This is a genomic window from Sphingomonas sp. Leaf28, assembly GCF_001421685.1.
Classification (GTDB): domain Bacteria; phylum Pseudomonadota; class Alphaproteobacteria; order Sphingomonadales; family Sphingomonadaceae; genus Sphingomonas; species Sphingomonas aurantiaca.
In genome coordinates this window covers 57672-110825 of the sequence record NZ_LMKX01000012.1, presented here as the reverse complement: position 1 = coordinate 110825, position 53154 = coordinate 57672, and the positions used below count along the sequence as shown (strand labels likewise).

General features: G+C 65.4%; 47 protein-coding genes and 1 pseudogene (1 of these 48 cut by a window edge). 26 read left to right on the top strand and 22 right to left on the bottom strand.

The genetic code is table 11. From position 1 onward, the window contains the following. The 9 genes and pseudogenes from ASE79_RS19565 to ASE79_RS19535 form a co-directional block, all read right to left on the bottom strand. A pseudogene (locus ASE79_RS19565) lies at window positions 1–258 on the bottom strand (transposase); the annotation flags it as partial. Window positions 259–472: 214 nt separating this feature from the next. Continuing rightward, on the bottom strand, window positions 473–724 hold the full coding sequence (locus tag ASE79_RS21175) for a glycoside hydrolase family protein (protein ID WP_156359791.1): 252 nt from the start codon (window positions 722–724) through the stop codon (window positions 473–475). 275 nt (window positions 725–999) lie between these two features. After that, entirely contained in the window at window positions 1000–1434 is a 435-nt protein-coding gene (locus ASE79_RS19560) for a hypothetical protein (protein WP_056420827.1), read from the bottom strand. An 80-nt stretch (window positions 1435–1514) separates the two neighbouring features. Continuing rightward, on the bottom strand, window positions 1515–1856 hold the full coding sequence (locus tag ASE79_RS19555) for a hypothetical protein (RefSeq protein WP_156359790.1): 342 nt from the start codon (window positions 1854–1856) through the stop codon (window positions 1515–1517). Window positions 1857–2091: 235 nt separating this feature from the next. Next, on the bottom strand, window positions 2092–3633 hold the full coding sequence (locus tag ASE79_RS19550) for a hypothetical protein (protein WP_156359789.1): 1542 nt from the start codon (window positions 3631–3633) through the stop codon (window positions 2092–2094). A 33-nt stretch (window positions 3634–3666) separates the two neighbouring features. Then, window positions 3667–4728 carry a hypothetical protein gene (locus ASE79_RS19545; RefSeq protein ID WP_156359788.1) on the bottom strand — a complete coding sequence of 354 codons (1062 nt, stop codon included), beginning with the start codon at window positions 4726–4728 and terminating at the stop codon, window positions 3667–3669. Window positions 4729–5545: 817 nt separating this feature from the next. After that, the gene (locus ASE79_RS21925; RefSeq protein WP_268796179.1) at window positions 5546–5674 is read right to left on the bottom strand and encodes a hypothetical protein; all 129 of its coding nucleotides are present in this window, start codon (window positions 5672–5674) and stop codon (window positions 5546–5548) included. Window positions 5675–5709: 35 nt separating this feature from the next. Beyond that, entirely contained in the window at window positions 5710–12411 is a 6702-nt protein-coding gene (locus ASE79_RS19540) for a M10 family metallopeptidase C-terminal domain-containing protein (RefSeq protein ID WP_056420816.1), read from the bottom strand. Between the two features lie 181 nt (window positions 12412–12592). Continuing rightward, complete coding sequence (locus ASE79_RS19535) at window positions 12593–13675, bottom strand: HAD family hydrolase (protein ID WP_056420813.1); 1083 nt, start codon at window positions 13673–13675, stop codon at window positions 12593–12595. 293 nt (window positions 13676–13968) lie between these two features. Here ASE79_RS19535 and ASE79_RS19530 point away from each other — a divergent pair, with 293 nt between their 5' ends. The 4 genes from ASE79_RS19530 (at window position 13969) to ASE79_RS19515 (ending at window position 18153) form a co-directional block, all read left to right on the top strand. Next, a complete protein-coding gene (locus ASE79_RS19530; protein WP_156359787.1) occupies window positions 13969–14340 on the top strand; it encodes a hypothetical protein in 372 nt (123 codons plus the stop codon). A 561-nt stretch (window positions 14341–14901) separates the two neighbouring features. Then, entirely contained in the window at window positions 14902–15285 is a 384-nt protein-coding gene (locus ASE79_RS19525) for a hypothetical protein (RefSeq protein WP_056420805.1), read from the top strand. A 916-nt stretch (window positions 15286–16201) separates the two neighbouring features. Next, the gene (locus ASE79_RS21170) at window positions 16202–16831 is read left to right on the top strand and encodes a hypothetical protein (protein WP_156359786.1); all 630 of its coding nucleotides are present in this window, start codon (window positions 16202–16204) and stop codon (window positions 16829–16831) included. A gap of 23 nt (window positions 16832–16854) precedes the next feature. Next, entirely contained in the window at window positions 16855–18153 is a 1299-nt protein-coding gene (locus ASE79_RS19515; RefSeq protein WP_056420800.1) for a nucleotidyltransferase family protein, read from the top strand. Here the strand turns inward: ASE79_RS19515 and ASE79_RS19510 are convergent. The 3 genes from ASE79_RS19510 to ASE79_RS19500 are packed head-to-tail and all read right to left on the bottom strand — an operon-like array spanning window position 18120 to window position 20670. Further along, window positions 18120–18497, bottom strand: coding sequence for a lasso peptide biosynthesis B2 protein (locus tag ASE79_RS19510; protein WP_056420797.1), 378 nt, complete (start codon window positions 18495–18497; stop codon window positions 18120–18122). The genes ASE79_RS19515 and ASE79_RS19510 overlap by 34 nt on opposite strands. Before the next feature lie 14 nt (window positions 18498–18511). Next, entirely contained in the window at window positions 18512–20431 is a 1920-nt protein-coding gene (locus ASE79_RS19505) for an asparagine synthetase B family protein (protein ID WP_056420796.1), read from the bottom strand. Continuing rightward, window positions 20428–20670 (bottom strand): PqqD family protein, encoded by a 243-nt coding sequence (locus tag ASE79_RS19500; RefSeq protein WP_056420793.1) that lies wholly within the window; start codon window positions 20668–20670, stop codon window positions 20428–20430. Before ASE79_RS19500 ends, ASE79_RS19505 begins: the two co-directional genes overlap by 4 nt. Window positions 20671–20839: 169 nt before the next feature. Between ASE79_RS19500 and ASE79_RS19495 the strand changes: the two genes are divergently transcribed. Continuing rightward, window positions 20840–21724, top strand: a complete 885-nt coding sequence (locus ASE79_RS19495; protein WP_156359785.1) for a hypothetical protein — start codon at window positions 20840–20842, stop codon at window positions 21722–21724. 136 nt (window positions 21725–21860) lie between these two features. On the opposite strand, the gene ASE79_RS19490 is transcribed toward ASE79_RS19495, so the two are convergent. Together ASE79_RS19490 and ASE79_RS21165 are read right to left on the bottom strand one after the other, a co-directional pair. Next, window positions 21861–22259: a hypothetical protein gene (locus ASE79_RS19490; protein ID WP_156359784.1), complete on the bottom strand. Its 399-nt coding sequence runs from the start codon at window positions 22257–22259 to the stop codon at window positions 21861–21863. A gap of 102 nt (window positions 22260–22361) precedes the next feature. Continuing rightward, window positions 22362–22532: a hypothetical protein gene (locus ASE79_RS21165; RefSeq protein WP_156359783.1), complete on the bottom strand. Its 171-nt coding sequence runs from the start codon at window positions 22530–22532 to the stop codon at window positions 22362–22364. Between the two features lie 427 nt (window positions 22533–22959). On the opposite strand from ASE79_RS21165, the gene ASE79_RS19485 reads away from it, so the two are divergent. From ASE79_RS19485 to ASE79_RS19455, 6 genes are all read left to right on the top strand, one after another. Further along, entirely contained in the window at window positions 22960–23943 is a 984-nt protein-coding gene (locus ASE79_RS19485; protein WP_082445471.1) for a glycosyltransferase, read from the top strand. Then, window positions 23940–24575 carry a methyltransferase domain-containing protein gene (locus ASE79_RS19480; protein ID WP_056420781.1) on the top strand — a complete coding sequence of 212 codons (636 nt, stop codon included), beginning with the start codon at window positions 23940–23942 and terminating at the stop codon, window positions 24573–24575. The genes ASE79_RS19485 and ASE79_RS19480 overlap by 4 nt, the downstream gene beginning before the upstream one ends. Beyond that, window positions 24572–26131, top strand: a complete 1560-nt coding sequence (locus tag ASE79_RS19475; protein WP_056420779.1) for a hypothetical protein — start codon at window positions 24572–24574, stop codon at window positions 26129–26131. The genes ASE79_RS19480 and ASE79_RS19475 overlap by 4 nt, the downstream gene beginning before the upstream one ends. Window positions 26132–26425: 294 nt before the next feature. Further along, entirely contained in the window at window positions 26426–27037 is a 612-nt protein-coding gene (locus ASE79_RS21815; protein ID WP_235517086.1) for an XRE family transcriptional regulator, read from the top strand. Between the two features lie 103 nt (window positions 27038–27140). Continuing rightward, entirely contained in the window at window positions 27141–27365 is a 225-nt protein-coding gene (locus tag ASE79_RS19460; protein ID WP_156359782.1) for a hypothetical protein, read from the top strand. A gap of 9 nt (window positions 27366–27374) precedes the next feature. Next, the gene (locus ASE79_RS19455) at window positions 27375–27596 is read left to right on the top strand and encodes a lasso peptide biosynthesis B2 protein (RefSeq protein WP_156359781.1); all 222 of its coding nucleotides are present in this window, start codon (window positions 27375–27377) and stop codon (window positions 27594–27596) included. Window positions 27597–27656: 60 nt separating this feature from the next. Here the strand turns inward: ASE79_RS19455 and ASE79_RS19450 are convergent, their stop codons facing one another. Both ASE79_RS19450 and ASE79_RS19445 read right to left on the bottom strand, forming a co-directional pair. Next, entirely contained in the window at window positions 27657–29447 is a 1791-nt protein-coding gene (locus ASE79_RS19450) for an ABC transporter ATP-binding protein (protein ID WP_162237077.1), read from the bottom strand. Between the two features lie 102 nt (window positions 29448–29549). Next, complete coding sequence (locus ASE79_RS19445) at window positions 29550–30080, bottom strand: hypothetical protein (RefSeq protein WP_235517084.1); 531 nt, start codon at window positions 30078–30080, stop codon at window positions 29550–29552. A gap of 452 nt (window positions 30081–30532) precedes the next feature. On the opposite strand from ASE79_RS19445, the gene ASE79_RS19440 reads away from it, so the two are divergent. Beyond that, complete coding sequence (locus ASE79_RS19440) at window positions 30533–30817, top strand: hypothetical protein (RefSeq protein ID WP_056420770.1); 285 nt, start codon at window positions 30533–30535, stop codon at window positions 30815–30817. A 150-nt stretch (window positions 30818–30967) separates the two neighbouring features. Here the strand turns inward: ASE79_RS19440 and ASE79_RS21810 are convergent, their stop codons facing one another. Continuing rightward, entirely contained in the window at window positions 30968–32245 is a 1278-nt protein-coding gene (locus ASE79_RS21810; RefSeq protein ID WP_151989563.1) for a sugar transferase, read from the bottom strand. 350 nt (window positions 32246–32595) lie between these two features. On the opposite strand from ASE79_RS21810, the gene ASE79_RS19430 reads away from it, so the two are divergent. From ASE79_RS19430 to ASE79_RS19415, 4 genes are all read left to right on the top strand, one after another. Next, window positions 32596–33645, top strand: coding sequence for a replication initiator protein A (locus ASE79_RS19430; RefSeq protein WP_082445470.1), 1050 nt, complete (start codon window positions 32596–32598; stop codon window positions 33643–33645). A 414-nt stretch (window positions 33646–34059) separates the two neighbouring features. Next, on the top strand, window positions 34060–34839 hold the full coding sequence (locus ASE79_RS19425; RefSeq protein ID WP_056420764.1) for a helix-turn-helix domain-containing protein: 780 nt from the start codon (window positions 34060–34062) through the stop codon (window positions 34837–34839). A gap of 298 nt (window positions 34840–35137) precedes the next feature. After that, the gene (gene parA / locus ASE79_RS19420) at window positions 35138–35818 is read left to right on the top strand and encodes a ParA family partition ATPase (RefSeq protein ID WP_056420761.1); all 681 of its coding nucleotides are present in this window, start codon (window positions 35138–35140) and stop codon (window positions 35816–35818) included. Next, window positions 35815–36081 (top strand): ribbon-helix-helix domain-containing protein, encoded by a 267-nt coding sequence (locus tag ASE79_RS19415; protein WP_056420759.1) that lies wholly within the window; start codon window positions 35815–35817, stop codon window positions 36079–36081. The genes parA and ASE79_RS19415 overlap by 4 nt, the downstream gene beginning before the upstream one ends. Window positions 36082–36165: 84 nt before the next feature. Here ASE79_RS19415 and ASE79_RS19410 read toward each other — a convergent pair whose 3' ends face one another. Together ASE79_RS19410 and gmd are read right to left on the bottom strand one after the other, a co-directional pair. After that, complete coding sequence (locus ASE79_RS19410; RefSeq protein ID WP_200910421.1) at window positions 36166–37011, bottom strand: GDP-mannose 4,6-dehydratase; 846 nt, start codon at window positions 37009–37011, stop codon at window positions 36166–36168. 5 nt (window positions 37012–37016) lie between these two features. Next, a complete protein-coding gene (gmd, locus tag ASE79_RS19405) occupies window positions 37017–38054 on the bottom strand; it encodes a GDP-mannose 4,6-dehydratase (RefSeq protein WP_056420753.1) in 1038 nt (345 codons plus the stop codon). A 248-nt stretch (window positions 38055–38302) separates the two neighbouring features. On the opposite strand from gmd, the gene ASE79_RS19400 reads away from it, so the two are divergent. Together ASE79_RS19400 and ASE79_RS19395 are read left to right on the top strand one after the other, a co-directional pair. Continuing rightward, window positions 38303–39670 (top strand): glycosyltransferase, encoded by a 1368-nt coding sequence (locus ASE79_RS19400; protein WP_056420751.1) that lies wholly within the window; start codon window positions 38303–38305, stop codon window positions 39668–39670. Between the two features lie 15 nt (window positions 39671–39685). Continuing rightward, window positions 39686–41128 carry an oligosaccharide flippase family protein gene (locus ASE79_RS19395; RefSeq protein WP_162237076.1) on the top strand — a complete coding sequence of 481 codons (1443 nt, stop codon included), beginning with the start codon at window positions 39686–39688 and terminating at the stop codon, window positions 41126–41128. An 11-nt stretch (window positions 41129–41139) separates the two neighbouring features. On the opposite strand, the gene ASE79_RS19390 is transcribed toward ASE79_RS19395, so the two are convergent. Further along, window positions 41140–42291 carry a glycosyltransferase gene (locus tag ASE79_RS19390; RefSeq protein WP_056420745.1) on the bottom strand — a complete coding sequence of 384 codons (1152 nt, stop codon included), beginning with the start codon at window positions 42289–42291 and terminating at the stop codon, window positions 41140–41142. A 155-nt stretch (window positions 42292–42446) separates the two neighbouring features. On the opposite strand from ASE79_RS19390, the gene ASE79_RS19385 reads away from it, so the two are divergent. From ASE79_RS19385 to ASE79_RS19350, 8 genes are all read left to right on the top strand, one after another. Next, entirely contained in the window at window positions 42447–43535 is a 1089-nt protein-coding gene (locus ASE79_RS19385) for an acyltransferase family protein (RefSeq protein WP_056420741.1), read from the top strand. A 135-nt stretch (window positions 43536–43670) separates the two neighbouring features. Continuing rightward, the gene (gene rfbC / locus ASE79_RS19380; protein ID WP_056420738.1) at window positions 43671–44240 is read left to right on the top strand and encodes a dTDP-4-dehydrorhamnose 3,5-epimerase; all 570 of its coding nucleotides are present in this window, start codon (window positions 43671–43673) and stop codon (window positions 44238–44240) included. Between the two features lie 11 nt (window positions 44241–44251). Further along, on the top strand, window positions 44252–45307 hold the full coding sequence (gene rfbB / locus ASE79_RS19375) for a dTDP-glucose 4,6-dehydratase (protein WP_056420736.1): 1056 nt from the start codon (window positions 44252–44254) through the stop codon (window positions 45305–45307). Then, a complete protein-coding gene (rfbD, locus tag ASE79_RS19370; RefSeq protein WP_056420731.1) occupies window positions 45304–46218 on the top strand; it encodes a dTDP-4-dehydrorhamnose reductase in 915 nt (304 codons plus the stop codon). The genes rfbB and rfbD overlap by 4 nt, the downstream gene beginning before the upstream one ends. Beyond that, on the top strand, window positions 46215–47087 hold the full coding sequence (gene rfbA, locus ASE79_RS19365) for a glucose-1-phosphate thymidylyltransferase RfbA (RefSeq protein ID WP_056420729.1): 873 nt from the start codon (window positions 46215–46217) through the stop codon (window positions 47085–47087). Before rfbD ends, rfbA begins: the two co-directional genes overlap by 4 nt. Window positions 47088–47127: 40 nt before the next feature. After that, window positions 47128–48225 (top strand): glycosyltransferase family 4 protein, encoded by a 1098-nt coding sequence (locus ASE79_RS19360; protein ID WP_056420727.1) that lies wholly within the window; start codon window positions 47128–47130, stop codon window positions 48223–48225. Between the two features lie 62 nt (window positions 48226–48287). Next, on the top strand, window positions 48288–49304 hold the full coding sequence (locus ASE79_RS19355; protein WP_056420724.1) for a rhamnan synthesis F family protein: 1017 nt from the start codon (window positions 48288–48290) through the stop codon (window positions 49302–49304). 57 nt (window positions 49305–49361) lie between these two features. After that, window positions 49362–51281, top strand: a complete 1920-nt coding sequence (locus tag ASE79_RS19350; RefSeq protein ID WP_056420722.1) for a hypothetical protein — start codon at window positions 49362–49364, stop codon at window positions 51279–51281. A gap of 31 nt (window positions 51282–51312) precedes the next feature. Here the strand turns inward: ASE79_RS19350 and ASE79_RS19345 are convergent, their stop codons facing one another. Continuing rightward, the gene (locus tag ASE79_RS19345; protein WP_268796178.1) at window positions 51313–52254 is read right to left on the bottom strand and encodes a glycosyltransferase family 2 protein; all 942 of its coding nucleotides are present in this window, start codon (window positions 52252–52254) and stop codon (window positions 51313–51315) included. Between the two features lie 7 nt (window positions 52255–52261). Then, window positions 52262–53154 carry the 3' portion of a hypothetical protein gene (locus ASE79_RS19340; RefSeq protein ID WP_056420714.1) on the bottom strand. The gene runs 31 nt beyond the window's last position, so the window shows 893 of its 924 coding nt (coding positions 32–924); its start codon lies beyond the right edge, outside the window; its stop codon occupies window positions 52262–52264.

Sequence of the window (53154 nt, the reverse complement as noted above, 5' to 3'; positions counted from 1 at the left end):
ACGGCTTCCGCTGCCGCGAGCCCCTCCATCATGCGCAAGAAGACACCCCTCTCGCCCCACCGCTTCCAGCGATTGTAGAGCGTCTTGTGCGGCCCATAGTCCTTCGGCACATCACACCAGCGTAGCCCGTTGCGATTGACGAAAACGATGCCGCTGGAGCACCCGCCGATCATCGACCCGAGGCTTGCCATGGCTTTTAGGAAAGAACGGTTGCAGACGCGCCATCTGCTCATCCGTCAGCCAGTACAGGTGGCTCATCCACGCTCTCCTCACAGAGCCTGAATCAGATCGCGCCTCTCATATCAATGGGTCCTGACCCTAGCCTTGTTCAAATTGTGGAAGGCATCGCAGCCGGCGCGGATATTGACGGCATCGAACATACGGTCGACGGTCGACTTGCAATACGCCGCCCCGCCGATGTTGTAAGCGAGAGCCCGGCTGCGACGAGTTGCCCGCCACCGATCGACGGTGTTCACTGCTTTACTTCGCTGATGTGTATGATCGCCTGTTGCTCCAGGCGCGCCCGACATTCGGTGTCGCTGTAGAACTTGCCGACGACTCCGTTATTCGTATCGCCCATGCAGGCCGTCGGGATGCCGACGATGTCGAAATATCCGACGTTTTTCTTGCCTTCCCATTGGGTAAGCCCATCTAATAGATGCCAGCGCAGCCGACCCCATAACGCCTGCGAGAGTAGTCTTTGCGGGAGTCGAAAGCTTGGCACGCGCGCTAGTATTCGCCGCAGCCGAGATTGGCTGCGGCGGCTTTAATTCCGTTATGTTTCTTCCTTCATGTATGAGCCTATTCGGCTGGTGAAATGTTTAAAGCGTGCCAGGGAACGCTCCCACGTGCTCGGGCCGGCCCGCCCCGCGTTTCACACGGCGCTCGAGGCGGGCCGTTACACCGGAAACTTTTGCAGGGCAGGGCGTTCACCGGCCACCGGGATGCCCCCAACGTAAACCGGTCGGCTCGCTTTCGCCCCCCTGGCAAAGCGTGCCGCTATGTTGCCGATTTGTCGGTATCGACCCCGAATACGGCACCAGCTTTCTGCAAGTACCTCTCGACGATCTTAAAGATGCCCTCGCCAAGTATGCCGAGGCTGGCACCGTACATGAGTGCGCTCAAGGGTTTGGGGCGCTGCGAGATGACGATCGCGGCCGACACCGCTAGCGCCATGCCGCTGACGGGTATGTCACGGCTCCATCGGTGCTCTTTACGAACAGCTTGCGCGGCACCGATCCAGAACCGCGCAGCGAAGCACCCGAACAATGCCGCGAACATGCCGGCGGCTTCAAACGGGTAGCCTAAGAAATGCCAGATTACGGGTACCGACGTCGCTACCGTAGCCCCTTTGGCTGCCATCGCGGTTGCGGCGACAGGTAGTATAGCCGCCATCGTTGCGCCCCCTTTGTAGATGCCCCGACCGCCGATCATCGCGTAAAGACCAGGCCGATCGCGGCAATGAATGTAAAAATCGCCAGCCAGAGCATTCGCCGGACCATCGGCCAGGCGAGCTACATATCGAGCGGGAAAGGCTCCTTACGCTGCTGCTCGATCATGCCAGGTTCCAAGAGGACGTATGTCATCAATGCCGTGATCCCGCACGCAACCGCGATCGGATCGATCATCCGCTTCGGCGTTAGGTAAACGCCGGTGGCAATCGGATCGTTTGGATTCCAGCCCCATAGGCTGACCGCTTCAGCGCTACACCGCAACGTGATACCGAACGCAAATAGGATACCGAGCAGGCGGTAGATGCTGGCAGGCGATAACCAGACGTCCTGCCGGCGATGCTTGATCGAGTCGCCGGCCAGTTTCACGATCACCATGATGCCGATCAAGGTCGCGATCGTCATCACGGCGAGGTTTATGACGACAAGCCAGCCCGTGCCGTTGAAGCTGGGCGGCGCAAGCGTCTGCGGTCCTTCCGCGACCGCCTAGGCCGCGAAGCTACTATCGTTCATGATAATCTCCGGGAAAGGTCCAGGCGACAGGCGCCGTAAAGAGGCGCGTAATCGACAGGCCTCGGCAGAACGCCGTGGCGGTATATCCCGCCGATGTCGGACTGACACCGGCGGGGTTAGAGGTCAGTCAGGCAATGCGCTCGACGGATAGCCGCGCACCGGCGAGGATAGTGGCACCCCCGGCGCCGCCCCCGAAGCCAATGGAGAGCTGGCTGCCCGTGCTGATGAACGTGAAGTCCATATTGAACTCGCGAACGTCACCCGCGTTTGCATCGAGTAAAATGGTGTCAGAAGTGGTGACGTAGATGCCAGCAGCGTTTTGCATCTGGATCGGGCCATAGCCGCTTGCAAAAATCGAACCCGAAGCTGGCAGAATGTAGAATGCGAGCTTGGCAGACCCTCCATCCTTCCGCATCTTGCCAGCCATCGTGACGCGGTATTCGCGACCCGCCACGGTCGTGAAGCGAGCCTGCGGCAGTGTCGTGCCTGTTCCGACGACATTGTATCCCGATGCCAAGGGAACAGGCGCTTTATAGACATAGGCAACAGTCTGGCCAATGCCGATCGGCGCGTAGACCTCGTTCGCGGTCACGATCACCGTGGTAGGCGAAATGTAAAGGGTGTCGCCTGCGCCAATGTTCACGATCAGGCTGGTGATCGTTACGGTGCCGCCAAAGACACGAACAAGGCCACCTTGGGGATTGTAGACGCTCCCTGTCGCAGCAGGGTTGCTGTCTACGATTACGTCAACATCGATCGAATCGAGACGCGCTGCTGCATAGACGATGAAGTTCTCCTGGCTAAAGCTCTTCCAGCGCCCGCCGCGCATCGTGACCTGACCCACGCTTATGATGGCCGGTACACCTGCCTTGGTGCGGTCGGCGTACTCGACACCGCTGTCGACGAGCGCGACGCGGCCGACGGGCAGATTGTTGAAGTTTGCGATCTGCATGCCGAGCTTGCCGTCCGTGTTGACCGACTGACAGTCCTCGAAACGGATGTTGTCGATCAGGCCGCCCTTGGGATCGCTGTTCGTGTCGTTGGCGATGATCAGAAACGCGATGCCCCCGCCCGTGTGGCGGCCGTGCCGGAAGGTGATGTCGCGGCTGGCGAGCAGGCAGTGCCAGACCGCCTCGACGCCAAGCGGATTGTCGCCATCGCCGTCTCCCGAAACAGTGTTCTCGAACAGGATGCCATAGGCCTGTGTCGTCTCGAAATGGACATTCGCGTTAAAGGACTGGATGTCTCGAAACACTCCGCGCTCGGCATATTCGTGTGCCCAGAAAGCGTAGCCGCAGTTATAAGTGGCCACTCGCTCGACGCAGAAATCCTTTGCGCCGTACATCCATACGCCTTGGACCTTATCGCCGACCTTGGGTGAAACAAGGGTGAGATCGCTGACGCGTATGCCGGTCGCAGACTGTGCCGAACGGATCAGCGCCTTGTCGAAATAGTCGCTTGACGAGATGTTGTCCGTGCGGATGAGCCGCGTGGCACCAATGCCGGCGCCGACAAGGAATTTGCCCGAGGGGATGATGATCGCGTGATCGAGCACAAGATCAAGCGCTGGCAAGACGACGCCGGAGAATGTGGGATCAGCTAGGGCGGCGTTGATCGCTACGGAGTTGTCCGCAGCCGGATCGGACGGATTGTAATAAAGTGGTTTCAATTATATTCTCCAAGATAAGAGACTGAGAATGAGCTAAGCCCCGTTGCTAGTGTAGCATGCACGGACAAAGCGAACCGCGGCTTTTAACTCAATCGTTTCGATCGTTAAGCGCCCCCCGGCGAGGAGCGTCGCGCCACCTTCACCACCGCCAAAGTTAACCGATACTTGATTGCCAGTGCCAACGAACGTCAGGTGCATATTGAATGCGCGGATGTTGCGGGCTGATGCAGCCAGCGACTTTGCGTCGGATGTTGGTTGATACGTGCCACCAGCATCCTGCATCTCGACGCGTCCGAAGCCCGTTGAGGCGATTGGGCCGGATGCTGCATCGATGTAGAAAGCAAGCAACTCGTCAGCGCCATCCTTGCGTTGCTTGCCGGCGAGCATGACCCGGTAGCTCCGCCCGGCTGTGGTTCCGAACCGTGCAAGCATGCCATCGTATCCGGATGCCTTGGCGATGTCGGCCGGGTAGACGAACAACACTCGCTGCCCAACGCGACCGGTTCGTAGGTTGCCGGTCTTTGTGGTCGGCGACACGTAGAGCGTCCCACCAGCGCCAATGGTCATCGATGCGGTCGTCATCGTGATCTTGCCGCCAACGATGCGGGTCGGTCCCTCGCTGTTGTAGACGATACCGGTTGCGGCCGGGTTAGCGTCCACGTTCACCTCGACATCGACCGCATCAAGCGAGGCAGGCCCGTATATGATGAAGTTCTCCTGGCTGAAGCTCTTCCACCGCCCCCCTCGTATCGAGACCTTCCCAAGGCTGATGATCGCCGGGATGCCTGCCTTGGCCGCGCTGGCATATTCGACACCGCTATCGATCAGGGAAACGCGCCCTACTGGCAGATTGTTGATGTTGTCGATCTGCATGCCGAGCTTGCCGTCGGTGTTGATGGCTTGGCAGTCGTCATAACGGATGTCGTCGATCAAGCCGCCTTGCGTGTCGCCGTTCGTATCGTTGGCGATGATGAGGAACGGGCAGCCTGACCCCGTATGTCGCGCGCGACGGAAGGTGATGTTGCGGCTGGCAAGCAGGCAGTGCCAGACCGCCTCGAACCCGAGCGGGTTGTCCCCGTCGCCGTCACTCGACACCAAGTCTTCGAACAGGATCCGGTAAGCCTGCGTCGTCTCGAAATGTACGTTAGCGTTGTAAGAGGCGAGATTGCGAAAGATGCCGTCTTCGGACCGTTCGTGTGCCCAGAAAGCATAGCCGCAGTTTTAGGCCTCGACGTTCTTGACGACCCATTTCTTCGCGTTGCGCATCTAGGCGCCTTGGACCTTGTCGCCATGCACCCCCGTCGATTTCGGTGCGACCACCGTCAGGTTGCCGATCCGGACACCGATCGTCCCGTTGAAGATGATCACGCCCTTGCCGACATTCGCCAGCGCGGCGATGTTGGCCGTCGCGACTAGCTGGCAGGCGCGTTAGTGGCCCGATATCCAATGCGAAAACTGCCGCATGACCGCGCCGCGGGCGCGTATTCTGAAGCGCACCAGGACTCGTTTCGCACATCTGACTGGCGCAAAATCGAGCGATACGGGACGCGTGAAACTCAGGATTGTGGTTGTGAGGCAGCGGCCCTGCCCCACCTATCCGCCTGTCTCCATCGCCGTTCCGTTTTGGAAATGGCGACACCATCGTCTGCAATGACCGCGGCACGATTCAATCGGAGATCATGGACATGGTGCGCGCGCATAGGGCAGGCACGAAAACGGCGGGTCGAACTGCGTGATCGATTAGGCCGATGCCAGGGGCACGTCTCAAATGACCGTTGGCGAAGCACTTGCGTCCAGCGTTCGTGTCGTCGGGGTCTGCACCGTGCGAGCCGGCTATGGTTGTGCCCTGCCGAAACAAAAATGGCCGACGCGATGGGTATCGCGCCGGCCATTCCTGTTTGTCGCGCGGCGATCAGGACGTGGTGAACGCTCCGTCGCTGGTCGTGCGGGTGCCGGTTTCTGCGGCGCCTGCCGCGATCTTCTGGACCGCGGGGCGGACCCAAGGCTTGCGGGTCGTCGACGTCGTGCTGGTCTTGGTCATGTGTAGCTCCCCTGTAGTGATTACGACTGTAGTGATTACGGCAGAATAACGGAAGGCGGCGTCAGGTCGCTGACCGCTGCCAGATGCAGAACAAGATCGGTGCCAGCCTGATACCCGGCAACACCGTCGGTGTTAAGGACCATGAAGGTTTCGCCTGCATAATTACCCGAGGTTGCAGTGAACGTCACTGCCGCATTGCCGCCAATGTTGCCAAAGGCTGCCGCGAGGTCATCGTTGAACGTGGCATCGTCCAGTCGACCGTTCTGACCAGCGGTGAACACGTCATAGCTCTGACCATTGACCTGGATCGTGTCTTCCCCGCCCGTGAAGCCGAACAGCGTATCGTAGTTCAGGACTGCGGCACCGTTGCTGCCGACCGTGACGTTCGAGTCCGCCGCGGAGTTGAACAGATAGGCATCGTTGCCGGCCCCGCCCGACAGCAGGTCGCGACCGAGGCCACCGAACAGCGTGTCATTGCCCGTGCCGCCGAACAGCGTGTCGTTCCCGGATCCTGCGATAAGGCGCAGCATCCCGTTGGTTTCCTGGCTGCCGTCGATGACGAGGTTGGCCGCGACCGGGCCCATCTGGTCCTGGAAGCTGGTTACCGCGGTGATCGTCTTGGTGGCACCCGCGGCCACCCAGCTGTCATCGACGAAGATGGTGCCATAGGTGTTGGTCGTGCCGTTCGCGCCGCGCAGCAGCGCCACGATCTCGACATCGGCATTGGTGCCGCTCAGCGTCAGGTTGCCGGCAAAGCCGTCGAGCCCGAGCTGGTCGATCCCCGCGCCACCGACCACGACGTCACCCGACCCGAACCGCTCGGGCCCGAAGAAGAACGCATCGCTGCCAGCGCCGCCCGTCAGCGTGTCCGTGCCGGCACCGCCGAACATCAGGAACGAACCGTCGGTTTCCGCCGAACCGTTAAAGGTCAGGCTGTCGGCCTGGGCGAGATTGCCCCCGAACACCGTGAACACCTGACCCGCGCCGACCCCGGCATCGTTCCAGGCGATGTCGTAGTTGCCGCCTGCCAGCGTCGCGAGAACCTCGACGTTGTTGAGCGTCCCCGCCTCCAGGACGAGCCGGTTGGCACCGGTATAGTTGCCCTGGAGCCCAACCTGGTCGGTGCCTTCGCCGGCATCGATCCGGTCGGCGCCGGTCAGCATCGCGCCTGCCAGGATCGCGTCGTTCCCCGCGCCCGTCGACAGCGTCACGGCACCCGTCTTCCCCGACAGGTCGAAGAAGTCGGAACCACCCGTGCCCAGCGTCAGCACGACGCCGTTGGCGAAGCGATAGCGCTCGACATTGTCGAACAGGCCAACCTCGTCGGACCCGTCGGTGCGCAGGAAGGTGGCCGACGTCGCCCCCGGCTGCGTGATGCTATAGTCGTTGTAATTGCCCAGCAGCACCGCGGTGTCGGTACCTGCACCGCCATTGACGGTGTTGATGCCGGCCCCGCCTGCCAGCGTGTCGTCGCCATCGCCGCCATTGAGGATATTGGCGCCTGCATCGCCGGTCAGCGTGTCGTTAAACGCGGACCCGGTCAGGTTCTCGATGCCGCTAAGCGTGTCGGAGCCCGCTCCGGTCGCCTGTGCTGCGGTCAGGCCGAGGTTCACCGTCACGCCGGCCGTCGCATCGCTGTAGCTGGCCGTGTCGTTCCCGACGCCGCCGATCAGGATGTCGTCGCCCGCACCACCGCGCAGCACGTCATTGCCATCCCCGCCGTCCAGCGTGTCGTTGCCAGCCAGGCCGATCAGCACATCGTTGCCGCCTGCGCCGCTGAGAACGTCGTTACCCGTGGCACCGGTGAGCGTTTCGTCCTCGGCAAAGCCCGTCAACGTCAGCGCGCTGATGAAGCCATCGAAGTTGAACGCCGTGAACCCACCCGTATAGCCGTTGGTGATCGTGAAGACCGTCACGAAGCCGTTGGTCACGCCCGCGCCGTCGCGATCGGTCTGCATCAGCAGGTCGCGTCCCGACTGAACGAGGCGCAGATGGCCGCTGGCAAACGCGTTGCTGTTGGCGGTGTAGCCGGTCAGCCCCAGATTGAGGAAGCTGGTCAGCTCAAACTTGTCACCGGTGTTGCCGCGTTCGAAGTCGGTGACGCGGTTGCTACGGGCGGTGGTCGCCACATCCGTCGACGCCCCCGCCGAGGCACCCACGCCGAGCTGGATGATGTCGGCGCCGGTGCCCAGCGTCAGCACATAATTGTTGACGGTGGTCGCACCGCGCATGCTGATGCTCACGATGTCGTCGCCGGAGCCGGCGTTGATCGTGGCACCGGCGACGCCGGTCAGGACGATACGGTCGTTGCCCGCACCGCCATCGACGGTAACGACATCGATGTTGCGATCGTTGGAGGTCGCCCCCAGCGCGAGGTAGGTCGACCCCGACAGGCCGGCAACGTTCGTCGCCAGCGCGGTCGACAGCGTGCCGCCGCGCAGTTCGATGAAGTCGTTGCCATCGCCGCCGTCCATGTCGATGTTGGTCGCCGCGTTCACGGTGCCGGCGGTGGTCGTGTTGGCGCGGGTCACCAGGATGCTGTCGTTGCCGCCATAGCCGAACAGCGAGTCCGTCTGCGTCAGCGTGCCCGTGGTGGTGGCGACCGCATTGTCGGTGATCAGGTTGAAGTCGTCATTGCCGCGCAGCGTGTCGCCATAGCCCGAGCCGGTCAGATACTCGATCCCGACCAGCGTATCGATGCCTTCGCCACCCGTATCCTGTGCTACGCCCTGGATCCGGAGATCGACGGTCACGCCCGAGATCGAGTTCGCGTAGGTCGCGGTATCCAGCCCTTCACCGCCGATCAGCGTATCGTTGCCGAGCCCGCCCGATAGCGTGTCGTTGCCGTACCAGCCATCGAGGACATCGTCGCCCGCATTGCCGACCAGCGTGTCGAGCGTGCCGCCGCCGCGCACGACGTCGTTGCCGATGCCACCACGGAAGATCACGCGCTCGACGCTGGTGAACGACCCCGCCGCCACGCCATCGATCGTAATCGCGCTGTTGCCGGCCAGGTTGCCGAGGTCGAAGCTGACGCCGCCTGCACGGTCCGTATAATAGGCATAAGCGAGATCGGTGCCGTCGCCACCGTCGAACGTGTCGTTGCCGCCATCGTTGGTAAAGACGGCGCTCAGCCCGGCGCTGCTGCCATTGCCGATGCCGCCGACCAGCGTGTCGTCGCCATCGCCGCCGCGCAGGATGTCGTTGCCCATGCCGCCGACGAGGACGTCGTTGCCGGCACCGCCTTCGAGCACGTCGTTGCCGTCGGCCGCGGTCGCCCCGGTGTTGAACGTGTTGACATAGTCGCCGAACAGCACGTCGTTGCCGGCACCGCCGATCAGGACGTCCGAGAGACCGCCGCCGACCATGAAGTCAGCGACCGCGCCGCCAACCAGGCGGTTGGCCGACGTGTTGCCGCCGATAAGGGTGTTAGTGAAGGTCGACGCGCCGATGACGACTTCGATGTCACGCAGCGAGTCGCTGCCGCCAGAGATGCCGATCATCTGCGCGGCGGTGATGTTGAGGTTGACCGAGACGCTCGAGGTCGAGGCGGAATAGTCGACCGTGTCGAAACCGCCAGAACCATCATAGCTGTCGTTGCCGCCGCCATCGAAGAAGACGTTGCTAATGGCATCGCCCGTGATCGTGTCGTTGCCCGAACCGGTGCGGACATTCTCGAAGCCGCTGATGGTGTCGTTGCCGACGCCTGTATTCTGGGCGGTCAGCGTGGCGAGGTTGACCGTTACCCCGGTCGCCCCGCTGAACGCCAGCGTATCGACGCCCGCCCCACCGACGAGGACGTCATCGCCGAGGCCGCCTTCGATGACGTTGGCGTTGACGTCGCCGGTCAGAATGTCGTTACCTGCGCCGCCGGTCAGGTTCTCAATGCTACGCAGCGATGCAATCGCTGCCCCGCCGATGCTGGCGGCCCCGTCTGCCGTACCGTTCAGGCTGGCCGTAACAGCCTCGGTGTACCCAGTGAAGGACGCGGTGTCCGACCCGGTGCCACCGTCGAGCACGTCGACGGTGCCGCCCGCATTTGCGCCCGGATTGAGCGTGTCGTCGCCCGCGCCACCGGTCAGGATGTTCTCGCTGGCATCGCCCGTCAGGCTGTCATTGAACGCGGAGCCCAGCAGGTCCTGGAACCCGGTGAGCGTGTCCATCCCGGCGCTGCCGGTGTCCTGCGCTGCGCCCTGCAGCGCGAGGCTGACCGTCACGCCGGCCGCGGACCCCGCATAGGAGGCGGTGTCGTCGCCCGCTCCGCCGCTCAGCGTGTCGTTGCCAAGGCCGCCTTCGATGACGTTGGCGTTGCCGTCGCCGATCAGCGTGTCGTTATATTGCGACCCGATCAGGTTCTCGATGCCGGACAGCGTGTCCGACCCTGCCGCCACCGTGTTCTGCATGCTGCCCTGTGCGTTCAGGTCGACCGTCACACCCGTGGTGGAGCCGCCGCTGAACGCGGTTGCGAACGACGCGGTGTCGTTGCCCACGCCGCCGTTCAGTATGTCGTTGGCGATGGTGCCCTGCAGGAAGTCGTTGCCCTCGCCGCCGTCCGCCACGAGGCTGCTGGTGTTGGTGGCGGTGACCGTGGTCGTCACCACCGCCGCGTTCTGCAGCGAGACGTTGAGCTGATAAGTCTGCCCGGCGGTCAGCGGCTGGGCAGTGGCTGCACCATTCCAAAGCCCGACGCGGATGTAATAGGTACCTGCTGCGGCGAAGGTGTAGGTCAGATAGGCGTCGTCGTGACCGGGATAGCTCGCGTCACCAGACCCGGTGTCGTTGCTCGCCAGCACGGTCCCTGCGGCGTTGACCAGCTCGATGAAGCTGTCGTCGAGCGTGCCGGGGCCGTCGATGTCGAAGATCGCCTGCGATCCCGCGACCGTCACGTCGATCCGGTAATATTCCAGCGCGCCGCCTGCTGCGGTGGCATTGATGGTCGCGTGCGGGAGGCTGGTCGCGCTCGTGATGTCGGCATTGGCATCGACATCATAGGCACCGGCGGTCGCCACGGCCGTGGCGATGCTGCCGTTGTTGGTCGACTGCGGCTTGGTGATGTCGGCCTGCGACGGTGCCGAATAGGTCGTGGTGGTCGTGAAACCGCCACCGATCAGACGGTCGTCGCCGCCACCGCCCGACAGCATGTCCGCGCCGCTGGCACCACCGCTCAGCGTGTTGTTCTGGCTGTTGCCGATCAAGACGTCGTTGCCGATCGTGCCCTGGATGTTTTCGATGCTGCGCAGCGTGTCGGTTTCACCGTCATGGCTGACGATGACGTCCGCGCCGGTGTCGTTCAGCGTGACGTTGACGCCCGTGACGCCGGTGAAGATCACCGTGTCGCTGCCCGCGCCGCCGTCGAGGATGTTGTTGGCGATGTTGCCGACGAACACGTCATTGCCCTCGCCGCCCTTCGCGTTCTCAATCAGCGACCGCGCGTCGTTGTTGTAGAGCAGCGACATCGCGATGTTGCCCGGCGCCAGCGACGTTAGCCCCTGATAGGCCAGGCTATTGGCGAGCTGCGACTGGTCGACCGTGGAGAATTCACCCGGCCGCAGGTCGATGGTGACGCCGTTCGAATAGTTGCTGGCGTCGATCGTGTCGTTGCCGCCGCCGTCCCAGACGGTGAGGAAGATCTTGTTGCCCGACGGTGCGCCCTGGCCCACGCCGTTGATGAACATCTCGCCGGTCGTCTGGCTGAAGGTGTAGACGCTGTCGCCAGCATTGGTGGTGTAGTTGGCGCCGTACATGTACTGGAGCGCGGCCAGATCATATTGCATGTAGGTCTGCGGCTGGTTGATCTTTTCGCCAGCGAAGTTGCTGTTTGTGAACGGCGCTGGCGTATAGGTCATCAGCGACCAGGCCTGGCCGTCGCGATCCGGGGTCAGTGACTGCGTGCCGTAGCGCGGCGCGCCGCCGAAATAGAAGGACAGATCGCTGTTGGTATAGTCCTGATGCCCGTGCTTCAGCCCCATGGTGTGGCCGATCTCGTGCATCATGGTGGCGTACCCCCATGTGCCCTTGAAGGCGAGATCGTAATAAGGCTGGCTGGTGCGCCCGAACCAGATGTCGCCCGAGAGACCGCGCGTGTCGGACGGGAAGTTGCCGTAGGCGGATGCCACGTCCTGGTCGGCGCTCTGCGAGATGCGGATGTTGGCGTGGACGGTGTCGGTGTCGGTGATCTCGGTGAAGGTCAGCCCCGTCGCGGCCGAGAGCTGCGCGAACGAGGCGCGCGCCGCGGCCTGCTGCTGCGCACCCAGGTCGATGTGATAGAGGCTGACGCCGTTGGTGTCGTAGCCGCTGCCGTTATAGTTCGAGCCCGAGGTGGGGAAGCTGTAGGTCAGGTTCAGCGTGCCCCATTTGGAGCCGATCAGCGTCGCGTCGACGTTGCGGTTGCCCGTGAAGAAGTGGCTTCCGTCGGAATTGGTGCCGAGCGGCAGCAGCGTGCCGATATTATTACCTTCGGGATTGGCATCGGTCGGGCTGGGGGCGTTCGCCTTGGCGTATTTCGGGTTGTCATCGTCGTGCGAATCGTCCGCGATCGTCGGGTGGTCAATGTCCGACAGCATGTCGAGCGCACCGGGCCCCATATCGCCATCGAACGCGCCGCGCGTCTCGCCCATCGGTGTGGCCGTGCTGTAGAAGCCGGCGTCGGTCCCATGCTCGTTTTCCGCCTGCGGGTCCCAGGAGCCGATGATTACATTGTCGACAGGCACGCTGTTGTCGAGGTCGGAAGTATTCATCAATGGTCCCCCTGAATGACACGATCACATAGTCGTGCGGTGGCAGGCGCATCATCCAACCAGACTCGCGCCCAACCCGCACTAATTATTACATATGTTTCATCATATGTTCACGTGGGTCAAGGGCAAGCGTGTTGGGTTTGGCTGTAACTGAAGATCGGTACAAAACAGCGCTTGGCCGTCATCTTTGCTTGCGTGAAGCGATAGTCGCAATCGCATCCCGCATCAGAGCAGCACGGCTGGCTTCAGGCTGATCGCGAGTATCGTAATGATCGTTCAGCGCTCGCGTCGCAGCTGTCTTTTTGGCATCCGGCGCATTCGTAAGGGTCTGCCGTAATCGTACCGCCTCAAGCGCCCATCGCTGGGTGTGAAGGTAATCAAGGTTCGCATCGATGCCGCTGCGGAAAAGCTCCAGCTCCGTCATTTGAGGGGCTCTCCGCCGATCGGGATAGGCGTCACCCAGTTCGCGAACGCTGATAAACCGGCGGGCATGGGAGGCGCGGCCCCCGCGATCGACCCACCGCGCACGCAATCCCACCTCGACGGCACCAACGATATCGTTGTTCCAAGTGTCGCCCACCAGCAACAGCTCACTGGCCTCGCATCCCAGGCGTGCCGTCAGGCCAGCGTAGAATGCCCTTTCAGGCTTGATCGCGCCTGCATCGAAGGAGAAGTGCCAGATATCCACCAGGTCCCCCAGGAGGGCCTTCAGTGGAGCCGCATAGGGCAGGGCCAAGTTGGAAGCGACGGCGATCCTCACACCCTGCTCCCGGATCCGCCGCAACGCATCCAGCGTGTCGGGGTACCGCGCGATCGTCGCCAGTTCCTCGTCCAGCATCGCCAGCTCGTCGTCCGGGTGCGGCAACTCCAGCGCAGCGGCATAGTCGGCGAGCCCGATCGGCTGGACCATCGGCGAGGGCAGAGCCTCCGCCCGGTCACGGGCCTGCCGGATCAGCCGCTCGAATGGATGCCGCTTGCGACCGATATGGACCAGCGTACCAAACGCATCGAATGCGACTGCACGGGTGACCGGCGGTGGAGCATAGAGGCGATCGGCAGCGGCAAGCAGGCGGGCGTACAGCTCATCGCTGACGTTGCCGGCGCGGATCATGGCATCGGCGACCACCGCCGCGTCCGGGTCGGTCGGTTCGCGGAAGATCATGACCGCCTCGTTTCCCCGATCGCGGCTGGCGAGGTCAGCTAGGACGGCAGCGTAGGCGGTTTGCTCGGCCAGTGTGCGGAAACTCGGAAGGGGATCGCTCATGGCAGGATCGTCCTGGCTCGATGGGGAATGATCGTCAAAACGCCCGTCTCTGCTGCAGCTGCTTGTCCGAAGCGTCCCCTTCTGCGACCATAGACCTGCGGTTCGGTCAATCCCGGCCGTGGGGCGTAGGAACCCCGATGATCACAAGTCCGGTCGAGAGCTTCTTGGCCGGGTGGCTGTCACGCATGTCCAAGGCTTGCCCAAAGGTGGCAGCGCCTTGTGCTTGTGCAGGGTTCCTAACACCCGGCTTTTCAGCCGGGTTATGCCTCTATTCCAAGCGAGGAGGCATCGCGGTGGACGATCTAAAACAGAAAATGCGGGAATTGCTGGGCGGGCTGGGTGAATACCGACAGCCTGGATCGGCTCCATGCGAGCTTGAAAATCTGCTTTGTCTGCGCATGACAGAGATCGCTTTGAACAGGCCAACCGGCATGAGCTGTCCCAAGGATGTTTATGCCGAATGGATGGCCGAGGAAGCTGAGCAGTTTGTGTCATTAGCGAGAACGTTAATGCTGGAAATACGTGACGGGTTTTCGAGCCATCAGCGATTGCTGTTCGGAGGAATCATTTACGACCTGAACCAGAATATAGAGAGGTTTATCAACGATACCCTTTTGATTATGGGAGACAGGCAGGAGATACGCCGGCGTCTCGAAGCTAGCTAGAGCGATCACCCCTGGGTACCGTAAGCCAGATCGACATTTGGCGTCCGTTTTGCGTCCCTGCTGCCTCCTTGGGGCGTTCCTGGTGCATCCTTTTTGCGTTCTTTCTGCATCCCTTTTGCGTCCCGTGCCCCTAATTTGCACCCTTCCTGCACCCTTCCTGCACCCTATCCGCACCCTAATTGCACCCCAGTCCTTCTGCAGGGCGTTCCTTGCGCAAGAATGCATCATAATTGCATCATATCTGCGCTATAAACGCATCACATTTGCATCATTGGGCGAGCTTGCCTGCTGAGCTGCGCTCATCAGGGTAGTTTGGACCCCCTTAAAGCTCGGCCGGCCCGTTTCGGACCTGTCAGAGCTTCATTTCTAACCCTTAAAACCGTGATTTCGGGTCGTACACCATACGCACCTTCCGGTGCTGATGAGTCATTGATAAATAACGAAATTCATTCAACGTTTGCGTTTAGGCTGGACCCTACGCGGACCCTATCTCAGTGCAACCACCTATAAAGATTGTAGTTTATCATGCATAATAGGGTCCACCCTGTGGTTGGAGGCAATATGGCGCTGTCAGATTCCATCAAGGTCCGGTTGAGGGAGGGACAGGCGCTTGTTTATGCCGCCCAGGCCGAACAACGGGGGGTCGGTATCGCGGCCTTCATACGTGACCGCCTTGATCAGATCGATCGGGTCGAGGAAGAACTGGCGAGTATCCGTGCGGCCATGATCGACATGGGCGAGACGCTGGACGAGCTGCGTGATCAGTTCGCCGGTACCGGTAATAGCGCAAGCGCCCAAGTGCAGCCGGAGCTGGTAATACCGAACGCCGCTCAGATCGAAACGCTGATGCTGTTGCGGGCAATTGCATCGCCTGAAAAAACGCGAATGATCCGAGCCGAGCTTGACCGCCAGGGAATAGAACCGTGGCGTGGAGAAGTGCGATAAGACCGGCGATCGGACAGGCCAAAGGCATATAAGCCGGCTACAGCAACGCAGATTGAAAGGGAGCGACCAAATGCACCTCGATTGGAAGTTCCATATCTCGCCGGGCCGGTTGATAGGAATGGGTGTGCGCATGATCGCCCTAGCTGGACTTTCGGCTCAGGCAGATGCCGCTGTTGCGACCCCGTTGGCCTAGCCCAACCCTACCCAGTCCACCGCTGTCGATAAGGCGTTCGGTTCTGCACCGGCATCGTTGAAAGCTGACCTGACAGCCGCTCTTCCAACGTTGCGGCCTTACCTCGTCCCGCTGATGTGCGTGCAGAACGTATCGGGACCGCCACAGGGCCATTGGAACCGGGTGCATGCGGGACGGGCGGTGTCGAAATCACCCGCGGCACCCGCCCGCGGACCCGGAAAACGACCCTACACCCATGTCGATCCTCGGCTTGCCCGTCTGCCCAAGGCGCCCTTGCCATCGTCGGCCGGTCCCTTCGCATCCGCCAAGGTTGCGGAGGAGCTGGAGGAGCTGCGCGCTCAGACATTGAAGGCAATCGGCCGGCCCGCCTCTGCTGCGAGGATCACGCTTCCGCATCCGGCGATCCGGATGTTGCTTGCCCAGGATGGAAAAACAGCGAGCCAAGGCGGCTGAGGTCCGATGGCATACGACCGACGTCCTTTATGACAGTCCATTCGAGAAACGACGTCTCCGTATCCTCAACGCGCTGTTTCTGACGCTAAATCGTCAAGCGTATGACGCAGACTCGATCATCCTAATAAAGGTTGGGGGATAAGAGCGATTAAGCCATTTAAAAAATATCAAACTGTTGCCGCTGTGTACGCCCGCTTCCCCGTGTTTTCCCTCCGCGCCGCATCCAGCCCCCCTGCGTGACTTAAGCGCGCAGTTCGCGTATCGAGAGCTGTGTTCAAGCCGATGGAGAACGCGATGCCTCGCATCCTGCTGCCCTTCTCCGCGGCGCTTGCAGCTTGCACGCCTTCACCTCAGGATGCCGCCATGCGCAGTTCCAGCCTCGTTCCAGGAACCACCGTCCGAGGTTCGGGTGAGGCAAGGTCCAGCGGCCAGGATCTTGCGGTCCCGAATTTGCCCGCTTCGAATCTGACCGCCCCCGATGTCCGCGCGCCTGCGCAAGCCGCCCAGGCACCGGTTCCAGAGCCGGCATCGGTTGCCGAGAACCTTGCCGTGCCCATGCCCGCTGACCCGCCCGCTGTGCCCTCCGCCGCCCCGCCGACGGACTCGCCGGCAGAGGCGCGGGGACGGAAAACCCTGTCCACGGCCTTTGTCCGGGTCGGCCCCGACGGGCATTTGACGGTGGAACTGCGCGGCGGGCATGTGGTGGTGCTGCGCGACGTGGTCCTGCGCGCGAGGAAATATTGCGGCATGCCCGTGACGGGCGGCCCGCGCGAAGGCACGTCCGCGGGTCAGTATTGCGGCGGATATGCCGATGTCGTGGCGGCCCGCCCCGGTGGCGCGCCGACGCCGATGATCGCCGACCCGGGCACGCCGGCGCCCGGCGCAGCGAAGGGCGCATAGCCATCACGTCCTCAGTCGGGCCGGTGGCGTCTGGTGGGGGGCGCGCGCCGGACGACGCGGCGATCGACCGATCGGCGCCTGCCCCAGCCTCTGCCCATCCCGATCGATCCACGCCCGCCGATCGCGCGCTGGCGCTCGTCGCCGCCTGCGCGCGGCCGCTCGCCGATCCCGGCCGGGTCGCGGCGATCACCCGCGCCGCGGCTTCGCCGCTCGACGCGGACGCGGTCGCCACGCTCGCGCATCGCCACCGCGTCGAGGGGTTCGTCGAGCAGGGCCTCGCCGCCGCGGGCATCGTGCTTGCCGGGGCGGCCGCGGCGCGGCTGACGGCGGGCGCGGGCGCGGCGCGGCTGCAGGCGTTGCGCAACGCCGGCGAGGAACTCCGCGTCGGGCGCGCGCTCGCCGCGGCGGGGATCGACACGGTGTTCGTCAAGGGCGCGACGTTGGGGATGCGCGCGCATGGGATGCTGACGCTCAAATCGTCCTGGGACATCGACGTGCTCATCGCGCGCGCGCACCTCGACGACGCGGGCCTGGTGCTGCGTGATCTCGGCTATCGCCTGTCGATCTTCGGGGGGATCGACGATCCCGTCCAGGTCCGCCGCTTTCTCGCCGGGAACAAGGAGACCGAGTGGCACCATGCGGGCCGCGGCACCACGGTCGAGCTGCATACCGCGCTTAACGACAACCCCGTCGCGCTGCCCTCGGTCGGTCTGGGCTCGCCACGCCAGACCGTGGCGCTGATGCCCGGCCAGGCGCTGTCGACGCTCGCGACCGTGCCGCTCTTTGCCTATCTCGCCTATCACGGCACCGCGCATTTATGGTCGCGGCTGAAATGGCTCGCCGACGTCGCCGCGGTGTTGCGCGACGAGGACGTGGTGGCGCTGCATGCGCATGCCGTGGCGCTGGGCGCGGGGCGGACGCCGGGTGTCGCGATCGTGCTCGCGCACGAGATCCTCGGCCTCGACGTGCCGCCTGCGCTGCTTGCCACGATCCGTGCCGACCGCGTGACGCAGCGGCTCATCGCCTATTCGCATGCCGCGATCGTCGCGGCGCAGGATGCAGAGGGGCGTCTGATGCGGCCGTTCGGCGAACACCTCGCTTATGCACGCGCGCAAGGCTGGCTCATGCCCGGCGCCGCGCATCGCTGGTACGCGGCGCGACGGTTCGTGACCCGGCCCTATATCGCCGCGCATCTGCGCGTGCCGCACTGGGCGCTGCCCTTCGCCATTCTGGGCGCGCTGCCGGGCAGGTTGCTGCTGCGCCCGATCCGCCTGCGGCAGGAGCGCCGTCAGGCGGGCGGAAACACCGCCAGCAGGCCGTAACGCTCCGCGCCCTCGCACCCGATCACGTCGACCGCGGCTGAGCGGACCCAGACATGCGCGATCAACTGCCCCGTCTCGTCGCGCGCAGCGCCGTAATATAGCGCTGCCGCCAATCCGCGCCGCCGCAGCATCAACTGTGCGGCAAGCCCTTGCTGGAAGCATACCGCGCGCCACGGCACGCGCCGGCCCCAGGCGGCAACCGCGCGTTCGATCGCGCGCGCCTGCGCCGGCGTCGCCGCGGTTGCCGAGCGTCGCACCGCGGCTATGGCGGCGATCCGCCGGAACGACAGGATCGCGATCAGCAACGACGCCAGCGCCAGCATCGCCAGCGCCTCGATCAGCAAGGGCAGTCGGCGGATCAGTTGGTGCGCGCCGCCCGGCGCAGGAAATGCCCCGCCGCGACGCCGCGCAGCAGCATGGAGCGGTAACGGTCGACGATCGCCGGCTGGTTCCAGCGCGGGTCGTCCGCGGCAAAGTCCGGCCAGTCGCGGACCAGTGCGCGCAACTGCGCGACATCGACCAGCGCCTCGCCCGGCCGGCAGCGTTCGATCCCGTCCAGTTCGGCGACCATCTCGCCCAGCGCGCCGGACACGCCGATGTGCCAGTCGGCCGCCTGATAGCCGCGCCGCTGCTCACCGACGAGTTCGGGCGGCAGCCGGTCCGCAAATGCGCGCCGCGCCAGCGACCGGGGTTCGCCGCCCAGGATATATTGCTCGTCGGGGACGCTCAGCGCCCACTCGATCAGCCGGCGATCGGCGGTCGGGTCGCGCAGGTCGATGCCCCAGCCGGCGAGCGTTCCCTTGTTGTAGGATCCCATGTCGACCCGATCGAGCCCCCAGAGCCGCATCGCCCGCCCGTCGCGCCATGGGCGATAGGACAGATCGGTGCCGGTCATCGCGGCACGGGCGTCCAGGTCGGCGATCGCGTCCTGGCGCAGCGCGCTGTAGCTGTGCAGCGCGAGCGAGCGGCCGAACCGGTCGGTCAGCCAGCTCCAGGCGGCGGGCGACAGGAACGGGCCCAGCATCGCGGCGCCGATCCGTCGCCGGCGCCAGCCGCGCGTGCGCAGCTGCCGCGCCAGCCGGGCGAGCGCGACGAGCCGCCCGGCGCCGAGCAGCTGCGCGAGGTGCGGGATACCGTCGTGGCTCAGCGTGAAATTGCCGAGCTGTCCGGTCAGCAGGACGCTCACGCCGCGGCTGCGCGCGGCATCGTTGATCGTCTCGGCCCATATCGCGTTGCACGGATTCATGACCGGCCTCTGGTAGAGATCGAAATGCCTGTCGAGCAACGGCAGCGGCGATCGTCCGTCGCCCTGCACGCGGACATGGACGATATTGGCGTGCATCGCGGCGACGCGCGCGGCGATCGGCCCCTCGTCGGCGATCGCGCCGGCGGGGGCGGGGGCGCCGGGCCCCGGCACCGCGGTGAAGGCATGGAGCGGCTCGGACGCCATCATCCGGGCGGCCGTGGCGGCAACGCTGGCGCTGTCGAGCCCGGCGGACAGATGTGCGCCCACCGCGCCGTGGTGCCGGCGCAACCGGACTGCGACCGCGCGGTCGAGCTCGGCGCGCAGCCCTTCGGCATAGTCCGCGGGCTTGAGCCGCAGCACCGTGCGCACCGGCGTCCACAGCCGGGTCTCGGTGAGGCCGTCGGCGTCGATCGTGACCGCATGGCCCGGCCGGACGCGCGCAAGACCCGCGAAGAAGCTTTCCTCGCCTTCGGGCAGCACCGCCAGGAAGTCGGCGGTCGCGGTCGTGCTGGGTGCGTAGGGAATGTCGGGATGCGCGTGCAGCCCGCGCGGCATCGAGGCGGTCGCGACGAAGCCGTCGCCGCGATGGTAGAAGAGCGGCCGCTCGCCCATCGGATCGCGCGCCAGCGTCAGCGCCTGCCGACGCCGGTCCCACAGGATCACCGCGAACGCGCCGACGACGCGGGCGAGACCGGCGATACCCCATCGCTCCACCACCGCCATCACCAGCTGCGGCTCGGCCATGCGCGCCAGTTCGGCGGACGACAGGCCGAGCGCGGTGGCGATCTCGTCGCGATTGTCGATCCGCGCATCCGCGGCCAGCAGCAGCGTGCCGTCGCCGCCCGGCACCGGACCGCGGTCGAAATCATCCTCGGGAACCAGCGCATACAGCCGTCGCCCAAGCGTCGCGCTATCCAGCGTGCGGCGGATCGCGGCGTCGGGCCCGAACGCGGCCTGCGCGTCGAGCATCCGCCCGACCGTCGTTTCGGTTGCTGCGTCGCGCCGGCTCCACAGGCCGGCGAGCGCGGTCATGCCGGCGTCAGGCCGACGAGTTGTTCGCTCTCCAGCGACGCAAGCAGGTCGTGGAGGTCGGCGCGGCATTCGGCCTCGTCCACCTCATGCTCGGCGAGCAGGTCGGCGACCAGTTGATCGACGGTGCGCGGCTGTTCCAGCAGCTGCCACACGCGCGTCGCGGTCGCGTTGAACCCGTAGCAGGTGCCGCGCTCGACGTGCAGGCCGACCAGTTCGCCGGCCGCGTCGGCCTCGATCATTCCCGGCTGCCTCGATACCAGCGTCATTCCGTCCACGTGTCTCTCCAGCTGCAGGGCCGCCCTTGGCGGGTCGGGAAGCGCGCGGTAAGCCGGGGTCATGTCACCCTGGTCTCCGTCATCCTCTTCGTCGCGGTGTTATCGGGCGTTCGGCCTCCGGTTGCAATCGACGTTGCCGCTGCCCGAACTGCACCTCGTCGACGAAGCAGGCGACGATGGGCACGAAGCGACATCCGGGGCCATCGACGTCGTCGTCCGCATGGCTGCGGCCCCGCCCCCCGACGCGCCCGAAATCCTTCCCGATGTTCGGTGCGACGCGGATCATTTCTGGATGGACGTCCCGCGCGTCGGCCGCTTCCTGGTCCGCCACGGGCGCGAGATGGTGGTGGAGCCCTGCCCCGACGTGCCCGACGGCGACGTGCGCGCCTATCTGCTCGGGTCGGCGATGGGGGCGCTCCTGCATCAGCGCGGGCTGCTGCCGCTCCACGCCTCGGCGGTGGAGGTGAATGGACGCGCCATCGTCTTCATCGCGCCTGCGGGAAGCGGCAAGTCGACCATGGCGATGCATCTCCAGCATCGTGGCCACCGGGTGATCTGCGACGATATCTGCGCGGTCGCGATCGAAAGCGGGGGCGGGTCGGCGCGGCTGTGGTCAGGGTTGCGCAACCTCAAGCTGTGGCGTGCGTCGCTCGGCGCGATCGCGCGGACGCCCGACGGGCTCGAGCCGGTGCTTGTCGACATGGACAAATATCGCGTCCCCGTCGACGCGCCCGCCGATGACCGTGCGGTCGATCTCGCCGCGGTCGTGCTGCTCGACTGGGGCGAGGATTTTGCGATTTCGCCGCTGCCCGGTGCCGAGGCGGTCGGCGCGCTGGTCGCCAACACCTTCCGCGGTCAGCTGGTGGTGCCGATGGGGCGGCAGGCGGCGCATTGGCGGCAGTGTCTCGACCTGTTCGGCGCGGCGGGTGTCTACCGCATCGTCCGCCCGCGTGCGCTGGACCAGCTCGACCGGGCGTCGATCCTTATCGAACGCCTGTCCCTCACGCCGACGCGATGACGCCGCTCAGCCGCGCTTACGGCGCATGCCGTTCAGCAGCTGTACCCGGCGTCGCCTGAGCGGCCTTGGGGTGCGGGGCAGTAGCTGTTGGCGACGATCGCGTTCATCGATCTGTGGCGGCGGGGATAAGCCTGCGTCAGTAATTCATCACCCCGTTGCCGTACGCACCATATTTGAACGCGAGATAGCCGGTGCCGTTAGGTGCGCTTCCGTTCACTTGGATCGGCGCATCACCGATCGTCCCCGACGAATTGGCGACTGCGGGCGTGCCGGGCTGTTCACTCCCGACGATCGGCATTTTCATAGTCGCCGGCGCGGTCGCTGCCATCAGCGCCTGGCGCGCTCGGTTGTGCGCGACCGAGACGATCTGCGCGGTTACGGGGCTGGCGAGGGCGAGTGCGATATCGCGAACGCCACGATTCTGGTCACGCGCGGTTCCTTGACGAGAGGACGTTGGGAAGCATCCGCTCAACAAAACTGCAGGCGCGCCGATCGTTGATCTTTGTCGCGCGTTTAATACGCCGGCGTCGGGCATTTGATACGAACACCCGATCGTCCCATTCCGGCCTACCCTTGCCGCAGATGCCACTCTGTCGGTAGATGCGTCGACGTGTCGACACGTCGACGAGTTGATATACTAACCAAATTCTTCTCTGCACACGGCGCTCGTCGATCCGCCCAAGTCGCGCGTGAACTGCCCGGCTGAGAGCGCCAGCCAGTCCGCGCAACCGAACGCGCCCGCCCCCGGCGCGATCAGCACTACGATGGCCTCGTCGAACGCGCCGAGCTGGTCAAGCAGCCTCGCCACAACGGCGTAGACTGAGGATTGCGCGGGACCACAGTGCGCGCGATCTCGCACTCTTGGCGCTCAGCCTTGGCGGGCTCGGGACGTATCTACATCCGGTCGGCCCTCCCCTCCTGTTGCGAACCGCCATCCCGACGACGGGCTCGCACACGACGAATGCGCAACCCCATCGCCATGATTTTGTGATGGTGGAATCGTCTTCGGGCAACGGAATAGCGAATTGAATCGACGGTAGATGCAATAGTGGCGGCGTGCGGCCGATGTGATCGGGCATGCCGTCATTCAGCCACGCCGCCGGCAAGCATTCCTGCCGCCGCACAACGTCCAGCATCGTTCGTTAACTATTATTTCCTAGGTCCCGTTCGTCGCGGAATCGCCTGCGTCGCAACGAGAAAGCGGGCATATGGCTGGCCGTCGACCGAACCCAGTTGTGGGCCACCCGCTCAACAAGCCGTTCCTGCTCTACGGCGTGCTCTGCTTCGTCGTCGGCATGGCGATGTACGTGACCGGCGTGCTGCTGGTGTTTCCGCGCTATCTGCTGAACCTGCACGCGCTGCTCGATCCCGTCGCCGAATGGCTGGTCTGGTATAGCGGCGTGCCGATCATGATCGGCATCGTGCTCGCGTTGTTCGACCTGCTCTACATGCTGCAGCACAAGAAGCCCGATGTGCCGGTGCGGTATATCCCGGTCCAGCGGCGTCGCGTGACCGTGGCGCTGACCGCGTATAACGACGAGGACAGCATCGCCGGCGCGGTCGAGGATTTCCTCGCGCATCCGCTGGTCGAGCGCGTCATCGTCGTCAGCAACAACAGCCGCGACGCGACCTTTGCCCGCGCCCAGGCGGCTGGTGCGCTTACCTTCAACGAACCGGCGCCGGGCTATGGCCGCTGCGTCCATCGCTGCCTGAGCGAGGCGGTGCGGTTCGACGATACCGAATTCGTCGTGCTGTGCGAAGGCGACAGCACGTTCCGCGCCTATGACGTGGAGAAGCTGCTCGCTTATGCGCCGCATGCCGATATCGTGAACGGATCGCGCATCGTCGAGCCGCTCCGCCAGTATCTGACTCAGCTGACGGTCTTCATGTATTACGGCAACCTGTTCGTCGGAAAGCTGCTGGAGGCCAAATATCTTGGCCGCGGGACGATCACCGATGTCGGCACGACCTACAAATTGTGTCGCCGCGATGCGCTGGTCGGGCTGCTCCCGCATCTCAATCCGGGCGTGAATCTCGAATTCAACGCCCATTTCCTCGATACCGCGCTCAGCCGGGGCTTGCTGCTGCTCGAATGCCCGATCACCTTCCATGCGCGCATCGGGCTCAGCAAGGGCGGCAACATCAACAATTGGCGAGGCTTCACCGTCGGTGCGCGGATGATCTACGGCCTGCTGTCGGATTGGAAGCGCTACGCATGAACGGCGACTATCACGCATCGCGTCTGACAGAAGATCACCGGCGCGGCGCGGTGTGGGTGGCGCTGTGGCGCTACGTCTTCCGCCGCCGCATCGCCGCGGACGCGTGCGTGCTCGATCTCGGCGCGGGCTATGGCGATTTCATCAACAGCGTCACCGCCCGGCGTCGGATCGCGGTCGACACCTGGGCCGGGCTCGCCGACCATGTCGCGCCGGGTGTCGAGGCGCTCGTCACGCCCGTCACCGATCTCGGGGCGATCGCCGATGACAGCGTCGATTTCGCCTTCGCTTCGAACCTGTTCGAACATCTGCCGCAGGACGCGTTCGTCCTGGCCCTGCGCGAGATCGCGCGCACGCTGTCGCCGCGTGGCACGCTGACCATCCTGCAGCCCAATTACCGTTATGCCTTCCGCGAATATTTCGACGATTACACGCATGTCGCGGTCTATTCGCATATCAGCCTGGCGGACCTGCTGACGGCGCATGGCTGGGACGTGACGGAGGTGCGGCCGCGGTTCCTGCCGCTGACGGTCAAGTCGCGCCTGCCCGTCTGGCCATGGCTGATCGCCGCCTATCTCGCCTCGCCGTTCAAGCCGATGGGCAAGCAGATGCTGGTCGTGGCGCGCCCCCGATGATCCGGACGGCCCTGACCCGGACGGCCCTGCGCCATGACTGGCGGGTATGGGCATTGCGGCTGGGCGTGGGCCTCGCGGTCGCGTTGCTCGCGATCGATCTGATCCGGCTGGTCGACACGGGACGGGGGGCGGTCACCTATCCCTATGATCTCGATTATGGCGAGGGGATCGTCTGGCAGCAGATGATCAACATCGCGGCCGGCTCGGGCTACGCACCGATCGGGGTATTTCCGGCGATCGTCTATCATTATCCGCCGGTCTATCATCTCGTGGTAAGCGCCGTGGCCTGGATCTTCGGCAGCGACGGGCTGGCGACCGGCCGCATGGTGTCGCTGCTGTCGACGCTTGCCGCGATCGGGCTCGTCGTCCGTCTCGCCTATGCGGCGATACCCCAGAATCCGACAATGGATCAGACTTTGCAGAAGTCGCGCCGCGTGCCCCTATTGGCCGCGTTGATCGCTGGCGGATGCGTCGCCGTCTCACCGACGATCATCTACTGGGCCAGCCTCATGCGGGTCGACATGCTCGCCTGTGCGCTGTCGCTGGCAGGGCTCGCGCTGACGCTCGATGCGACGCAACGCCCCGCGCGGATCGCGCTGGCGGCGCTGTGCTTCGTGCTGGCGATCTATACCAAGCAGACGTCGATCGCGGCACCCGCCGCGGCGTTCATCGCCTTGTGGCTCGCCCGTCCCCGCGCGGCCTGGACGCTGTTCGGCTGGTGCGCGGCGCTAGGCCTGTGCATTTTGGCAGGCCTCAGCCTCACGAGCGATGGCGGCTTTCTGCGTCATACTCTGCTCTACAATCTGAACCGGCTCGACCTGTCGCGCGCGCTGCTCCTGCCGTTCGTCATCCTCCCCCAGATCAGCACCGTGGCGATCGCGCTGCTGGGAGTCATAGCGACCTGGCGGCGCCTGCAGCCGACCGCGCTTGCGGCCTTGCGTACCAAGCTCGCCGCAGATCCGGGAGCGTTCGCGGCGCTTCTGGCGCTGGCCTTTCTGGTCATCAAGACGGCGATGCTGCCGGCGATCCTGAAATCCGGCGCCAGCGACAATTACCTGATCGAATGGCTGTTCGCGGTCGCGGTGTTCGTCGGTATTGGCGCAGCGCCCGTGATCGAGGCGGCGATGGGGAGCGCACGTTGGCCGTCTGCGGTGCTGGTCGCGCTGGTCACGATCGGCGTGCCGATCCAGGCCTATTTCGTGTTTGCGGCCGAGACTGGCCTCCCCGCGACCAAACCCTATGCCGAGATCGTCGCGCGCATCGCACGATCGCCCCGCCCGGTAGTGTCCGATGCGATGGTCTTGCTGATCCGGGGCGGCCAGCCCGTGCTGTGGGAGCCCGCGATCGCGGCCGAGCTCGGCCATGCCGGCCTCTATGACGAGAGGGGTTTTGCACGGCTGGTGCGCGCGGGGCATTTCGGATTCTTCATCACCACCGGCGATCGCGGCGATCGGCTGTATGACGAACGCTACAACCACGTCGTCGCCGATGCGATCGACACGGCGTATCCGCGTCGTGAGCGACAGGGCCATCTGGTGCTGCACCTGCCGCGCTGACACCGATAGCTTAGCGCGCGAATCCGGTCACACCGGGCTTGCGAGCTTCATGTCGCGCATCTTTGTCAGCAGGCTGGTCACCGCGGTCGTGCAATCCTTGGGGGCGACGTTAAAAATACTCGAGCAGCGTCGCTTCGACTGCCTCTTACGTCTGCGGTGTCTCCGGAACGTCCCAGATCGCGTTGCCGGTAGCGTTTATCGGATCAGATGCAATTGCCGGAACGCTGCGGTCTGGTCCGGCAAGCAAATGCCCCGATGAACAGGAAGTAGAGGCCGTCTTGCCCAATGTATCGAATGCGATACATTGGTGCCATTAAGCCTATCGCGTTCCTGCGTGACAGCCTCGACCGGCTACGCGATTTTACCGAGAACGCGCGATCGCAAGCCGGCCACCAGCTTAAGGAGGTCCAGAACGGCACAGATCCGGACGAGGGGAAACCGATGAAGACGGTTGGGCCCGGCGTCCGCGAAATCAGGACCCGGGAGGATTCCGGGGCGTCCCGGGTGATCTGCGGGGCGACGTTGCCCGATGCGGTGCTGATGCTGCACGCCTCCCAGACGAAGACGCAGGCCACGCCCCGACGCGATATCGATCTGGCGGCAAGCATAGAAAGGATGACGAGAGTGGACGTCCAGATGTTTGATAGCGTGTTCGACGCGCTGGCCGACACCCCGGCCGAAGCCGCCAATATGAAGGCGCGATCCGAGCTGCTGTCGGTGCTCAAGGCGCGCATCCGATCCTGGGAGATGTCGCAGGAGGCGGCTGCCGGCCGGCTCGGCATCACCCGCCCGCGCCTCAACGACCTGCTACAAGGCAAGATAGCGAAATTCTCACTCGACGCACTGGTAAACCTCGCTACCGCCTCTGGTCTGACCGTGCACGTCCACGTCGCGGAAGCGGCTTGATCCTGCTGCCGTCACCCCCCGCCCGCGGCCGGACCAGGCGGATGGCGACCGGTATGTCTCGGCGATGCGAGGGGCGGGGTGGCTCGTCTCGCCGGGGAACGCCATGTCGCTACGCCGCAAGCTGCGCACCGCGTCGCACCTGACCTGGGCCGACCGGCGCCTGATCGTCGAGGCGATCGCGGCGCTGCTGGTCGCACGGTTGCGCAGCCTGTTGCCGTTCCGGGTGCTTGCCCGGCACATGGGCGCTATCGTCGCGCCACATAGCCGATATCCGCCCCCTGCCCCGCTATCGTCCGCGCAGGCGGAAAGGGTCTTCGCGATCCGCTAGGCGATTAGCGTGGTGGCGCCGTGGATGCCGTTCCGCACGCTGTGCCTCCAACAGGCGATCGCCGCGCGGACGATGCTGGCGCGGCGCGGGATCAACAGCGTGCTCCATTTAGGCGTGCGCGATCCGACCGACACCGCGCTGGAGACGCATGCCTGGCTCGATGTCGGCGGGCTCAACGTCACCGGCTATCCGATCGATCCGGCGCTGATCGAGGTTGGGCACTTCGTCTGACCCACTGCCCGCCCCCCGCATCCTTTGCGTGTGTTACCGACGGACCGGGTGCCGCTAGGCTCACGCCGCGGTGGTCTGCGCGGCTTCCAGCAGGATCACGCGGTCGCAGGCGCGCAGCGTCTCTTCGCGGTGAGCAATGATCAGGATCGTCGCCTGCGGCAGCGCGCGGCGCAGATTAGCGATCAAGACCTGTTCGGCCCCGACATCGATCGCGTTGGTCGCCTCGTCGAGGATCAAGAGCCCGGGATCGCGCAGTAGCGCGCGGGCGAGCGCGATCCGCTGGCGCTCGCCGCCCGACAGCCGCGTGCCGCGATCGTCCATCTGCGTGTCGAGCCCCTGCGGCATCGCCCCGACCATCCCGGCCGCCCCCGCCTGCGCCAGCGCATGCCAGAGGTCCGGATCGGGCCGCACGTCGCTGCCCCAGGTCAGGTTGCAGCGGATGCTGTCGTTGATGAGGTAGGAATCCTGCGCGACATAAGCGAGCCGACGCCGCCATCCCGACAGTATGGCCGGGCCCAGCGCCTGCGAGTGATCGCCCTCGCCGATCACGATCCGGCCCTGGCTCGGCTCGAGCAGCCCGGTCAACAGGTCGACGAAGCTCGTCTTGCCGGTCCCCGAGGCGCCCGACAGCCCGACCAGCTCACCCGCGGCGATCGCGAGATCGAGCCCTTCGAACACCGGCGCGGCCGCGCCCGGATAGCGGAAGGTCACGCGCTCGAAGCGGATCGTGCCGTGGCGCACCGCCTGTGCGCCGGCGCCGGTGGTGACCGGCACGGTCGCGCCGAGATCGGCCTTCAGGTCGCGCAACGCGGTGAAGGCAGGCAGGACGCCGAATAATTGCTGTACGCTTTGCTGCAGCGACCGGACCGGGCCGCTCATCCGCACCAGCACGACTAGCGCGGCGAGCAGCGTGACGGTCGGGATGTCGAGCAGCACTGCGGCGAAGATCATCATCGCGCCGGCCAGCGAGGCGATGGTCGCCGACGCGATCGCGACGCGCGACTGGAAGCGTTGCTGCAGGGCCAGTTGCGCGCGCAGCTTGGTGCCCTCCTCGCCGATCTGCGCGACGAACGCGTCCGCCATGTCGTGCGCGACCGCAATCTTGAGACCGCCGAGGAAATGCGCGGTCTCGCCCGCGATGCGGAAGGCGAAGCGTGCGCTCGACCGGCCGACCGCACCCGCGCGCCGCGACAGCGGCACCAGCACGACTAGGCCGAGCAGCGCGAACCCGATCACCACCAGCGCGACGACCGGCGACAGCAGGATCATCAGGATCGCCTGGACCACGAGCATGATGCCCGCCGCCATGATCTGCAGCAGGACCGAACAGGCAAAGGCGAGCCGGGTGATCTCGCTCGACAGGATATGCGCGATCCGCGCATGCTGCAGCCGCGCCAGCGACGACCAGCGCGCATGCGACAGATCGGTGACGACCATCAGCCGGCGATGGTCGACGAACCCCAGCGTCAGGTCCGACACCAGCCAGTCGCGCGTCGACAGCACGATCGCGCGCACCCCGACGAGCAGGCAGAACGCGATCAGCACCGCCGCGAGTTGCTCGAGCTGCGTGACCAGTCCGACCGACGCCAGCGTCTCGACGACCATCGCGCGCCACCGCCCGCCGGTCTGCGGCGCCAGCAGCGAGAAGATCGGCACGAGCAGCGCCAGCCCGACGCCTTCGAGAATACCGCCGGCCAGCATCAACCCGACCGCGGCCCCCAGTCGTCGCCCGCCATGCCGGACGAAATCCCCGACCAGCGCCGCGCCATCCGTAGCAAGCGATCCGGCGGGCATGTCGGGCGCGGCGCGGTCGGACCCGGACCGGTCGGGCGAAGGGCGGAAGAGCGGCATGAAACCAAGCATGCGGGCCCGGGGCGCCGGGGGCAAGCTGGCGCTGTACGTCGGATCGCGCGTCCGGACTCGAACGATCCCCCGCACGGCGATCGCCGGATTCTAGATCAGCGCCCCCTCCCCCTCCCCCTCCCCCTGCCCCTGCCCCTGCCGGTGCCCCCGCGACGCCGGAATACGCAGATGGCGTTCATGCGTCAGGCGCGGATCCTCGTACAGGTCGCGCAGCGCGCGTAGGCGGAACGCGTTCCACCAGCGTTGCCAGCGATGCTCGGCCGCATCGTGGAGCATGTGGCAGCGCTGGCACAGTGCGGCGAGATTGCCCGGCATGTTGTGCCCCGGATCATGATCGAGATGCGCACAGGCCAGGACCACATAGGTCGCGCGGACGCTGGCGAGGTCGACGCGATCGCGGACCGCGACCCGCCGGCCCCGCGCCGACCGCCAGCACCCAGCGCCTGCATCCCACCAACGCCCATCGCCGAGATGCGCGACGAAGCGCCGGTGCGGCCGCGCGCAGCGTTCGCAGCGCGCGCCGGCGCGACCGAAGCGGATCGCGTCCGACACTTGCGGCCAGTCGATCGGATACAACCAGCGGTTTTCGGGGCGGATCGGCATCGCGATTCTATGAGTCACGCGCGAGTCGAAGAAAAGCGAAATCTTCGCCTTTCGTTGCCGTCCTGTTCCGGGCGTGTTCGGTCCGCGGGCGCAACGGCACCGATCGCGGCGATCACTGGCGTCGACCATGCATGATGTCGACATGTCGGCGATACGACATGTCGATTATAGATCCGCGCGGCGGATCACGGCGCCCTGCCCCGCCCGCAGGCGCATGCCCAGCAGCCGACCAGCGTGAACCCATGTCCATTGCCCGACGTGTCGACACGTCGACCGCCAACCCCGGTGCGGCATGCCGGCGATCCCCGACGGCGTATCGGTGGGGGCGAAGTGGGCAGGCAAACCTGGGCCGGGAAGCGGCCTCGCTGCGGCATCGGGTGCGGGGATCGTCTGTAATGCATGGGTGGCAGAACCGATCCCGTCCGCTACAGGGTATCGTCACAGGCCCTGTCGCGTATTCGAGAGATATCATGAAAGTTGTTTTGTCGTTGATCACGATCCTCGGATTGTCCGGTTGCATCGCGATCGGTCCGAGCGGTCCGACCGGGCTCGCCAGCGGATCCGATGGCGCGATGTGGTCGGTCAGGCCGACGGCCGACGTCGCGGCGTGCCTGGCCGCCAAGACGCAAGAGTCCGACGCCGTCACCTATCGCGCCGACCCGGTCGATAACGACAAGGTGATCTACCGGACTCGCGTATCGATCTTCGGCGCCCGCGACAGCCATAGCCATGAGGCGGCCGTTAGCTGCCTGTGATGCGGGGGGCCGGCCAGTAGCGGCTGGCCAGTAACGGGCTGGCCAGTAACGGGCTGGGCGCTCAACGCCTAGGCGCGGCCGATGTGTCGCGCTGTATGCATGTCGACATGATGCCTAGGCAGGCCTAGGCAGGCCTAGGCAGGGCGACCCCTAATAGGCGTTGCGGTGCCAGAGCACGCGGACGGTCAGGAAGATGATCTTCAGATCGCGCCAGATCGTCCAGTCGGTCAGATATTCGAGATCGGCATCGACTCGGTTGCGCAGATCGTCCTCGAACAACGTCGCGCCGCGATAACCACGGATCTGCGCGAGGCCGGTCAGGCCGGGCTTGGCGGCGTGGCGGTCCCAATAGCGGTCGTCGACCTCCCAGAACAGCTTGTCGTTGGCGCGGGACCCCAGTGCGTGCGGGCGCGGTCCGACGATGCTCATGCTGCCACCGAGCACGTTGAAGAGCTGGGGGAGTTCGTCGAGCGACGTCCGGCGGATGAAACGCCCGCACCGCGTGACGCGATCATCGTCGCGCGCGGTGGAACGATGGCCGCTATGGTCGTCCGTTTTCATGCTGCGGAACTTGAACATCCGGAACATGCGGTTGGCGCGGCCTATCCGGATCTGTTCGAACAGCACCGGCCCGGGGCTGTCGGAGCGCACCCACAACGCGATCGCCGCCATCACCGGCGCCAGCAGCGCCAGCGCGGTTCCTGCCACGGCGATATCGAAGAGTCGCTTGATAATCCGATCGACCAGGTTGAGCGGCCCGATCGCGACGATCAGCGACGGTGCGGCGTGATCAGGACCGATGCCGCGCGGGCGCAGCACGGCGAGTTCGGGCATGTCGATCTCGCCCTGGATATTGGCACCGCGCAACGCGCGCGCCCAAGCCTGGCGACGTTCGGGCGGACAGGCGACGACCACCCGGTCCATCGCCGCGAGCGCCATGGCGAGCTTGTCGTACATGACCGGGTCGTGATGCTCGGAATCGAGCGTGAAGCCGGTCAGCGTGATCGAGAAGTCGCCAGCGGGTATCGGCGCCATGCCATCGCGGATCAGCGCGATGCTGAACGGGTTGCCGCCGACGATCTGGGGGAGGCGGGGGATCAGCAGCCATCGCGCGACCCCTGTCAGCGCAAAGGCGAAGGCGGACCCGAACCCGATCATCGCGCGCGAGAAATCCTGCACCGAGCGCAGGTAGAAGGCCGCGATCACCAGCAGCGCGAGCGTCACGGCCAGCGCGTACCAGCTCTTCTTGATCGCGATGACCGGGTCGCGCAGGCTGCGCGTGTCGAACGCATCGACGCTGGAGGCGACGATTAGATAGACCGGCACGAGCACGATCATGAACAGTGGCGTCCGGCTGACCACGAAATCGGGGCGGCCGAGCCAGGTCAGCAAGAACCCCGCGACGATCGCGAGGATATCCCCAAGCATCAAACACCCGATCGAGCGCAGTCGGAGAACGGACGCCGGCGCCCGCCAGATCGTCTGACTTAATTCGTCGTGTTTGGTCGCCATACGCGCGTGTCACTACCCATTTTCCAGCAACAGAGCCGGAAGATACCGAGTTTTCAGCCCTTAAGCGCATCTTCACGAGATTTCACCCCTTCCGTGGGCAGGGTACGGCGGTTTTCAGGGGGACGGCGAGGCGGGGGCGGGCATCACGATCCCGCCCTGAGCAATTCCTACTCGAAAGCACGAATTGCATGGTAGAAACAGCGCATTGACCCCGTTTGCCACGAGGCGGGATGCCAAAAGTTCGTGCTTTCGAGTAGGAAAGGCGGATGACCCGAACACCCCCTGTAAAACGCCCCAAGGACGGCAAGCCGATCCTGCCTTCCCGGATCCCCCAGGGAGACCTGTTCCTGCTCGACAGCCCGCTATACGGCGAGATCCGCGGCGAGCGGTCGCTGATGGCGTTTCCGTTTTTCGCGCTCAGCAAGAATGCCTGGATGAAGCCGCTGAGCTATCAGACCGATACCGTCACGATCGAGGTCCGGCCGAGCGCGGGCGGGGTGGCGACGATCTACGACAAGGAGATCGTGCTCTACATCGCCAGCCTGATGGCGGCCAAGCTCGAGGCGGGGGACGATGTCGCGCAGGATTTCGTGTTTACCGCGCATGACCTGTTCAGCGTGACCGGTAGCAATCACAGCGCGCGCTCCTATGGCCGGCTGTCGGAGGCGCTCGAGCGACTGCAGGGGACGCAGATCAAGACCAATATCGAGGCGGGTGGCGAAGGCGAGGAGGGCTTCTTCTCCTGGTTGTCCGAGGCAAAACTGCACTACACCAAGACGCGCGCCGGCGAACGACGCCTGAAGGCTGTCAAGGTTCGGCTGTGCGACTGGCTGTTCCGTGCGATTTTGCTCGACCGGCATGTGCTCGACTATGCGGCGACCTATTTTCAACTGGGGCCGATCGAGCGGCGGATCTACGAAGTCGCGCGCTCAACCGCCGAGGGCGACGGGTTCGAGATCGATCTGGCGACGTTCCGGTTGCAGATCGGCTATCAGAATCCGCTCGCCAATTTCCGTGCTGCGCTGCGGCAGATCGTCGCCGCCGATACGATCCCCGACTATCGTCTCGAACTGGTCGAGACGCTCGCCGATCCCGACGCGATCGACACGGTCAGGCGCGGCCGCAGGACCAACCCGGTCCGCGTGGTGATCACCCGGCGTCCGGCACAGCTGACCGATGGAGTCTCGTCGTCGCTGTCGCGCATGGTGCTGTCGACCGCCGAGGCATCCACGCAAACGGCATCGCAATCGCCAACGCGGGCAGCGCCGCAGTCCTCGGACGAATCAGAAAATCCCGATTCGGATGACGCGATTTAATTGATACTCGAAAGCACGAAGTTTCGTGCGAATTTCTACCCGAAAGCACGAACGCGGCGATGAATTGATACTCGAAAGCACGAAGTTCCGCCGTGGAAATGTAAAGTAATTCGTAATTGATACTCGAAAGCACGAACCGCAAACGCTTTCGCTTCGCGTGATTTGCTGCAAAAATCGGTCCATGTCGGCGCTGGTGTCGGCGCGATCGAAGATGGAGTGGCTGTGACCCCATAAAGGAAAGCCCGGCACGAGGCCGGGCATCCCAAGGTTAGATTGAAGCGACGTCGCCAAACGTCGATTCCGGAGCTCAACAAGCTCCCTTCATATAGCCTGGATCGTCTTGCGGTTCAAGGATGCGCGTTTCGCGCCACGCCCCTTTTTGCCCTGGTCCCAGCCCCCGATGGGGGATGGAAGATGACGGTTTTGACCTTGGGTCAGGCGACCATGCGGGCGCTTGGCACGATGACGGTGCGCGGCCCGTCTCCGCGGCCGAAGACGCCGCATCGCACCGGCGCGCCCGTGCTGCGTGACAGCATCGAGGCGGGGACGTTCGAGGCCATGTTCTTCACGGTCCCCGCCAAGGGCGAGACCGACAAGCTGCTGCGGATCGCGCGGCGCACGCTCGACGCCGGTCGCCAGTTGCGCCGTGAGGCGCGGAGCGGCGCGCGCACGCTGAGCGTGGTCGAGCGGCGGATCGCCGCGCTGACGGCCGCGGCGGTCCGCGTGTACGAGGAGATCCTCACGCTTGCGCGGCTCAACCGCGGCCAGGTCTTTCCGAGTTACGACCACCTGTCCGACGCGACCAGCCTCGGCCGCGCCACGATCGCCCGCGCATTGCATAGCCTCGAGGCGCTCGGTTTTCTCGTCCGCCAGCGCCGGTTCAAGCGCGTCGAGACCGAGGGCCCTGGCCCGCGCTACCGACAGACCTCGAACGTGTACCGCCCGATCCTCCCGCACTGCGTGCTCGCCTATCTGCCCCGCTGGATGCGCCCCGCGCCGCGCCCCGACGACAGCGTCCAGCACGAGGCTGATCAGCGGGATGCGATGGCGGGCATGGTCGCCGGGCTCTCCTGCCGCGACCTCGCCACCCTCACCGTAGGCGGCGCATTGGGCAGGATGCTCGCCAAGCTCGGCGCCGGCATCGATCGCTTGGAGCGCGAGTCTCAAAACCATCCTCAACCGCTTACTCAGTAATATGAAAAGGACCTTTGAAGACAGCCTAGTCGGCTGACAGGTCGATAACCCCGGGGAGAATCCAAAACACACACAACACGCAACTAGGAGGAAACCGCGGAGTGCCGGCAGAGCCGTCACATGCTCCCTAGCTGGAGCAGGCGGATAGGGCGGTTCTCCAGAGCTGCTGTGTCGACACGTCGCTATGTCGACAGGCAAGAACTTGCACCCCGATCCCAGCGCGGTTCGTCGGTAAAACGGCTTTTGCGCTTGCCAAAACCGGGTCCGTGCCTTCATGTAGACATGTAGGGAGTTCGACATGACGACTATCGCCATCATCAGCCAGAAGGGTGGGGCCGGCAAGACCACGCTCGCGTTGCATCTTGCCGCAGCCGCGCATGATGCGGGCCGCGTGGCGCTCATCATCGATACCGATCCACAGGCGACCGCAAGCCAATGGGCCGCCTGGCGCCAGGATGCGCCTCCCGAAGTCATCGACAGCCCGCCGCCACGCCTCGCTGCCAAAGTCGCGCAGGCGAAGGGGCAGGGGGCGGATTTCATCGTCATCGATACGCCGCCGCATGCCGACACCGCCGCGCGCGCCGCGGTCGAGATCGCCGATCTGGTGCTGATCCCGTGCCGGCCGAGTGCGTTCGATCTGTCGGCGATCCAGACGACCGCCAAACTGGTCCAGCTGCTGCGCAAGCCCGCCTTCGTCGTGTTCACCGCGGGCTCGCCCAACGCGCCGCGCATGTATCAGGAGGCGGGCGAGCTCGTCATGGGCTTCGGGACGCCCGCCTGTCCCGTCCAGATCCCCGACCGCGCCGCCTTCCGCCATGCGAGCGCCGAAGGACGCACCGTCATGGAGTTCGAGCCCAACGGCAAGGCAGCGGAAGATATCCGACACTTCTACGAGTGGACATGTCGACAGGTCGGCATGTCGACACCAGCCAAGAAACCCGTCAAAAAACCTGCTCGAAATGGAAAACTCGCCGCATGAGCCGCAAACCTTCGTTCGCCAATCTGCGCGACCGTACGATCGCTGAACCCGCCGCGTCGCCAGCGCCGGTCGGCGGGCAGGGCGCCACCACCGGGCCCGCCAGCCGACAGGGCCGCAAGCAGGTCGCCGGTTTCTTCAGCCCCGAAATGTCGTTCGCGATGCACACGCTCGCCAGGCGTCAGGGCCGCAGCCTCCAAGCGCTGATGGCCGAGGCGTTCAACGACGTGCTGCGCAAACACGGCGAGAGCCCGATCGGCGACTGACGAAGAACGCCGGACCCGTGCTGCACCTGCGAGGGTGCGCGCGGATCAGGCCCCCAACTCAACCGGCCCAATCAACCGTCCAAATCAGTCAGCCGCGAGCCCGTACATCCACGCCAGCGTGTCGATCAGCGGCCGCGGCGCCCAGCCCGGCACCGCGCCGCGCAACACCGTCGCATCCCCGCCCAGCACGGGAACGTCGTTGGCGCGGACGAACGCCGGATTGGTCCGCACCTCGACGCTATGGCCGCTCAGCGTGGTGAGCATCGCCAGGATCTCGTCGATCGACGAGACGGTGCCGGTGCAGATATTGACCACCGGCGGGACATCGGCCTCCAGCACCAGCCCGGCATAAGCCTGCGCGACCGACCGGACATCGCCGAAATCGCGTTTGACCCAGCTGTTGCCGAGTTCGATGACCGGCGCCCGGCGCCGGAAATGATCGACCAGCTTGGGCACCAGATACTGCGTCGCCTGCCCCACGCCGGTATAGTTGAACGGCCTGGCGACGACGATGTCGAGCCGGTCCTTCCACAGCGCGGCCCCCAGCTCCATCGCGCGCTTGCTGATCGCATAGTGATTGGCCGGATAGGTGGCAGCCTGCTCGTCGATCAGCCCCTGCGCGCCGGGGCCATAGACCTGCGCGCTGCTCGCCAGCACGCAGCGCGCGCCGGGTTTGCGGCGCGCGACCGCATCGAGCAGGTTGAACGTGCCGATCTGGTTGACCGAGTAGAAGGCGCGCCAGTCCGCCATGTCGACGAACGCGCGTGCCGCCAGATGGATGACCCGGTCGAAGTCGGTGGCGTCGACGGCACGCTCGACCGCGGCCGGATCGCACAGGTCGGCCGACAGCGCGATGCACGCGACGCCCTTGGCGGCGAGTGCATCGGCCACGAACCGCCCGGTAAAGCCATCGGCTCCCGTCAACGCCACGCGCATCAGAACGACCAGCCGGCCGCGTTGCGGCGCATGTCGGCCTCGACCATCAGCGCGGCGAGCTCCTCGAGCTGCACCGCGGGCTCCCAGCCCAGATCGTCGCGCGCCTTGCTCGCGTCGCCGATCAGCAGCTCGACCTCGGCCGGGCGATAGAATTCGGGGTTGATCCGGACCAGCGTACGGCCGTCCTTGCGATCGCGACCGATCTCCTGCTCGTCGGCACCCGACCAGTCGAGCGCGATCCCGACCTGGCCGAAGGCGAGCTCGACAAAGGTCCGCACCGTCTCGGTCCGGTTGGTCGCCAGCACGAAGGTATCGGGAATGTCGTGCTGCAGCATCAGCCGCATGCCCTCGACATAATCCTTGGCATAGCCCCAGTCGCGCTTGGCATCGAGATTGCCGAGTTCGAGGATCTCGGCCTTGCCCTGGGCGATCTTGGCGACCGTGTCGGTGATCTTGCGGGTGACGAACTCACGCCCGCGCAGCGGTGATTCGTGATTGAACAGGATGCCGCTGGTGCCGAAGATTCCGAAGCTTTCGCGGTAGTTCACCGTCAGCCAATGCGCATAGAGCTTAGCGACGCCGTACGGGCTGCGCGGATAGAAGGGGGTATCCTCGCGCTGCGGGATCGCCTGGACCTTGCCGAACATCTCCGAGGTCGAGGCCTGGTAGAAGCGGATGTCGCGGTTCACCGTGCGGATCGCCTCGAGCAGATACGCAGCACCCAGCCCGGTGATCTGCCCGGTGGTGATCGGCTGGTCGAACGAGACGCCGACAAAGCTCTGCGCCGCCAGGTTGTAGATCTCGGTCGCCTCGGAGGCCTCGATCAGGCGGATGGCGGATCCCATGTCGGTCAGGTCATATTCGACGAGCTTGAGATTGGGGTGGTTGGTGATCCCCAGCTCGTCGATCCGCCAGAAATTGACCGAGCTCGTGCGCCGATAGGTGCCGAACACCGTATAGCCCCGGTCGAGGAGGTTCTCGGCCAGATAGGCGCCGTCCTGGCCGCTGATCCCGGTGACAATGGCAGATTTCGTCATATATGTTCCTGCTGACGGCCCGACCGAACGGGCAGCGATACTGAAAAGGGTTGGATACGCACCGCTTAGAGGCTGGTGTTGCGAATATCCAGAACGTGCGCGCGGTTGGTTCCGTCCGCAGACGCGGGCTGGTTCCCGCGCAAGTCCTGCGATAGACGCCGCCATCGGTCCGGACCGGGGCGATCGCCGTGCGCGATCGGCTCGACGATCCGGGACGATCGACAGAGGCATCGGCCAGGGCAATTTCGATGAGCGTGAAGGCAAGGCTGGGGCGGGCGACCATGGTCGAGGGCGTCAAGGACGTCTTGGCCTATGCCAGGGCGGCGTATCGTGGCGTGGTGCGCAAACGCGCGCGTCCCGCCCGTGGCGGACAAGCGGGCGCGCAAAAGCACGTCCTGATGATCGACGATCTGGTGCCCGACCCGCTGTTCGGGGCGGGCTACCCGCGCGCCTTCGCGATCGTGCAGTCGCTGGTGGCGGCGGGGCATCGCGTCAGTTTCTATCCGATGCGATCGTCGCCGGCCGATATCGATCGGATGACGACGGCGTTCGCAGGCGCGGTGCTGTTTCATCCGGGCGCGGGCGGGCGGGGCTTGCGCCGTCTGCTCTGGACGCACGGCGCGGATGTCGATTCGCTGTTCATCAGCCGGCCGATGCCGATGGCGGCGTTCGTGCAGGCGGGCTGGCAGGCGGGGGGCAAGGCGGGGGGCAGGGCGGGGCGGCGATCCGCTCAGGTCGTCTACGATGCCGAAGCCGTGCTGGCCCCGCGCGAGGCGCGTCGGCGGGCGCTGTTCGACACGCGCTGGTCGGATCAGGACTATCAGGCCGCGATCGCCGACGAGCTTGCGGTCGCACGCACCGCCGACGCGGTGACCGCGGTGGGTGAGGGGGATGCAGCGACGATCCGGTCGGTGCTCGACGCGCCGGTCTTCGTCCTGCCGCATCCCGTCGCCATCCGCGCCGGCACCGCGCCGTTCGGCGACCGGCAGGATTTCCTGTTCGTCGGCCGGCTGACCGGATCGTCGTCCCAGTCGCCCAACATCGATTCGGTCACCTGGTTTCTCACCGCAGTGATGCCCGTTCTCGATTCTCTCATCGGCACCGGCTACCGGCTGCACGTCGTCGGCCGCGTGGAGTCCGCGGAGATCGAGGCGCTCGCCTCCGACCGCGTCGTGCTGCACGGCGTCGTCGAGGATCTTCAGCCCCTCTATGATCGCTGCCGGGTCTTCGTCGCCCCCACCCGCTACGCCGCGGGTATCCCGCTCAAGGTTGTCGAGGCGATGGGGGAGGGGATTCCCTGCGTCGTCACGCCGCTGCTGGCAGACCAGCTGGCGTTCCCCCCCCAGCCTGGGACAGCTCAGCCCGAGACAGGCCAGCCGCACGACGTACCCGCGGATATCAAAGCAGGGGACGCCGGCGCACGACAGTTCGCGGAAGACTGCGCGCGCCTCTATACCGATCAGGCTGCGTGGCAGGCCGCGCGCGATTCCGGCACCGCGCATGTGACTCGCTGCTTCTCGCAACAGGCGTTCGACACCGTTCTTCAGGACGTTCTGCGGCAGGGCGATCGGCCGCGCGATGCGCAGGGCGTGCCTTTTTCACAATCGATCCGCTAAGGCGCGATCATGTCAGTGCGTCGTTCCCTCGCCTGGACCTTTTCGGGCCAGTTCATCGCGTTCGTGGTCCAGTTTGGTGGCCTGATCGTCGTTTCCAGACTGTTGTCGCCGCGCGAGGTCGGCATCTACGCGATCGCGATGGCCGCGCTGGGGCTCATCCAGGTCTTCACGACCTTCGGGATCGCCTCGTTCATCGTCCGCGAGGCCGAACTCCCGACCGAGACGCTCGAAGCCGCGTTCACCGTCAACGCGATCCTCATCGTGTCGCTCACGCTGCTGCTGGCGGGGCTGAGCTTTGCGACCGGGCCGCTATTGGGGGCGCCGCAGGCGGGCAGCGTGCTCCGGGTCGTGGCGCTCAGCAACCTGCTGGCGATCGTCAATTTCAGGCCCTCGGCGATGCTGCAGCGCGAGATGCAGTTCAAGCAGCTGTCGATCATCAGCCTGACCAACATCATCGTCCAGACCAGCGCGACGATCACCTTCGCGCTGCTCGGCGCGAGCTATATGAGCCCGGCCTATGCGGCGCTCGTCGCGGGGGTCGCAGTGACGGTGCTGACCCAGATCTTCGGCCGCCATCATATCGGGTTCCGCGTGTCGCTCGCGCAGTGGCGGCCGATCACGACCTTCGGCCTGCAGATGATGTCGGTCAGCGGCGTGGCGATGATCACCGGCAAGTTGTCTGACCTGCTGCTCGGCCGCATCCTCGGCGTGGCGGCGCTGGGTCTCTATGGCCGCGCGTCGAATCTGTCGGGGATCATTTTCGAGAATCTGTACGGCACCGTCACGCGCGTCGTGTTCGTCCAGCTCTCGAAGGATTATCGCGAGGGCGGCGACTGGCGGGGCACCTATCTGCGCAGTTTCGCGATGATCACCGCGTTCATGTGGCCGTTCCTGATCGGTCTCGCGATCCTGTCGCGCCCGGTGATCTTCATCCTGTACGGCGCGCAGTGGCTGCCCGCTGCGCTGCCGCTCTCGGCGCTGCTGGTCGCGCAGTTCTTCGGCGTGGCGTTCGGGATGAACTGGGAGCTGTTCGTGCTGCGCGGCGAGACCGGGCGCCAGGCGCGCTACGAGGTCGCGCGGCTGGTGCTGGGCGTGCCGATCTTCGTGATCGGCTGTCTGTTCAGCATCCTCGCTGCGGCGCTCGCCAAGATCGTCGACGCGCTGATCGGTCTCGTCCTCTATTATCCGCATGTCCGGCGTCTCGCGCAGCTCGACCGCTACGCGATCCCGAAGGTTTACCGCGACAGCGGCATCCTGACGGTCATGGCGGTGCTGCCCGCGCTGGTGACGATGATCGTCTACGACTGGTCGCCGCGCACGCCGCTGCCGGTCGTGGCGGGGGTCGGGATCCTCGGCATCGCCTTGTGGTTCGGCACGATCATCGTCATGCGGCATCCGCTGCACCACGAGATGCTCATCGTGTGGCGGCGGTTTCGCAAAACCCGCGCGGTCGTCTGACGCCCGCGCGGCTAGGATCGCTGTCGGGCTAGCCGTCCCTGCTCGGCGAAATAGTCGATCAGCATGGTCTCGATCGCAGGGTCGGTGAGGCGCTCGAGCTGTTCCTGGCCCTGCTCGACCCACTCCGCGCGCGTCGCCGGATCGAGCATCTCGGTCATCGCCGCGGCGATATCCTCCGCCGATGACGGGTCGATCAGCCGCGCGCCGCGACCGCCGACTTCGGCCTGCGATCCCCCGAACCCGGCGATCACCGGGATGCCGGCCTGGAATCCCTCGGCGATCGCCATGCCATAGCCTTCGTAGAGCGACGGATAGACCATCGCCCGGCTCTCGCTCAGGATGCGGAACTTGGTGTCGTGGTCGACATAGCCGGTCAGGACTACGCGGTCGCCGAGCGCGAGCGCGTCGATCTGCGGCTGCAGCGCGGCATAGTTCGAGCCGACCAGCACGAGCCGATAGTCCGGGTGGTCGCGCACGAACCGGGCAAAGCCCTCGAGCAGGACATCGACTTTCTTGCGGAAATCGACGCCCCCGACATAGACGAACTGGTCGCGCGGGGTGACCGGGGCCTGCCGGTCGACATCCTTTAACCGGATCAGGCACGCGGTGACGTCGCGGCGATGGAAGACGCGGCGGATGTCGATCGCGCTCTGCTGCGAGATCGTCAGGATCGCGTCGGCCCGCGCGACCGCGATCAGCTGCGCTACGGTCTCGGCATTGGCCGATGGATGCCGCAACAGCCTTTTCCAGTGGCGCAGATGATAGTGGCGAAAGAACAGGTAGGGAATGACGTCGAGCAGCCCCAGCACGTAGCGGACATGCCCGGCCTTGCGCAGCGGGATGCCGCGATTGGCGCCGGTGAAATACACGTCATAGTCGCTGTCGGCGAGATGACGCGGTAGCGCGCGCTGTTCCCAGCGCAGCGGCCCCTGCTCGCCGAACACCCGCACGTCGAGGCCCGCGACCTCGGTATAATGCGGCAGCAGCGGCTGGTTGCTGAGCAGCGTGAGCGCGAAGTCGGCCTTTCGCAGGCATTCGATCACCGAGCAGAGATAGATCGTATAGCCGCACGGCGCGCCGCTCAGCGGACGGACGTCGATCGCGATCCGGATCGCGCGCTTGCTGGCAACGGGAGCGTCGCTGGCGACGGGGGCAGCAGGCATGCACGTTCCTTCAGGTTCACCGAGGACCTAACGCGCAACGCGGGCGGCGCGGGTCCGTCGCGGGCCAATTGGTCGTTTTGTACGACGCACGGAAGCCGAAATCGAACCAAGCAACCGGGTTGCTGCCGACCGATCCGCACCGTAGAGGGCTGCGCATGTCTTCCGGCCGGCGCATATACACCACGCTGGACGGGTTGCGCGGATTGGCCGCTCTGCTGGTCGTCCTGTACCATAACCCGCTTTTGTCGGGGGCGTTCTGGCCCCGGCATGGCTGGTTGGCGGTCGACATGTTCTTCATGCTCAGCGGGCTGGTCGTCGATCGCGCCTATGCCGCGCGCCTGGCAAGTCACATGTCCGCCGGGCGCTTCATGCTGGTGCGGTTCATCAGGCTCTGGCCGATCTACGCGCTCGGCTGCCTCGCAGGGCTGGGGTTCCTGCTGTCGCTGCACGTCTGGCGGCATGACGTGACGCTGATGGATATCGCGGCGACGCTTCCCAATCTCCTGTTCGTGCCGGCGTTTCGCTGGGTCGATATCGGCTATCTCGTTCCGCTCAACCCGCCCGGCTGGTCGCTGGTGTTCGAGCTGCTCGCCAATCTGGTCTATGCGCTCGTCCTGCCCTATCTCTCGATCCGCAAACTGATCGCGATCGTCGTGCTGGCGGCCACCGGCCTCGCGATCCTGGTCGCGACCGGCGGGACTCTCGAACTGGGCGCGATGCAGGGGGAAGCGCTTGGCGGCCTTTTGCGGGTCACCTTCGCCTTTTTCTGCGGCGTCCTCATCGCGCGGACCAGCCGTGCCGACCAAAGCCGCGACGGCGCGCTCGGTCCGCTCGTGATCCTGGCGGTGCTCGCCACCGCGCTCGTCCTGCCGGTCGGCGTCTGGGGGCAATGGCTGGTCATCGTCGCGCTGTTCCCGGCACTGGTCGCGGCCGGCGCCTATATGGAGCCGAACGGGGATCGGACCCGGCGTGTCTTCCGCGTGCTGGGACGGCTGTCCTACCCCGTCTATGTCCTGCAATATCCCGTCGGCATCGTCATCCTCACGCTGCCCAAGCTGCTGTCCGGGCCCGGCGTCCAGCTCGCCGGCTGGGCGACGATCGCGATCTTCCTTCTCGGCTGCGCACTCGTCGATCGCTTCTATGACGGCCCGTTGCGCGACTGGATGACCCGCCGCGCGATCGCGCACCGCCTGCTGCCCCTGTCGCGCGACCAGAAGGCGGACGCGACGACCCGTCCGCTCTAGCGCAACGCCGCTGTGGCGGGATTGCGCCGCCAGTATTGTACGGGTCCGGCCTCGCGAACCACGACGTGCCGCCAAGATGCGCGGCAACGCCAATCTATCGTTGCAGGCGGGCGGGCGAGGACCTATCCCGCGGCCATGCAGTCCCCCGTCCAATTGATACAGCCTCGCCGCTTCGGTGATCCGCGTGGCTGGTTTACCGAAGTCTATTCGGTCCCCGCCTTCGAAAAGCTCGGCATCACCTGCACCTTCGTCCAGGACAACCACTCGTTGTCGGTTCCCGCCTTCACGCTGCGCGGTCTGCATTTCCAGACCCCGCCGCGCGGGCAGGACAAGCTGGTGCGCTGCGTGCGTGGCCGGATCTTCGACGTCGCAGTCGATATCCGCAAGGATTCGCCCACCTATGGCGACTGGGTCGGTGCCGAACTGTCCGCCGAGAACGGCCACCAGCTCTTCATCCCGATCGGGTTCGCGCACGGCTTCGTGACGCTCGAGCCCGATTGCGAAGTGACGTATAAATGCTCCGACACCTATGCACCCGACAGCGATGGCGGCGTCCGCTGGGATGATCCCGCGATCGGCATCGACTGGCCGATGCCCGCCGGCACGCTCCCCGAATTGTCGGCCAAGGACCAGGTCCAGCCGTTGCTCGCCGATTTCGACAGCCCCTTTCCCTATGACGGCCGCCCGCTCGCGCCACTCGCCTGAAGGACAGACCCATGCGTATTTTCGTCACCGGCGGGGCCGGCTTCATCGGTTCGGCCCTTGTCCGCCACCTGATGGAGAACACCGACCATGAAGTGCTCAACTTCGACAAGCTGACCTATGCGGGCACGCTGACGACCGTCGAGCGCGTCGCCAGTTCGAACCGCTACCGCTTCGTCCAGGGCGACATCTGCGATGCGGACGCGGTCCGCGCCGCGATCGCCGAGTTCAAGCCCGACGTAATCACGCATCTCGCCGCCGAGAGCCATGTCGATCGCTCGATCGACGGCCCCGGCGCGTTCGTCCAGACCAACGTCGTCGGCACCTACACGATGCTCGCCGAGGCACGCGCCTATTGGCTGTCGCTCGGCGACGCGGCCAAGGCAGCGTTCCGCTTCCACCATATCTCGACCGACGAGGTGTACGGCTCGCTCGGCGACACCGGGTTGTTCACCGAAGAGACCCCGTACGATCCGCGTTCGCCCTATTCGGCGTCGAAGGCGGGGTCGGACCATCTCGTCAGCGCCTGGGGCCACACCTTTGGGCTGCCCGTGCTGATCACCAACTGCTCGAACAATTACGGGCCGTATCACTTCCCCGAAAAGCTGATCCCGCTGATGATCGTCAAGGCGCTCGCGGGCGCCGACCTGCCCGTCTACGGCAAGGGCGACCAGGTCCGCGACTGGCTGTATGTCGAGGATCATGTCCGCGCGCTCCACGCGGTGTTCGAAAAGGGCGAGCCCGGCCGGACCTACAATGTCGGCGGAAACAACGAGAAGCAGAATCTCGAGGTCGTGAAGACCGTCTGCACGATCCTCGATCGCCTCCGCCCGCGCGCCGATGGCCAGCCTTACGCGACGCAGATCACCTATGTCGCCGACCGCCCCGGCCACGACAAGCGCTATGCGATCGACGCGACCCGGATCAAGGACGAGCTCGGCTGGGAGCCCGCCGAGACGTTCGAGACCGGCATCGAGAAGACCGTCGCCTGGTATCTCGACAACCAGGACTGGTGGCAGGCGATCGTCGCCGAGCACAAGGCCGACCAGCGTCGCGGGCTTTCCGTATGAAGCACGTCCTCGTCACCGGCGGGAACGGCCAGCTCGGCACCGAGCTCAAGCGCTATGCCTGGCCCGAGGGCTGGGCGGTCACCGCGATCGACATCGACGAGCTCGACCTGCGCGATACCGCGGCGATCGTGGCGATGGTCGCGGGCGGCCATGACGGCACGCCCTGGGCCGCGGTGATCTCGGCCGGCGCCTATACCGCGGTCGACAAGGCGGAGAGCGACATCGTCACCGCCTGGGCGGTTAATGCGATGGCGCCCGCGGCGTTTGCCGAGGCGTGCGCGAAGGCGGCGATCCCGATCGTCCAGGTCTCGACCGATTACGTCTTCGACGGCGCGCGCGAGGGCGCATGGGACGTCACCGATCCGGTCGCGCCGCTCGGCGTGTACGGCGCCTCCAAGCTTGGCGGCGAACTCGCGGTACGGACCTCGGGCGCGCGCCACGCGATCGTCCGGACCGCCTGGGTGGTCAGCGCGCACGGCAACAACTTCGTGAAGACGATGCTGCGCGTCGGCGCGACCAACCCGCGCCTGCGCGTGGTCGACGACCAGCATGGCAGCCCGACGTCCGCGGCCGATCTCGCCGCGGCGCTCGCGACGATCGCGATGCGCCTCGTCGAGGATCCCGCCGCCCCCACCGGCATCTATCATTTCAGCAACGCCGGCGCGGTCACCTGGGCCGGCTTCGCGCGCGAGATCTTCGCGCAGAGCGCCGCGCGGGGCGGGGCCAGCGCCGAGGTCGACGGCATCCCGACCAGCGAATACCCGACGCCTGCGACGCGCCCGGCAAACTCGTTGCTTAGCCATGACGCGATCACGCGCGACTATGGCATCCATCCGCCCGCGTGGCAGACCGCGCTCGGCAATATCCTCGACGAACTGCTCGGGGCCCCCAAGAAGGACATCTCCCAATGAAGGGCATCATTCTCGCCGGCGGATCGGGCACGCGGCTCCATCCGGCAACGCTCGCCGTAAACAAGCAGCTGCTGCCGGTCTACGACAAGCCGATGATCTATTATCCGCTGTCGGTGCTGATGCTCGCGGGCATCCGCGACATCCTGATCATCTCGAGCCCCGAATATATCGACAATTACCGTCGCCTGTTCGACGACGGGTCGGCATTCGGGCTGGCGATCTCCTATGCCGAACAGCCCCGCCCCGAGGGCCTCGCCCAGGCGTTCACGATCGGCGCGGACTTCATCGGCGACGACGATGTCGCGCTCGTGCTCGGCGACAACATCTTCTTCGGCGCGCATCTGACCGATCTGCTGGCGAGCGCGGTCGCGCGCAAGGGCGGCGCGACGGTGTTCTCCTACCGCGTCGAGGATCCCGAGCGCTACGGCGTGGTCGAGTTCGGCGAAGGCGGCAAGGCGATCAGCCTTGAGGAAAAGCCGGCAAAGCCCAAGTCGCACCATGCGGTCACGGGCCTGTATTTCTACGACAACCGCGTCGTGCAATTTGCGCGCGACCTCAAGCCATCGCCGCGCGGCGAACTCGAGATCACCGACCTCAACCGCCTCTACATGGATGCGGGCGATCTGTTCGTCGAACAGATGGGCCGCGGCTATGCCTGGCTCGACACCGGCACGCACGACTCCTTGCTCGAAGCGAGCGAGTTCGTCCGCACCATCCAGCACCGCCAGGGCATCCAGGTCGCCTGCCTAGAGGAGATCGCGTTCGAACAGGGCTTCATCACCGCGGACCAGGCCCGTGCGCGTGGCGAGATGTTCAAGAAGACCGCTTATGGCCGCGCGATCCTCAACGCCGTCGATACGCCGCGCTGACACCGATGCCGGCGCCCGCTAGCATGTCCGGCGCGAACCGGTGAGGTTCGTCGTCAATATGTCCAGCGTGGCGGCGCATCCGACCGGGCTGGGGAGCTATGCGACCCGAATCTGCGACCATATCGTGCGCCATTACGCCTGCAGCGTGCTCGCGCCGCCGCATCTCGCGCTGCCCGACGGCGTGGAGCGGATCGCGGTTCCCGGCGCGGTCGCGATCGGGAAGAAGGCGCGATCGCGGTTTGCGCATCTGCTCAACCTCGCCCGGCGCCAGGCCTTTTATCTGAAGGGGCCGTTCGGGAAGGACGACTTCGTCTATAGTCCGACGCATCACGGCTTCTTCAACACGAAGAACCAGATCGTCACGATCCACGATCTGATCGGGCTTCACTATCCGGAGAATTTCCCGCGCCAGACCCGGTTCTTCCGGTCGGTGATGCCGCGCCTCATCGCGCGGTCGCGCGCGGTGTTCGTGGTCTCGGAGTTCACCAGGCGCGAGGTGCTCCAGTTCTTTGACGTCGACGCGGGCAAGGTCTTCGTCGTGCCCAACACCTTCGATTGCCGGGGCGTGCAGGTCGCGCGCGCGGAGGACAAGCGCGACTTCCTCCTCGTGGTCGGCTGTCACCTGCCGCACAAGAATATCGAGGCGATCCTCGACGTCGCGGCCTTGTGGTCGGACCGGTACGTGCTCAAGATCGTCGGCGCGACCGGCTATTACGGCGACCGGATCCGGGCGCGGGTCCGTGACCTGCGGCTCGACGACAAGGTCGAGTTTCTCCCGTTCGTCGCCGAGGCGGATCTCGACCTGCTCTACCGCCAGGCCGCGGCGCTGCTGTATCCCTCGACGATCGAGGGGTTCGGCCTGCCGCCGCTCGAGGCGCTGGCGCGCGGGACGCTGCCGATCGTGTCCGATATCCCGGTCCACCGCGAAGTGCTGGGCGAGGCCGCGGTCTTCGTGACGCTGGGCGATGATGCCGCCTGGGCTTCGGCCTTCGCGGCGATCGGGACGCAGGGTGCGGCGCTCGCGGGCTCGGCTGCTCGGCAAGACGTGCTCGATCGCTACAGCGCCGAGACGGTCGGTCGGCAGTTCGATGCGGCGCTGCTGAGCGCGGTGCCCGACTTGCGGTGTCTCCGGCGCTGACCTATCCGGTCCGGCCACGCGGCAGGGCGGACGTCCGGCGGGAAGAGTAAGGAGCGCGCGACATGACGACGGCCGCATCGGATCTGCGGTACGCACGGCGGGTCTGCTTCTTTGCGCATTATGATCGGTTCGGCGAGGTCGCCGATCATGTGCTTCTCTATCTCGATGCGCTTGCCGAGGCGGGGTTCTCGGTCGTCGTCCTGTCGAGCGCGACGCTCGACGAGGCGGCGCAGGCGCGGTTGCGCGGGCATTGTCACACGCTGGTGATGCGCGCGAACGAAGGGCTCGATTTCGGGGGCTGGGGCGAGGCGATGCGCCGGTTCCTGCCGCTCGAGGCCGAGTTCCTGCTGCTCGCCAACGACAGCGTCTATGCGCCGGTCACCTCGCTTGCGGACTTTATCGACCGGCTGACCGCGGTACCCGCTGACGTCTATGGCGCGATCGAGAGCCGCGAGCATGCGCCGCATCTCCAGAGCTGGTTCCTGCTGTTGCGGCCCGCCGTCTACACATCGGCGACGTTCCGCGATTTCATGGCCGCGCCGGTCGATCCCGCGCTCGACAAGGACGCCATCATACTTGCGCGAGAAGTCGGTCTGACCCGCACCCTAGACACCGCCCCCTTCACGCGGCATGCGGCGTACGACCTTGGCTCTGCGGGGCCGATCGTCCGGAATCGGCCGATCAATCCCACCCATCTGATCTGGCGATACCTGATCGAGCAGCAGAAGATGCCGTTCATCAAGGTCGATCTCTTGCGCTTCGATCCGGTGCGGGTCGGATCGGCCGCGCGCTGGCGTGCGATCGTCGAACCGCGCAATCCGGTGCTGGCAGAGGCCATCGCCCGCGATCTTCGTCGGTTCCCTCCCGCACGGGCGGGCAGCCTTCGGGAGCGGCTCGTCTGGTCGGTCGATCGCTACCCGACCTACTGGCCCGAGATGCAGGACTTTGTCGTGCGCGACCATCGCTTGACGGGCCGGCCGATCGCAGCTGCGGTCAACAAGGCCGGCTATTTGCTGATCGAGACTGCCGGCAAGGTCGTGCGCAAATCGGTGCGCCGCCTGCGTCGGCGAACGTCATAGCGATCAGGCGCCGGATCGGACGAAGAGTGCCTTTACCTCGAACGATGGACTTTCAGTGTGGATGATATCGCAGCGACGCGCAGGAACCTGATTTTCACCATGGTGGCGGGGTCGGTGCTGAGTTCCTCTGCCGTGCGGGGACAGGATGGCGCCAAGGTCGCGCAGGGACCTGCCGGGCAGTTTGTCGCGCTGTCGGGCAGGATCGCCACGCCCGCTGCCTTCGGGGCGAAGGGTGATATGACGACCGACGATACCGCCGCGCTGCAGGCGTGTCTCGACACGGGGCTGCCCGTGATCATCCCCGAAGGGCGGTTCCGGATCACGCGCGCGCTGCAAGTGAAGCCTGGCCAGATCGTCGCCGGGCTGGCGCGGGTCGGATCGGGCACCGGTGCCGCGATCGTCAACACCGTGGCTGGTGGAGGCTGTCTGTGGTATACGCAGGATACGGCGACGGGGCAGCAGCCGATGCCAATGATCGCCAACCTGTTCCTCTCTGCCGATTTCCCGATCCGCTTCAACGATCCCGAGCGCGGCCAGATCGGCGATGGGCCGCGATCGAATATTCCTTACGGCATGGTGCCGTTGGTACGCGGTTGCAGGATCGTCGCGCGCGATCGCGGCACCGGCACCGGGATCGCGTGGACGAAGATGTTCGATGGCGTGATCGAGGAGTGCCAGATCGAGGGGTTCTCGACCAACATCCTGCTCCAGGGCTGCGACCTCAATGCGGTCCGCCACAACCGGTCGGTCCTGGCGAGCCGCTATCACGTTCTGGATCTGTCGGTATCCTCGTTCGGGTCGCAGAATATCATCGAACATAATGATCTGCTTCAGGCGGGCAGCGACGCGTGCATCTTCGTCAAATCCTCAGGCCGCCACGCGCGCATTCGCGACAATTATCTCGAGCATGGCTTTACCGGCGCCTCCGATGCCTCGGTCCGCAGCTTTACCGGATTTATCGATGCCTCCTCGGTCGACGCGCCGCATCTGGGAGTCAACGGGGGGGGCGAGCGGTTTACCACGATCGTCGCGAACAACCGGATCGACGGCGTCAAATACGCGCGTGATTTTGTCTATCGCTACGAGCCCGCCGGGCAGACCTGGGGCGAGATCGTCGATCCCGGTACGACCGGCGAGCCGGTGTCCGCGGGCGCGGCCTATCTGAAGCTGGTCGATCAAACCGGCCGCAACATCGATGCGGTGCCGTTTCTCTTCAACGAGATCAACACCTGCGCCTTTGCCTTCCGCTCCCCTGGCTTCGGCCGCTGGAACGGCTATGCCACGAATACCGATCCGGCATCGACGATCGACGGGACCAATTGCAGCATGTTCGGCCCCGTCCTGTTCGGCGACCAGGCTCATCGCTTCGTCATGGCGCGCGGGAACCGGATTGTGGTGCTGAACGGCCTGCCATCGCGGGCGTCCTTCTCGTTCGCATCAAACGACGAGCGGTTCGTATCCGGCCATCGCTATCGCTATGTCCTGACCGCTCGCACGGTCGCGGGGCAGGAGACGCTGACGATCGGAGCGCTCGGTGCAGGGGGCGGTGCCCCACAATCCTTCCCGCTATCGCCCCGTTTCGCGCGCCTGAGCTGGGAGACGACCGTGCCCGCTGCGTCGCCGGACCGGCAGGGCTTCTACCTCGAGCGCAGCAACAACGGCCAGGCGATCGAGATCGAGCAGATCGAGATTGTGAAATGCTTCGCCGATGAACTGCCGCGGATCGAGGGGGCGAGCGCGACGCTAGCGCTGACAGGGACCGAGGGAGAGATCGTCGTCGAGGCGGAAGACGGCCAGGGTCGTCGTGCGATGGCGGTTTATCGGCTGGTCCAGGGGCATCTCCAGCCACTGTTCGCGCGATCGGACGACGAGGCGGCCCTGAGCATTCGCGCGAACTGGCGCAGCCCCCATATCGGCGTCGCGATCGTCGGCAGCGCAACGCGAAAGGCGATTCACATCGGTCGAACCTCGGCCTGACGTCGAGCCCGACCCCAAGCCCGATACGGCGTCAGGGTCGGGTCTTCAGCGCCGAAGCGATGGTCGTCAGCCGCAACCGCGTCGTCGCCCAGCGCTCGCGTCTGGCCACGTACCGCAGCAACGCCTTGGCCGTCAGCAAGGGGAGTTGCGCAAGCGTCGCGGGCATGCCGAGATGCTTGTGCAAAAACCGGATCTGGTTGCCCTGATACATGCGCACGGAGAAATCCGAAGTCTCACCCTGCGTCAGGGTGCTGACCTTGTGGCGGATCGTCGGCGCGCGCAGCACGGTGATGGGGATGCCGGCCGCCTTGCAGCGCAGGCAGAAATCGGCGTCCTCCCAATAGACGAAGAATTGTTCGTCGAGCAGGCCGATGCGCTCAAACACCGCGACCGGCACGAGCAGCGCACATCCCGGCGCGAAATCGGCGGGCCAGCTCGGCGCATCGCCCGGCGGGATATGCTCGCTGGCGTGCGGCTGGAACGCACCACGCCACCAGGTGAAGCGGCCGCCCGCGAACCAGGCGCGGTCGGGCGCGTCGTCGTACAGCACGACGGGCGCGAGGATGTCGCCCGGCATGGTCCGCGCCGCATCGGCGAGGCGGGCCATGAAGTCCGGGCCGAACACGGTATCGTTGTTGAGCAGCAGCACCGCATCGAACCCGGCATCCTGTGCAAGCAGGATGCCTTGGTTGGTCGCTGCGGCGAACCCGACATTCGTGTCGTTGGCGACGACCATCGCTGAGGTGTCGCCCCACGCATGCACCATCGCCACGCTGGCGTCAGACGAGGCATTGTCGATCGCGATCAACTGCCAGTTCTCGTCCGTCTGTGCCGACAGCGACGCAAGGAAGTCGGGGAGCACGGGCACGCTGTTGTACAGGACCGTGACGATCGCGATGCGAGGGGGCGTACGCGTGGCCGGGGAAGGGGCCGGAGACGAAGCTGGCGAAGAGGCCGGGGGAGGGAAGCGCATGGGGTACCTATTCGACGGGTGGGTGACCGAGTGCGGCCAGCGTTGCATGGATATGTTCGGCGTCCTGGACGCCGCTATATTTTCCGAAAAACGAGCGTTTGACGAACGGGTAGCCTGCTTCGATCAGCGCGAACGGCTCCTTCAGCACTAGGTCGAGACCATAGCCCGTGTCGTACCACCACCAGGCACCCACCGTCATGCTGCGGCTCGCAACCCGGGCAAAACGGGTTTCCTGCCCGAAGACAACGTCCTGGAACCGGTCCAGCCGCCAGCGCAGCGGAAAGATCGTCCCAAGCGATCGCATCATCGCCGGCGTCACGGCACGCAGCTGGAAGGCGTAGCTCTGGATATGGTTCTCGAACAGCGAGGCGGCCGTGAACCCGCTCAGGTTCCACGGTGCTTCGGCCAGCAGTGGTTCGAAATCGCCGAATGGACCCATGACGGAATCGTTCATCACGAACACGTCGGCGCCCGGTGAGGCCTGTGCGATCGCGTGCAGGCCGATCGCATAACCCGAAAAATCATAGCCCGGCAGCGCCTTCCACCACAGCGCATCCACCATGTCGTGCAGTGCCTCGGGGACGAGCGACAGGGTCGGCGCGGCAACCACCACGAGCAGTCCGGCATCCCGCTCGCGCAGTCTTGCCAGCGTAAAGCGATGGGCAGGGGTCAGCTGGCCGTCGGGTGCCCATAGGAAATAGACCGACCAGCGTGGACGCGGTGTAACCGGTTTGAGTTCGCGTCGATCGGGCGCCGGGCGCAGGCTGCGAACGATCGCGCGCAACCGACCGGCATAGGCCCGTGGCCAGGGACGCGATCGGGCGAACGTCCATGGCGACACGGTACCCGGAACGGCGCGGACGGGCAGAGTGGAAGGTGACGGCATCGCGACGCTCTGGA

What these genes read in the sequence shown, in the direction of transcription:
- ASE79_RS19560 (WP_056420827.1), bottom strand. Translation starts at nt 1,434, where the DNA reads ATGATCGGCGGTCGGGGCATCTACAAAGGGGGCGCAACGATGGCGGCT.
- ASE79_RS19555 (WP_156359790.1), bottom strand. Translation starts at nt 1,856, where the DNA reads ATGACGATCGCGACCTTGATCGGCATCATGGTGATCGTGAAACTGGCC.
- ASE79_RS21925 (WP_268796179.1), bottom strand. Translation starts at nt 5,674, where the DNA reads ATGACCAAGACCAGCACGACGTCGACGACCCGCAAGCCTTGGGTCCGC.
- ASE79_RS19540 (WP_056420816.1), bottom strand. Translation starts at nt 12,411, where the DNA reads ATGAATACTTCCGACCTCGACAACAGCGTGCCTGTCGACAATGTAATC.
- ASE79_RS19535 (WP_056420813.1), bottom strand. Translation starts at nt 13,675, where the DNA reads ATGAGCGATCCCCTTCCGAGTTTCCGCACACTGGCCGAGCAAACCGCC.
- ASE79_RS19525 (WP_056420805.1), top strand. Translation starts at nt 14,902, where the DNA reads ATGGCGCTGTCAGATTCCATCAAGGTCCGGTTGAGGGAGGGACAGGCG.
- ASE79_RS19505 (WP_056420796.1), bottom strand. Translation starts at nt 20,431, where the DNA reads ATGACCGCGCTCGCCGGCCTGTGGAGCCGGCGCGACGCAGCAACCGAA.
- ASE79_RS19500 (WP_056420793.1), bottom strand. Translation starts at nt 20,670, where the DNA reads ATGATCGAGGCCGACGCGGCCGGCGAACTGGTCGGCCTGCACGTCGAG.
- ASE79_RS19490 (WP_156359784.1), bottom strand. Translation starts at nt 22,259, where the DNA reads ATGCCCGACGCCGGCGTATTAAACGCGCGACAAAGATCAACGATCGGC.
- ASE79_RS19480 (WP_056420781.1), top strand. Translation starts at nt 23,940, where the DNA reads ATGAACGGCGACTATCACGCATCGCGTCTGACAGAAGATCACCGGCGC.
- ASE79_RS19475 (WP_056420779.1), top strand. Translation starts at nt 24,572, where the DNA reads ATGATCCGGACGGCCCTGACCCGGACGGCCCTGCGCCATGACTGGCGG.
- ASE79_RS21815 (WP_235517086.1), top strand. Translation starts at nt 26,426, where the DNA reads ATGCGATACATTGGTGCCATTAAGCCTATCGCGTTCCTGCGTGACAGC.
- ASE79_RS19460 (WP_156359782.1), top strand. Translation starts at nt 27,141, where the DNA reads ATGTCGCTACGCCGCAAGCTGCGCACCGCGTCGCACCTGACCTGGGCC.
- ASE79_RS19450 (WP_162237077.1), bottom strand. Translation starts at nt 29,447, where the DNA reads ATGCCGCTCTTCCGCCCTTCGCCCGACCGGTCCGGGTCCGACCGCGCC.
- ASE79_RS19440 (WP_056420770.1), top strand. Translation starts at nt 30,533, where the DNA reads ATGAAAGTTGTTTTGTCGTTGATCACGATCCTCGGATTGTCCGGTTGC.
- ASE79_RS21810 (WP_151989563.1), bottom strand. Translation starts at nt 32,245, where the DNA reads ATGCTTGGGGATATCCTCGCGATCGTCGCGGGGTTCTTGCTGACCTGG.
- ASE79_RS19430 (WP_082445470.1), top strand. Translation starts at nt 32,596, where the DNA reads ATGACCCGAACACCCCCTGTAAAACGCCCCAAGGACGGCAAGCCGATC.
- ASE79_RS19425 (WP_056420764.1), top strand. Translation starts at nt 34,060, where the DNA reads ATGACGGTTTTGACCTTGGGTCAGGCGACCATGCGGGCGCTTGGCACG.
- parA (WP_056420761.1), top strand. Translation starts at nt 35,138, where the DNA reads ATGACGACTATCGCCATCATCAGCCAGAAGGGTGGGGCCGGCAAGACC.
- ASE79_RS19415 (WP_056420759.1), top strand. Translation starts at nt 35,815, where the DNA reads ATGAGCCGCAAACCTTCGTTCGCCAATCTGCGCGACCGTACGATCGCT.
- gmd (WP_056420753.1), bottom strand. Translation starts at nt 38,054, where the DNA reads ATGACGAAATCTGCCATTGTCACCGGGATCAGCGGCCAGGACGGCGCC.
- ASE79_RS19400 (WP_056420751.1), top strand. Translation starts at nt 38,303, where the DNA reads ATGAGCGTGAAGGCAAGGCTGGGGCGGGCGACCATGGTCGAGGGCGTC.
- ASE79_RS19390 (WP_056420745.1), bottom strand. Translation starts at nt 42,291, where the DNA reads ATGCCTGCTGCCCCCGTCGCCAGCGACGCTCCCGTTGCCAGCAAGCGC.
- ASE79_RS19385 (WP_056420741.1), top strand. Translation starts at nt 42,447, where the DNA reads ATGTCTTCCGGCCGGCGCATATACACCACGCTGGACGGGTTGCGCGGA.
- rfbC (WP_056420738.1), top strand. Translation starts at nt 43,671, where the DNA reads ATGCAGTCCCCCGTCCAATTGATACAGCCTCGCCGCTTCGGTGATCCG.
- rfbB (WP_056420736.1), top strand. Translation starts at nt 44,252, where the DNA reads ATGCGTATTTTCGTCACCGGCGGGGCCGGCTTCATCGGTTCGGCCCTT.
- rfbD (WP_056420731.1), top strand. Translation starts at nt 45,304, where the DNA reads ATGAAGCACGTCCTCGTCACCGGCGGGAACGGCCAGCTCGGCACCGAG.
- rfbA (WP_056420729.1), top strand. Translation starts at nt 46,215, where the DNA reads ATGAAGGGCATCATTCTCGCCGGCGGATCGGGCACGCGGCTCCATCCG.
- ASE79_RS19355 (WP_056420724.1), top strand. Translation starts at nt 48,288, where the DNA reads ATGACGACGGCCGCATCGGATCTGCGGTACGCACGGCGGGTCTGCTTC.
- ASE79_RS19345 (WP_268796178.1), bottom strand. Translation starts at nt 52,254, where the DNA reads ATGCGCTTCCCTCCCCCGGCCTCTTCGCCAGCTTCGTCTCCGGCCCCT.